The following is a 56657-nucleotide window of genomic DNA, read 5'->3' on the forward strand; positions in this document are numbered from 1 at the left end:
GTGCCGAATACGGTATGTTCTTGCTGGTTAAGCTCATCGTAGAAAGTTACGCCATCAATTTTGCCCTGTGGTGTTTTGTGTAATGAAGTTACTTTAGCGTGGTTTAACACTGTTCCGCCTTGCTCAACCACCGTTTGAGCCATATTTACCGCTAAACGAGCATCATCAAATTGTCCATCTTGATAAACTGTACCTGCACGCAAGCCTAAGTCGTTTAATGTTGGTAAACGTCTTTTTGCTTCAGCTTTATCAATATTTTGCGTTTTACCTAAACTAAGATTACCTGAAAGCATATCGTACATTCCTAAACCTACACGGTACATTAAGCAATCTTTAAGGGTATAGTTTGGAATAATGAAACTTTGGTTTTTAAAGAGGTGAGCCGCATTTTTAGCTAAGCGACCACGCTCACGCAGGGCTTCTCTTACTAATGCCACATCGCCATTGGCTAAATAACGTACGCCTCCGTGTACTAATTTAGTACTACGGCTTGATGTCCCTTTTGCGAAGTCGTGGCTTTCTAGTAATAAGGTTTTATAGCCACGAGAGGCGGTGTCTACAGCAATACCTAAACCACTTGCACCGCCACCAATAATAATGAAATCCCATTTTTGTGTTTGTTGCACTTGAGCGAGTTGTTCGTATCTTTGCATTTTTTGCTCCTTTTGTTCGATGCTTTAATTGCTCGAATTTGAACTTAATATTACCTTTATTAGCATAAACGAAAATAAATTGAGTTCAAATAGATTTGTTTAAAAATCAGATCTACATCACAAAATTATTGAATTTGCATCGTAATTTACTGATTATTTTGGTTGTATATAATGTGTTTTTTTATAAGAGGTCGGAGTAGGTGGTAAGATGAAAATGCGTATTTCCGAAAATTTGAAGTGATTTAAAGTGAAAATTTTGTGAAATAAATCACATTTTTGCAAAAAATAACTTTGTCATTCGCTATTTTCAGATATTATTGACCGACCTAAGAATAGGTATTACTTAAAATTATATTGGAGAATAAAAATGTTTGGTCCATTTAAACCCGCTCCGCATATAGCGGAGTTGCCAGCGGACAAAGTTGATGCAAGATATAAATTCTTGCGTTGGCAAGTTTTTGCTGGCATTTTCTTCGGCTATGCCGCTTACTATTTCGTGCGTGCTAACTTTGACCTAGCACAACCGGGCTTAATTGAAGCTGGTATGTATAATAAAGCAGAACTTGGTATTATCGGTACAGGTGCTGGTTTGGCGTATGGTTTATCAAAATTTGTAATGGCGTGGATGTCAGACCGCTCAAATCCGAAAGTATTTTTACCATTCGGTTTATTATTATCAGGTCTTTGTATGACGATGATGGGCTTAATGCCGTGGGCAACTTCAGGCATTGCCGTTATGTTCGTTATGATCTTCTTAAACGGTTGGTTCCAAGGTATGGGATGGCCACCGTGTGGTCGTACAATGGTACACTGGTGGTCTAAATCTGAGCGTGGAACTATTGTATCGATTTGGAACTGTGCGCATAACGTAGGCGGTATGGTGCCGGGCTTAATGGTGATTTTAGCGGGTGCAATTTTCTACAATACACACGGTGTTGAAGCAACAGCAAAAGATATTTGGCAACAGGCTCTATACTACCCAGGTATTGCAGCGATGATTGCCGCTGTGCCAATCTACTTTATGATGAAAGATACTCCACAATCTTGTGGTTTACCGCCAGTTGAGAAATGGCGTAACGACTACCCAGATGACTATGATGAGAAAAAATCGGAAACAGAATTAACCACTAAAGAAATTTTATTCACTTATGTGTTAAAAAATAAATTATTATGGTATATCGCAATCGCTAACGTATTCGTTTACTTAATTCGTTATGGTGTATTGAAATGGTCTCCGGTTTATTTAGGGGAAGTGAAACACTTCAATATTAAAGGAACAGCCTCTGCGTACATCATTTATGAGCTTGCGGCGATTCCAGGTACGCTACTATGTGGGTGGGTATCAGATAAGATCTTCAAAGGTAAACGTGGCTTGACCGGTTTCGTGTTTATGATCTTAACCACCGCAGCAGTTGTGGCATTATGGTTAAACCCAGCAACGCCTGAAGCAGAGTTAGCTCAATACGCAGGTAAAGTGTGGTATGAGAATCCATATCAATTAATGGACTTTGTCTTAATGACCACTATCGGCTTCTTAATTTATGGCCCAGTAATGCTGATCGGCTTACACGCTCTTGAGCTTGCACCGAAAAAAGCAGCGGGTACGTCAGCAGGCTTCACAGGCTTATTCGGTTACTTAGGTGGTACTGTATCTGCTTCTGCGGTAGTAGGCTGGGCGGCACACGAATTCGGCTGGGACGGCGGTTTCTATGTGATGATCGCAGGTGGCGTGTTAGCGGTATTATTAATGTTTATCGTAATGCTTGAAGAAGGCAAACACAAAGCTAAACTAGGCGACCACTACGGTAAATAATTGTTAATTTATAAATCAAAAAGGAAGAACATATTGTTCTTCCTTTATTTTTAAACAATGAGGTGATTCTATGAAATTTAAAACATTAGTTGCAGCGTTAACACTCTCTGCGGCAACATTAAGTGCTTATGCTCAAGCATCAGATAAATTAGTGATTGCTCACCGTGGTGCGAGTGGTTATTTACCAGAGCATACATTAGAGTCAAAAGCCTTGGCATTTGGGCAACAGGCGGACTATTTAGAGCAAGATCTTGCAATGACGAAAGATAATCACATCATTGTGATTCACGACCACTTCTTAGATGGCTTAACCGATGTTGCGAAAAAATTCCCAGAACGTAAGCGTGAAGATGGGCGTTACTATGTGGCAGATTTCACTTTAGAAGAAATTCGCACACTTGAGATGACAGAAAACTTCAAAATGGAAGATGGCAAACAAGTAGCGGTTTACCCAAAACGTTTCCCGCTTTGGCAATCAAGCTTTAAGATCCATACTTTTGAAGAAGAAATTGAGTTTATTCAGGGCTTAGAAAAATCAACAGGTAAAACAATCGGTATCTATCCAGAAATTAAAGCCCCTTGGTTACACCATAAAGAAGGTAAAGACATTGCATTAGAAACTTTAAAAGTGTTGAAAAAATATGGCTACGATAAAAAATCATCGCCTGTTTATTTACAAACTTTCGATTTTAATGAGTTAAAACGCATTAAAACTGAATTACTCCCTCAGCTTGGTATGGACTTAAAATTGGTGCAATTAATCGCCTATACCGATTGGAATGAAACTGAAGAGAAAGATAAAGACGGTAAATGGATTAACTACGACTACGATTGGATGTTCAAAGAAGGTGCAATCGCAGAAGTCGCAAAATATGCAGACGGTGTAGGGCCAGGCTGGTATATGTTGATTGACGATAAAAACTCAAAAGTAGGTGATATTAAATATACGCCGCTTGTAAAAGAGTTAGCTAAACATAAGTTAGAGCTGCATCCTTACACAGTGCGTAAAGATGCTTTAGCTCCATTCTTTGAGAATGTAGATCAAATGTATGATGCACTCTTAAATAAAGCGGGAGCAACAGGCGTATTTACCGACTTCCCAGATACAGCTGTTGAGTTTTTGAAAAAACAGAAATAATTAATACTTTTTAAATAGCAAGCGGTCTGATTTGTAAATTTTTTTGCAAATCAGACCGCTTGTGTTTTAGGTTATTCTTGATTTAACAAGAAAATACCATTTTGGCTTAGGTGAACATAGTACTCAGCTCGGTTTTCATTGTATTGATCAGGGTTGAGATTCACCATAATTTCTTTGCCTTGCCACTCTACCGTAATTTCCCAATGAGCTCCCATATAAACAGCGTGCTTGATTTGGCAATGTTGGTTCTCTTCACCATTAGCTTGTAAGCGAATTGCTTCTGGACGTATGCCGACTAAACAGTCGCCATTCGGTACATTGAAGCGATCTGAATGAGCAAGCGTAAAGCTGAAATTGCCAATTTGGATTTGGTCATCAAACTTCTTCGCTGGCAGAATAGTGGATTCTCCCATAAAGTTAGCAAGAAAGAGCGAGTTTGGCTGTAAGTAGAGATTTTTCGCCGTGTCTTGCTGTTTGATAATGCCTTTATCCATCACAATCACTTGGTCGGATACCGCAAAGGCTTCCGATTGGTCGTGAGTAACATAAAGCGAGGTGATATTAAGACGTTGCTGCAACTCACGGATTTTTTCTCGCATTGAGCGGCGAAGGTTGGCGTCTAAGTTACTTAACGGTTCATCAAATAAAAGCACCTTTGGTTTTAGAATTAACGCACGAGCCAGTGCCACACGTTGCTGTTGTCCGCCTGAAATTTGATCAACAAAGTGGTCTTCAAAGCCTGCTAAATCCACCAATTCTAATGCTTCTTTCACGCGTTTTAAGCGTTCTTCTTTGGGTACGCCTTGCATTTTTAAGCCATAACCAACGTTGTCGCCAATCGACATATGGGGGAAAAGAGCGTAAGACTGGAACACAATGCAAATATCCCGATTTTGAATCGAGCTTTGGGTAACATCTTCGCCATCAATAAAAATCTGCCCCGATGTTGGGCTTTCCAAACCTGCCACAAGGCGTAACACGGTGGTTTTTCCACAGCCTGAAGGGCCAAGCAGGGTAATCATTTTTCCTTTAGGAATGCTTAAGTTGAGATTATCAATAACAGTAGCTTTGCCGAAAGATTTGGTTACATTTTTTAATACTAAGAAATCGTTATTCATATTTTGTCCTTTTATATTATATCTTTCTCTCTTCCATAAAGGGCGGGCTGTCAGGCTCTAAATACATAATGATTGTGTGTAGGGGCGGGTCCAGTGCCCGCCCGTAAATTAATATTGTTTGCGAATAGGCACAGGATCTGTCCCTACGGATATTGATACAGAACTTGACAAATCTACCTATAAAGGGAGAGTAGATGTGTTTTACATTTTCTTCGCCTTAGAGCGAGCAATACGAGTATCCCCAACAATCCAGTCGAAAATCAAAATAATCGCCATCATCACTACAATTAAAATTGAGCCGTAGGCAATCGCAATGCCGTATTCGCCATCTTCCACACGGTTGAGAATGTAAGAGGTTGCCACTCGTGTATCTGCGGTGACTAAGAACACAATCGCACTTACGGTGGTCATTGCTCGCACGAAGCTGGTTACAAGAGCAGAAAGTAAGGCTGGCTTGAGAAGCGGTAACACCACAAACAGCATAGTTTTAAATGAACCAGCTTTTAGCGAAAGAGAGGCTTCATCAAGGGATTTATCCAACTGCCCTAAGCCAGCGATTGCTGCACGCATACCCACAGGCATATTTCGCATTACCATTGAGAGGATAATAATCATACCTGTGCCAGTTAAATAAATCGGGGCATCGTTGAAGGCAAGAATGTAAGACACCCCTGCGACTGTTCCCGGCACGGCAAAGCAAAGTAAGGTTAAAAATTCCAGCGTTTTCTTGCCTTTGAAATCACGGCGAACCGTGACATAAGCAATTAGCAAGCCAAACAATGCCGTAATTGGTGCAGCAGCAGCGGCAAATAACACGGTTTGAATCAGTGATGGGAAACCGCCATCGCTAAAGCCTTGTCCGAACAGTTTGATGTAGTTATCTAGTGTAAGGGTGTAATCTACGCCCCAGTTTACTGTGAAGCTACCGTAGAAAATACTACCGTAAAGCACAAGGTTGAATGTTCCCCAGAACAGCAGAGTGGCAATAATTAGCCATTTCATTCCGTTTGGTAAATCTTGCACATCGCCACGATAAGATTTGCCCGATACAGTTACATAAGAACGGTTGCCGATCCAGAGGTATTGGATTACGAAAATTGCCAGCGAGAACACGAGTAAGATCGCTCCAAGTGTACTTGCAGAAGCATAATCAAGCTGTGAACCTGCAATATAGAAGTAGATTTGTGTTGCAATCACATCAAAGCTGCCGCCTAAAACTAATGGCGTACTGAAGTCCGCAAGGGATTGAATTGCCACCACTAAGAATGAGTTAGCCAGAGCAGGTTTGAGTAATGAGAAAATAATGTTAAAGAAGGCTTGATAGCGGTTAGAACGTAAGGTGTAAGCTGCTTCTTCCACAGATGGGTGAATAGATTTCAACGCTCCTTCTAAAATCATAAACGACATTGGTGTAAGGGCAAGCGTGTGAGCAATCACAATCCCTGTATAGCCGTAGAGCCAGTTGCTGGCAAAGCCAAAGTGTTCCACTAAAAATTCAGTAACATAGCCCGAACGCCCAAGCATTAGCGTTACACCTAAACCGACCACAAATGGCGGTGTAACAATTGGTAAGATCGAGAAAATTCGTCCGATGAACGCAGAGCGTTCCGCAATACGAGTGGTGTAAAGGGCAAAAGCCAAACCAAACAGAGTGGAAAGCACACCCACCGTTCCCGCAACTGATAACGAGTTCCCCACTACTCGAGCCACATAAGGCTGTTGCAAAATGGTGAGCACTTGGCTTGGTACAAATTCGTCGCCGTTGTAGAACATTGAGACGAAAATCGCAATGGTTGGGTAAACGATAAAGAAGAAAATCAGTAGGATAATACTAATGAGTGAACCAATAATAAAGCGGTCGCCTTGCATTACTTTAAAAATAGCAAGGTTATTGGTCGCAAGCCCTGTAATAGCAATAATCAAAGGTAAAACCGCATAGCCTAAACTGACTTTAAGCACGATTGCAGATAAGAAAATAAAGGCAAACAATAAGCCTAAGCCGACTAATTCGAGCTTGGCTCGGCGTTTACAAGCGGTCGGATTTGGTAATAAAAATGCAAAAAGCGGTAAGAACCACGCACAAGCGATATTTAAACTTGACCAGCCCATCGCTGAAAACAGCTCGTCTTTTGTTGAGTCAAACAAACCATAATCTAATGCTTTAGCGGGCAATAAGAGAAAACCGAGTAAACCGATCACCACCCATACAAGCGGTCGGGAAAAAGAAAAACTCTGCATAATACCTCACAGATAAAAAAGAGGGGAAAGCCCCCTCTAAAAGAAGAATTATTTGGCTAACTTAACTTCATTAACCCATTTATCAATCAAGCGTTTACGTTCTTCGCTTGAACCATATTTCTCAAAATCGTAGTCAATTAAGTTTAAGTCTTTTGGATTAAGGGCATAAGGCGAGGCTTCTGCCGTTGTGTTGGTTAATACTTGGAACGCATTTCCTTTCTGCCAAGAGAGTTCTTGAGCTTCTTTAGAAAGCGACCAATCCACGAACAGCTTCGCATTTTCAAGGTTTCTTGCCCCTTTTAAGATACTCACGCCGCCTAATTCATAACCTGTACCGTCAGTTGGTGCAGTTATTTCAATGTTAGCCCCGTTTTTCTTCTCGATAGCATAGTCGTGTAAGAAGCCGATACCGATGGTGGTTTCGCCTCGTGCTGTGTTACGAGCTGGCGTGATGCCTGATTTAGTATATTGTGAAATGTTTTTGTGTAATTTGCGGAAGTATTCAAAGGCTTTTTCTTCGCCCCAAAGTTGCACGAAGGTAGCAATTGCTGTGTAAGCTGTACCTGAACTTTGCGGATCTGCAATTTGAATTTCGCCTGCTAAGCGAGGGTCTAGTAACTCTTCCCAAGTTGTTGGCACTTTCTCGATACCTAATTTTTTCAAGCGATCTAAGTTTACGCCGTAGCCTAAAATCCCCATATACACCGCAGAAGAATAGTTGCCTTTTAATTTGGCAGGATCACGGAATTTTTCCATAATTTGCTCTAAATTCGGCGATTGATACTGTTGGAGTAAGCCCATTTCTGCCGCTTGTGAATGAGGATCAAGCGTGCCACCGTACCACACATCAGCCTGTGGATTATTTTTTTCGGCCTCAATTTTCGCTAATGTGCTGCCTGAACCATTACGCACAAACGATACTTTCACATCGTATTTCTTACCAAATGCTTGAACTTCTTGCTCGCAAAGTTCGTTCGTCGCACTACAATAAACGGTCAGACGACCTTCCGCCAATGCCGATTGAGCAAATAATGAACCGAGTAGTAAACCAGATACTGTTAAAGCTAATTTTTTCAATTTCATTGTGATTTCCTTACTGTTAGGGAGAAAATTAAGCGGAATATAGCAGAAAATAAGGCAAAATTCTGTGAGCAGCTTCACAGTTCAGCTAAACAAGCGGTCGAATTTGCTTGGAATTTTGCAATTGCATTTTTTATTGAACCTTTTCTACTAAATAAAATCTTATAGATTAGGTCAAGGAGATTGACCAATTTAAAATTGATTAATAATGAGGGATTAATATGAAGTCTATGTTAAAAGTTGTCGGAGTAGCTCTTTTAGCAGTTGCAGTATCAGGCTGTAACAATATGACAAAATCGCAACGTAATACCGCAATTGGTGCAGCAGTTGGCGGTGTTGCTGGACAAGCAATTGGTAATTCAACGGGTGCAACCTTAGGTGGTGCGGCACTTGGTGGTGTAATCGGTAGCCAAATCAAATAATTGCAAAAAATTGACAGAAATGAACCGCTTGTATCGCCAAAGAACAAGCGGTTTTGTTTTGTATAGATTTTGTAAATTATGGATTTCTTGCTTTTCTTTTTATTTTCTTTCTTTATAATGCAAAAAGTTTTGAAACGAAACTTAAGTGAAGATTGTAATGTCAAAACGTAACACACAACAACGTCGCCATTTAATTGTACAGATGGTACAATCGCAACAAGAAGTGAGTGTTGATGAACTCGCTACACTGTTTGAAACTTCAGAAGTTACCATTCGTAAAGACCTAACCGCTTTAGAAGAAAGTGGTTTTTTATTGCGAAAATATGGTGGGGCGGTAAAAATCCCTTCAGAGATGATGGAAGAAGAATTTACCGAGCAACTTTCGATTCAAAAGAAGAAGATTGCACAAGCCGCCCGAGATTGTATTCGTGACCATAACCGTATCATCATTGATAGCGGCAGCACGACTGGGGCGTTAGTTAAAGCCTTAAACCAAACCGGCTTGGTCGTGATGACCAACTCGCTGAATTTAGCAGCGGAATTAACCTCTTTGGAGTGCGAGCCAACAGTATTAATGACAGGTGGTACTTGGGATAGCCGCTCAGAATCTTTTCAAGGAAAAGTGGCTGAACAAGTGTTGCGTTCATATGATTTTGACCAGCTCTTTATTGGTGCAGATGGTTTAGATTTATCACGTGGCACAACCACTTTCAATGAGCTAGTCGGGTTAAGCCAAGTGATGGCAGAAGTCAGCCGAGAAGTGATAGTGTTGATTGAATCACAAAAAATCGGGCGAAAAATGCCTAATATTGAATTGGAATGGTCAAAAATCACCAAAATTATTACCGACAACCAATTAAGTTTCGAAACGAAAGAAAAAATTGAAAAAATGGGTGTCGAAGTCCTCATTGCAAAATAAATAATCGAATTTTTAACTTAAAAAATAGGAAAGCAAATTTATGTGTGGAATTGTAGGTGCAGTAGCACAACGTGATGTGGCTGAAATATTAGTTGATGGTTTACACCGCTTAGAATATCGAGGCTACGACTCAGCAGGCGTAGCGGTATTAAACGCAGCCGATAAAAAAATGCAGATCGTACGCCGTGTAGGTAAAGTGAAAGCGTTAGATGAAGCATTAGAAGCTAAACCATTAATTGGTGGTACTGGTATTGCACACACTCGTTGGGCAACACACGGTGAGCCATCAGAAACTAATGCTCACCCACATCGTAGCGGTAAAATTGCGGTGGTACATAATGGTATTATCGAAAACTACGAAGAATTAAAAGTCGTGCTACAAGAGCGTGGCTATATGTTCCAATCACAAACCGATACAGAAGTTATCGCACACTTAGTTGAGTGGGAATTGCGTTCGGCTTCATCATTATTAGAAGCGGTACAAAAAACCGTAGTACAACTTCGTGGTGCATACGGCACAGTAGTATTAAACGAAGAAGAGCCGGAACATTTAATCGTTGCTCGTTCAGGCAGCCCACTTGTGATTGGCTATGGTGTAGGTGAAAACTTCTTAGCCTCAGATCCGTTAGCATTATTAAGCGTAACCCGCCGTTTTGCTTATTTAGAAGAAGGCGATGTAGCAGAGATTACCCGCCGTTCTGTTGAGATTTACGACCGTCAAGGCAATAAAGTAGAACGTGAAATTCACGAAGGTAACTTTGAAGCCGATGCTGCGGATAAAGGTCAATATCGCCACTATATGCAAAAAGAGATTTTTGAACAACCAGTTGCGATTATGAACACCTTAGATGGTCGTATTAAAGACGGTAAAGTTGATGTATCTGCGATTGCACCAAATGCAGCAGAGATTTTATCAAAAGTAGAACACGTTCAAATTGTGGCTTGTGGTACATCTTACAACGCAGGTATGGTCGCTCGTTACTGGTTTGAATCACTCGCAGGCGTAAGCTGTGATGTGGAAATCGCGTCTGAATTCCGTTACCGTAAATTTGTAACACGCCCGAACAGCTTATTAATCACACTTTCTCAATCAGGTGAAACAGCAGATACCTTAGCGGCACTTCGTTTAGCGAAAGAGTCTGGTTATATGGCAGCGATGACGGTGTGTAACGTTGCAAGCTCATCATTAGTGCGTGAATCTGATTTTGCGTTCTTAACTAAAGCTGGTGTGGAAATTGGTGTAGCTTCAACAAAAGCATTTACAACACAATTAACTTGCTTATTATTATTAAACGTAGCGATTGGTCGTTTACAAAACCGTATGAGTGAAGAACAAGAGCATCACATTGTTCAATCTTTACAACGCTTGCCAGCTCAAATTGAAAGTGCGTTAGTGTTCGATAAACAAATCGAGAAATTATCAGAAGACTTTGCGGATAAACACCACACATTATTCTTAGGTCGTGGTGAATACTACCCGATTGCGATGGAATCTGCGTTAAAATTAAAAGAGATTTCATACATTCACGCAGAGGCTTACGCAGCAGGCGAATTAAAACACGGTCCGTTAGCGTTAATTGATAGCGATATGCCGGTTGTGGTGGTTGCACCAGAAAACGATTTGTTAGAAAAAGTAAAATCTAACATTGAAGAAGTGCGAGCAAGAGGCGGTCAGTTATATGTATTTGCCGATCACGATGCAGGTTTTGAAGAAGCAGAAGGCTTCAAAACCATCGTAATGCCGAAAATAGATGAAGTAACAGCACCAATTTTCTACACCGTGCCATTACAACTACTTTCATACCACATCGCATTAATTAAAGGAACAGACGTGGATCAACCTCGTAACCTTGCAAAAGCGGTAACGGTAGAGTAACCATAAAAGAAAAACCTTATTCATTTCTGAATAAGGTTTTTTCTTCCTTGAAGAAACAAGCGGTCAAAACAGTAGAATTTTTTGCAAATTAATATTTCTCAACCGCAAGGTAAGCAATCCGTTCACTTACTTATTTCGCTAAAAGCCCTTCTTTCTCGCCATAAACAGGCACTAAGGTTTTTTCATAAGCTGCTTTTAATTTGCCGTTCGCTTTAAATTCGCTAATCTCTTTGTTCACAAAATCAAGCAATGCTTTGTTGCCTTTTTGTACTGCTGGAGCAATTTGTTCAGATGGCCCGATATTGCCAATCGCCACATCAAAATCTGCGTTCTCTTTTGCCCAAGCCCACACTAATGCGTTGTCGTGTGCAAGTGCAACGCCACGTCCATCTTTTAACGCATTAAAGGTTTCAGTATTGTGGTCGAATTTTAATAACTGAATTTCAGGGTGATTTTTGCTGAAATAGGCATCAGCCGTTGTGCCTTTATTCACTAATAAGGTTTTGCCTTCGAGTTGTTTTACATCTGTAATTGGGGCATTTTTCGGCGAAACCACACCTAATGCTACGTTCATATAAGGTTCAGCAAAATCCACTACTTCTGCACGCTCAGGCGTTTTAGTATAGTTGGCTAAGACTAAATCTACTTTATTTGATTTTAAGTATTCCACACGGTTTGCTGCTTCTGTAAGTACGAATTCCACTTTGTCAGGACTACCGAGTAAGTCATTGGCGATTTCTTTTGCAATTTCCACATCAAAACCTTGATTTTTACCATTAGCATCAATGTAACCAAATGGTGGTTTATCGCTAAATACTCCAATGCGGATAACCCCTTTTTCTTTAATTTGAGCAACGCTATCTTTCGCTTGAGTGGTTTGAGTAGAGCCGCTGTTATCACAAGCGGTTAATGTAAAAGCCGCAAGGGTGGTTGCGATTAAGGTTTTTTAAGAATGTTGAACGTTTCATAGTAATTCCTCAAATAATGTTAATAATCTAAACCGTGTAAGAACTGTCTTGCTCGCTCGGTTTTTGGTGCTTTAAAAAACTCGTGCGGCGGAGATTGCTCAATAATTTCGCCTTTATCAATAAATACAATGCGATCGGCAACCTTCTCTGCAAAGCCCATCTCGTGAGTAACAATGAGCATTGACATTCCCTCATCTGCCAACTCAAGTACCACATCTAACACTTCTCGTACCATTTCAGGATCGAGTGCTGCCTTAATTTCATCTAACAAAATAACTTCAGGGTTCATACACAACGCTCGAACGATGGCGATGCGTTGTTTCTGCCCGCCAGAAAGTTCTCTCGGAAAAGCCGTTTTTCTATCAAATAAACCAACTCGTTTTAAGAGTAAATCTGCCTGAGCTTCCACTTCCTCCCGACTGCGTTTTTGAGCCTTTAAAGGACCAAGTAAAATATTTTCGATAACGTTTAAATGGGCGAATAATTCATAGCTTTGGAATACCATTCCCACTTTTTGCCGAGATTGCTCCCAACTCAAATCTTTGCCAAATTCGCCAACATCTTGCATTGAAATTGTACCTCCTTGTTTATCTTCCAAGCCATTAATACAGCGAAGCAAGGTACTCTTACCACAGCCAGAAGGCCCAAGCAGCACAACAACTTCGCCTTTATGCAAATCTAAACTCAGATTATTAATTGCGACAGTCTCGCCATATTTTTTATGCAAGTTTTGAATAGAAAGTAAAGGCATATATGCGTAACCTTAAGTTATTTATGAAAGCATTTTGCAGAAAAATAATTAAGAAAGGGAATCATAAGAAGCTATTTTGTATAAATTTTGATTATAAGGAATGTTTTTAATAAGAAGATTAAAAAAGAGCTAATCATCATAAGATTAGCTCTTGGTATATATTTAGTAAATTAGGCTAAAAACCGTCCGATTACTTGCCCACCAACCATAATCCAAGCCATCAACATTGAGGTAAAAAACACCCCTAAGTAGATATAGCCAGTTTTAAGGTAACACCAGTGGTTGATAATCGTAAATACCACAAACTGTGGAATAATAACTGCTAACATCATCATCCATCGACCACCAAATTGAGGCAATCCGAGTATGTCAAAACCCGGCCCTATTTGCATAAAGTTCGGTACAAAATGGAATAACCATAAAATGACTAATCCACCTGCAGCAAATAAGATGGTTTTGAATGACCAACTCAAGAGGGTTGAGGAAAAACTGCTTGATAATGGCTGTTTCATTTGTACAGATACAATTAAACCATTAAAACTGAGGAAGAAGAGCAAAATTGGTATCCAATAAATGAAAAATAGTTCAAAGCGTTCTATCGTTAATGGTTTTAGTAACGGCCATAAGAAGCGTAATTCCGTCCCCCAAATTGAATGAGCAATAAAGGCGATAGCATAGAGCCAAATAACTAACACTATACTTAGCATTAAATTGCGTCCGATAACTTTACTTGTACTAAAGTAGCTTAATACGCCAAATTCTGCTAATGAAATCGTGCTTGTTTTTTTCCAAAGGAAGAAAAACAGGAAGTTAATCACAGCACTAACCGACAGCCAAGTGATAATTCCATTCCCCATCTCTAAAGGCATAAAGCTCAATTTTGCAGCAATGGGTTCATTCGCTCCACCCCATTGGGTTAATAAAGGATAAAGTACGATAGTAACTGCAATATTAATTACTGCAAATAACCGCCAACGGCTTGGTGTGATTGCCATCTTGGTAGTAACGGTTTGTGTTGCCGCAGCAAAATAAGGGGCTTTTAGTAAATGATTTGCTAAAAACAATGCAGAAATAACAGCAAAAAATAGGGCAAATAGGCCACTAAACTCTTTATACCAATAGGTTTGTTGCTCAGGCTCAATCCAGCCTTCTCCTTTTTCGCCATTTTGGAGAGCTTGGTTAAACCAAAGAATTGCTTCTTTATTACTGTGTTCCGCGATCATTACACCTAAATGCGTGCCATCAACTAAGGCTGCTCGGCGTGCTGAACCAGCATTGAAGTTACCGTAAGTATGATCCCATTTCAAGTTTTCACCACTAGGCAATGAGAAAGCGGTCAATCTTGCTTCATTATTTACAAGATCTTTTACTGGGAACGTTTTTTCCCGATAAATTCCAATTTCTTCATATAACCCCTGTGTTAATAAGTAGTTGTTTAACTCTTTATCGCCACCATTGCTACTTAAACCATTTACTGCTTTGTGATCAGGGTTTAGTTTTGCTACTCGGATCGCATTTAATGCCCCTGTGGAATGCCCAAAGATCCCCAGTTTTTCCTTATCAACGAAAGGAAGCGTTTTTAAATATTGATAGCCATTATTTGCACCGCTGATCGTTTTATTCGAGGCTGGTAATTTTGTTGAGTAGCCGTGACCAAAGTGGTCAATGGCTAATACTACAAAACCTCGCTTTGCCAGTTCTAATGCACCAAAAGTATTGGTGGCTTCTTTATCGCTTTGATAACCGTGCAATGCCAAGAGGGCAGGTTTAGGCGAGTTTTCAGTTGCAGAGATCGGACGATAGAGTTTGGCTATCATCGGTTGATTCTGCTCCGTCATAAAGCTCACGGTTGAAACATCAATTCTGCCGAAATCCCGCTCAATCAATGAGCCAATATAACTACTGATAAAACTCAATGCTAAGAAAATAATGGCTAACACTAAGCTAAATTTACTTGTTTTCATCTTTTTTCCTATTGGATTTCTGCCAAGACTGTAACTTGCGAGCTATCAACGCCTTTTACTCGTAAAGGTAAAGCAAACACTTTTTTGAGTTTCTCTGCGTTTACTTCCGATAACATTAAATCCTCAATAATGCAGATAAAATTCGAGCTATACATTCCAAGCATAACTTGATGGGCTTTTACTCCGTGATCAGGGTGTGCAGGGGAAGCTAGAGAGATAAAATCAAAACCAATTGCTTTTAAGTTCGAGACATTTTTAATCAAAAATTCAGCACACTGAATGCTTACCGCTCCACCGTTATGAGCATATTCGCTTGGGTTTTCCTTGCGTAACTGTTCAAAACCTGTACGGATCAATAACAAATCAGCTTGTTGAATAGCGGCTAAATGTGGTTGTAGATCCTCAGGTTCTATCATCTGCCCTGATTGTTTCGGAATATCTAGTAACAAGGGTTTTTCATAGATAAATTGTGAAAGTGGTAGCTCGGTAATCGTTACACCATTCGGATTAAAATGGCGAGGTGCATCAAAGTGCGATCCAAAATGGTTAAACAGATGAATTTTAGAGCTGTTATACACATCACCTTTATCAGTACTCGTACAAGTTTCTAAGCTCAATGTCGGCTCGCCGGGAAAACCAGGGTCATTCACATCTAATGGATAAGAAAGATATTGATACGTCATAATAAAGTCCTCTATGGGCGTTTTTGTTGAAGTAACCACTCAATCACTTCAGGGCTGTTATACACAGCGTCCCAAGTGTTGTGAGGGTTGTTATTAACAATGCCGTTGTCGCCAGCTTGTTCAAAGCTAAATTCGGTGTATTTCACATTTGGGGCATTAAGCTGCTCGTGTAGAATTTGGTAGTTGATGCGAGAGCCTTTTACAGGCGAGACTTTGTCTTCTTTGCTGTGGAAGAACCAAATCGGTAAATCTTTAATTGCCGCTAAATTTTCTTTAGTTGCGTTGCCGTCCACCCATTCATTGGTGTAGGCTTCACGACCGCTCATTAACAATGCTCCTGCAAAGAAATTCGGGCGAGCCAGCAACAGATTTAATCCGCCTTCTGCTCCTCGAGATAAGCCATTCACATAGATGCGGTTGATATCAATTTGTGGGTTGGCTTTGATGGTTTCATCAATCATTTTTAACACGAGATTGATACGATTTTCCGTTTGCCAGTGAATACCGCCTTTTTGCCCTTTGGCAGCATTATCAAATGGGTCGAAGACTTGGTCGTATTGCGGTGCCAGCACAAAACTTGGTTCGTAAGGTAATGTGGCAATCGCCCCTTTGCTTGAAATTAAATGAGCTAGATTATCTGAACCCACCTGCCCCGAACCGTGTAGGAAAATGACAAGCGGATATTTTTCGCCATTTTTTTGCAAAGGCGAATAGAAGCGGTAGTTCAGCTTATTTTCAGGTTTGTCTAAGCTCACTTGTTTTGCGACAAAACCATCGAGATAAGGGGTTTTGATTTTGTCGGGTTCAGCGGTTTGTGTCCATTCAGTCTTGCCTAAAGTTGTACCGTTGGTTAATTTAAGCAAGCCTTTTTGTTCCACCGAATAGCTTAGGCGATTTGCAAAAAATTCAGGAATTTTGACCGCTTGTACTTTCTCGGTTGCTATAATGTTGCCGTTTTCATCTTTGGATTTAAACTTCATCGGTGCTTTATTGGCATCTTTTACGCTATAAGTTGCCGCATTTTTATCTGCCGTATCCAATTCAATAATTACAAATTTACCGGCTTGCGGAAGTGCGGTCACTTTTGGCTCATTATTGACATAGGCTTTGAGTACCGAACGGTTTTCTTTCTCCGCACTATCTAATGCCGTTTTGACCTGATACAGTTGGCGAAGATCGCTGCCCGATAATACATTATCAGGATATTCCAATGCCACGCCGTTAATTTTTTGACCTTGAGCGGTGATTTCGGCAAGCAGCGTGATATTAGTTAATTGATTTTCTTGAACTCTATCCTCCGCATAAAGGACGGAAGAGATTAATAGCATACATAAAAGCGATTTTTTCAGCATAGGTTTCTCCTAAAAAAATCCACCTCATAAGAGGCGGATTTTAAGCAGTAACAGAGTGATATTAAACGAATAACATCCAAATAATGCCAACAACAGCAAAGGCGATTACACCGAAAATAGTGGTTAAAAACGTCCAAGTTCTTAAGCCTACCGATACGGGAACATTGAAGAACTTCGTCCATACCCAGAAGAGTGAATCATTAACGTGGGATAAGGTCATTGAACCAGCTCCGATAGCACAAGTGAGCAATGCAAGCTGTAATTCAGTGTACCCCGCTGCTGCGGCTGCCGGAGCTAAAATCGTTGTAGTAGTAATGGTTGCAACTGTTGCCGAGCCTTGTGCGGCACGCAGTAAAGCAGACAGAATGAAAGCCAGAACCAGTAATGGTAAACCTGTGTTGGCTAATACATCTGCCAATGCTTTACCTACGCCACTGGCATCTAACACTTTACCGAACATACCGCCGGCACCAGTGATTAAAATAATCCCGGCAATCGGTGCTAACGCAGAATCCAGCACTTCTTCTAATTTATGCTTAGTCCAACCGTATCTAAAGCCTAGTACATAAGCAGAAAGACAAACAGCCACAAATAAGGCAAACGGAGAGCTTCCTACCATACTGAACACTTCACGCACGATATGTTCTTTCGGCAAGGTTGTTGCCGTTACCGTACCTAACATAATCAGGATCAAAGGGAAAGAAATCATTGCCAATACTTTACCGAAAGAAGGTAATTCAATCCCTTTCTCTTTAATCAAATCTTTTTGGTGCTGTAAAAGATCGGTTGAAGTCACTACTTTTACAAAGTAATTTTTCGTAAAGAATAGAATAAACTTCTGACCGATTAAATATGCCGGCAGTGCTGCAACTAAACCAATTCCCAATACAAAGCCAATATCAGCGTTTAAGTTCTGTGCACCCGCCACAATTCCCGGGTGAGGCGGAAGCAAAACGTGAACCAATAACATAGAAAGCCCGATAGGTAGTGAGTAAACCAAAATATTTCCACCTAAACGTCTCGCCACACTAAAAATAATCGGGATCAATACGATAAAACCAACATCAACGAAAACCGGTATCCCGAAGATAAAGCCAGTCATACCCAATGCAAAGGGAGCATTTTTCTCACCAAAACGCTGTAACAACCAATTTGCTAATACGTCCGCACCGTGAGATTTTTCGATAATTTTCCCTAACATTGCTCCTAAACCAACGATCAGAGCAACACTTCCTAGAGTACTCCCCATCCCTGAAATCAAGGTTGGGATTACTTTATTCATTGGAATACCTGCAGTTAAGGCAACTGCGATACTTACTAATCCCAATGCTAAGAATGGGTGTACTTTACCTTTAATCATAATGACCAGAAGAGCAACTACGCTTGCTAATCCAATCAAAATTAACATTTCATTTGACATAAAGTTTCCTTCTAAATGTTGTATTCACGTATTTATCCGCTAATCATCGTGGTTATTTATACTGCTCAAACCAACCTAGTCCTGAGGTGGTTTCCGCTCGTGGTTTATACTCACAACCCACATAGCCTTCATACCCGATTTCATCGAGTTTGTTGAAGATATATTGGTAGTTGATTTCCCCTTCGTCCGGTTCGTGGCGATCCGGCACAGAGGCAATTTGAATGTGGGCAAATTTACCCTTGAGTTTGTCGGTTAGGCGAGATAAGTTGCCGTCCACATTCTGTGCGTGGAAGTAGTCAAGCTGTACAAACACATTGTCTCGGTTTACCGCTTCTACAATTTCCAGCGTATCAAACTGGCTTTTAAGCAGATAATTCGGTTTCACTTCCGGGCTAAGTGCTTCAAGTAATACCTTAATGCCGTGTGGTTTAAATTTATCAGCGGCATATTGCACGTTTTTGATAAAGGTTTGTTTATAGGCTTCACGATCTTCGCCTTGTGGTACTACCGCTGCCATAACGTGAACATTCTCACAACCTAAGGCGAGAGCATATTCCAACGCTAAATCAATATCACGATGGCTGTCTGCTTCTCTATTTGGAATGGCAGAAACACCCCATTCGCCGTTTGAAACATCGCCTGCTGCGGTGTTAAATAGCACTTGTTTTAAGCCGTACTTCTCTAGTCTGGCTTTAAGTTCCTCTGCTGGGTAGTCATAAGGCCATAGGTATTCAACATACTTAAAACCAGCCTTTGCTGCCGCTTCAAAACGATCTAAAAACGGCACTTCGTTAAACATCATTGTGAGATTTGCTGCAAATGTAGGCATTTTATTTTCCTCTGTTTTTCAGGTCGTTCACTTCATCATCAGTGAGATAACGGACTTTCTGGCCTTGTAGAATAAAATGAAGTTTGGCGGTTTCTTCCAGCTCTTCAGTGTTATCCACCGCATCAACTAGATCTGAACCAGTTACCACAACACCGTGATTTGCCAGTAAAAACGCTTTGCCATCTAAGGCTCTTTCGCCTAACTCACGGGCAATATTGCTATCGCCTGGGCGGTAGTAAGGAATGACGGGCAGTTTACCCACACGCATTACATAGTATGGAGTGAAGGCTTTCATTGCGTTGTCAGTATCTAGATTTTCCAAGCACGAAAGTGCAGTTAAATAAGTAGAGTGAAGATGTACGATTGCTTTGCAATGTGGATTTTTTTGGTACATCGCCAAATGGAAAATCGATTCTTTAGAAGGTTTATCGCCTTCAAGAACATTTCCTTCCATATCAAGGACTGAAAGGCGATCCGCCTGTAGTCGCCCAAGTGATGAGCCTGTTGGCGTAACTAAAATACGATTTTCATCTAAACGAACGGAAAGGTTGCCCGCTCCGCCTACGGTATATCCTCGCTCAAATAAAGAGCGAGCGAGGTTTACCATTTCAATTTTTTGTTCTTGTTCGGTCATTGGTACATTCCTTGTGCATAAGAGAAGAAATCTTCTTTTCCGAAATTCCCTGATTTCAATGCAAGAAAAATTGGTTTTTCAACCGCTTGTAACCACGGCACACCCGGTGCAATTTGTTTACCGATGTGGAAACCACTAAATCCGAGCTGTTGAACCACAATGCTTGAGGTTTCGCCACCAGCGGTAATAAAGTTAGTTACACCTGCTGCTTGTAGCTTTTCTGCTAGTTTGGCAAAGGTATTCTCAATGGCGTGGCTGGCTTTATCGCCGCCGAATTGGTTTTGGATCTCTTTAAGTTGTTCTGGCGGAACAGTTGCATAAACCAGAGGAGCTAGTTCGCCATCTAAATTCTCAAGCACCCATTGGTAGATTTCTTCTACATAGTTCGGATTGTTAATCGCTTTTTCTGCCTCTAAGAAATAGCTTGGAGCTTGTTGCTTATAAGCATTTACTTGGCTATTCGTCATTACTGAGCAAGAACCTGAAAGCACAACGGTTTTACCTTTGCTTGGTACAAATGCTTGAGTTCCTTTCTTGCCGCCTGAGCGGTAAGCCGCCATATAAGCTCCTAAACCTGAGCCACCTGTAACTAATTTGAAGTCAGCAACCGCTTCAGCAAGTACCGCAAGTTGTGAATTGTCTGCGGCATCAACAACGGCATATTTGTAACCCTGTGCTTTTAATTCTGCAAAGCGAGCTTTCACACGTTCTGCCCCTTGAATCACATCAGCATAGGCGACTAAACCTGTTTTACCTTGAGATTGAGCGTCCATTAAACGCACTAAGTTGGCATCTTTCATTGGGGTAATTGGATGGTTACGCATACCTGATTCACTTAACAGCACATCACCAACGAATAAGTAGCCGTTAAAGATCGTACGACCATTGATAGGCAAGGCTGGCGTTACTACGGTGAAATCAGTTTCTAATGCTGACATTAACGCATCGGTAACTGGGCCGATATTGCCTTTTTCGGTACTGTCAAAAGTTGAGCAGTATTTGAAATAGAATTGTGTGCAGCCGTTTTGTTTTAACCATTCAAGGGCAGATAAAGATTGTGCAATCGCCTCATCAACCGGGTTTGAGCGAGATTTCAAGCTAATTACAATCGCATCAACTTCGCCGTTTAATGCCGCTTTTGGTACACCGTTCATCTGTACGGTGCGTAAGCCATTTTCTACTAAGAAGCTGGCAATATCGCTCGCACCAGTAAAATCGTCTGCAATAATGCCTAGCATTAGTTGCCTCCTTTTTTCGGTAGCTCAATACCGCTGAAAATTTTGATGACCGCACTGTCATCTTCTTTGCCGTAACCTGCATTGCTTGCTTCAGTAAACATTGAGTACGCTGTGCTTGCTAAATGAAGTGGGAAGCGTAATGATTTCGCTGTGTCATTCACTAAGCCTAAATCTTTGACGAAAATATCTACCATTGAAAGCGGGGTGTAGTCGCCATCAACAACGTGTTTCATACGGTTTTCAAACATCCAAGAGTTACCTGCTGCATTAGTTACCACATCGTACATCAGATCTAATGGAATGCCGGCACGAGCGGCTAATGCCATCGCTTCTGCACCTGCGGCAATATGCACACCAGCTAATAATTGGTGGATAATTTTCACCGTTGCACCTAAGCCGATCTCTTCGCCGATGTTATAAACTTTTCCTGCAACAGCATCTAAAACAGGTTTTAGTTTCTCAAACGCTTCACTTGAGCCTGATGCCATTACGGTCATTTCACCTTGTGCTGCCTTAGCTGCACCACCTGAAACAGGGGCATCTAACATAATTAAGCCAAGATCTGTTAATTTCTGTGAAATACCTTTCGCATCTTGTGCAGAAATGGTAGATGAAACCATTACTACAGTACCCTTTTTCAAATGTTGTGCTAAACCGTTCTCGCCGAATAGCACAGCGTTCACTTGGTTGGCATTCACAACTAATAACAGTACTGCGTCTAAATCAGCTGCAAACTCAACCGCACTATTGCCAACATCTTTTGCACCGGCTGCTTTTAAGGTTTCTAAGTAAGTTGGATTTAAATCTACACCGTAGGTATCTAAACCTGCTGCGATACAAGATTTTGCAGCACCCATACCCATTGCACCTAAGCCGACAACGGCAACGCTATATTTTTGACTCATTGTTTATTCCCTCAAATAAATTAATGAACTTGATGGGCGTATATTAACCAATCAAAAAGATAAAATCTGTGACAAAGATCACAAATATTAACAATTAATGTTAAATTTTGTTATTTTAGGTTTGGGGGCTAAATCTGATATAATTTGTTACAACAACTAAAATTAGGCGAAAAAATGATTCCTATCGAACGACAACAAAAGATATTGCAATTTATTAATAATAATGGGGTGGCTAGCATTCAATTTTTGGCAGATAAGTTAAATGTGTCGCATATGACTATCCGCCGTGATATTCAAAAACTTGAAGATGAAGGCAGAATTTCATTGGTTTCAGGTGGGGCTCAATCTGTTGAGCGATTAGCGGCTGAGTTACCACATATTGATAAATCAAGTTTATTTCACGATGAAAAATCCGCCATTGGTACTTTAGCAGCAAAGTTGATTTCAAACCATACTACGGTGTATCTTGATGCAGGAACAACAACCTTAGAAATTGCTCATCAAATTGCAGAGAGAAAAGATCTACTGGTTATTACAAATGACTTTGTAATCGCTCATTATCTTAGTAATGCAGGAAAATGTGATTTAATCCATATAGGTGGGAGTGTTTGTAAAGAAAATTTTTCAACAACAGGCTCTCTTGCCGCGGAGTTTCTTAAAAACCTTTCTATTGATATTGCCTTTATTTCAACTTCATCTTGGAGCTTGAAAGGTTTAACAACGCCAAATGAAAATAAAATTCCTGTAAAAAAGGCGATATTACAATCATCAAAAGAAAATATTTTAGTAACTGATTCATCAAAATACGGCAAAGTGGCTACTTTTTTTGTTTGCCCTTTAACCGTATTTGATCAAATTATTTGCGATAACGGCTTGTTTGAAAATGTGCAAGATGCTCTTAAAGGGCTTGACGTTAAACTAAATATTGCACAGTAATTAACTCTCCCACCTATGTTCTAATTTATTCGCCAATAATGAAAGTGGGTAGCAAATTAAGAAATAAAGCACGAAAATGAGCCCATAGACAAAAAAAGAAGCATTCGGGCTGGTTAGTAGTGAGTTTTCAATAATCTGTTGCCCTACTTTTACCACTTCAATCACCCCAATGAGTGCAGCGAGTGAGCTGGTTTTAATCATTCGAGTAAAGAGATTAATCGCACTTGGCAGTAGTCGGCGAGTGCCTTGCGGTAACTCAATGTAGCGGAAAATCTGCATACGAGTTAAGCCGATTACTTTGGCGGATTCGATTTGGTGTTTTTCGATTGAAGCTAAAGCCCCTCGTACTAAATCGCCCATTTCAGCTGTTCCCCATAAGGTAAATACCCAGATACAAACCCAAACACAGCTAATGTGAATATCTAACCAAGTTGATAGTCCAAAATAAAGCATAAAGAGCCAAACTAAGATTGGCACAATGCGTATTGTTTCGAGGTAAAAACGAGCAAATCCGCGTACAATCAGGCTATTTGAACGCATAATCAAGCCAAATAATGTGCCGAAAATGAGCGATAGTGCAACGGATATAAAAGAGATTTTAGCCGTGAGCCATAGCCCTTGAGCCAATCGAGCGGTATTTTGCCCTTCCCATAACCAATCAAACCCCATATTTTGCCTTCCTTACTCTGTTTTCAAAATGACGGACTAAAAGCGATATTGGTAGCAAAATAATTAAATAAGCAATGAATAGCATAAATAACGCTTCGTTAGTTTTGTAATCCATTCCGATAATATCTTTAGTGACGAATAATAGCTCTGCTACGGCAATAGCACTAATAACAGAGGTTTCTTTAATTAAAAAGAGTATATTTGCCCCAACGGCAGGAATTGAAACCTTGTGGGAAAATCATATATCGGAAGATTTGGTAGGGCTTTAAGCCGATGGATTTTGCCGCTTCCATCTGCCCTTTCGGAATAGCTTGTAAACCTGCTCGTAGGCTTTCTGCCATATAGCTAGAACCTAGAAAAACTAACGCAATCACACCACAGGTGAAACCGTCCCACTTAATCCCGATTTTCGGTAAGCCGTAGTAAAGAAAAAAGAGTTGAATAAGCAAAGGCGTGTTACGCGAAAGCTCTATATAACCTTTTGCAATACTATCAAGCGGTCTTATTTTGTAAGTGGTAATAACGGCAATAATCAACCCGAAAAAGAGAGAAAGAGAAATTCCCCAAAAGGAGAGTTGCAAGGTAAGCCAAGCTGCATCTAAAAATTTGGGAATACTGTTATAAATATAAGTCCAGTTCATATCGCATAAACATTTTTGGGATAATGATGGCTATTGTGCGAGATGTAAAATAAAAAGGGAAAGAATTAGAAATACTTTTTTATAGAAATTAGTTATAAAAAGTCAGCACATTGCTGTGCTGACTTTTTAGTTTGAATTATTGCCCGTAGTAAGCGTTTTTACCGTGTTTACGCAGATAGTGCTTATCTAACAACTCTTGTTGCATTGGCTGAATATCAGGACGAATTTGATGGCTGATAAAATTCATATAGGCAACTTCTTCCATTACTACTGAATTATGTACCGCATCGTGTCCGTTTTTACCCCAAGAGAATGGACCATGCGAATGGACTAACACGCCCGGAATAGACATCGGCTCAATGCCACGAGTGCGGAAAGTTTCTACAATTACACGCCCTGTTTCTAACTCATATCCACCCGCAATTTCTTCAGGAGTCATTTTACGCGTGCAAGGAATAGCACCATAGAAATAATCGCCTTGTGTTGTGCCGAGTGCTAAAATATCTTTACCTGCTTGAGCCCAGCCCACCGCATTGCGTGAATGCGTATGCACCACGCCGCCAATATCTTTAAATTCACGATAAAGCTCTAAGTGAGTTTCAGTATCAGAAGATGGCTTTTTATCACCATATACACGGTTGCCTTGTAAATCAACCAGTACAATATCTTCCACCGTCATTTCATCATAGTCCACGCCTGATGGTTTGATGGCAACAATGCCTGTTTCACGGTCGATTTCACTTACATTACCCCAAGTGAAAGTGACTAAACCGTGTTTTGGTAATTCCAAATTCGCTTTTAAAACACGTTCTCTTAATGCTTGTAATGCTGGTGTTAATTCAGCTAATTGAGTCATAGCGTGAAGCCTCCTTCTTTCATTTTTTGTTCAATCCAACGGCGAGCGTTAATAATCTCCGCAATTGGCTCTTCTGCTTTTTCTGTCCACATTTCGATTAAAAATGCACCACGATAATTTAATTCAGCCAGCGTTTTAAAGCAAGCAGCAAAATCTACACAGCCATCACCAAATGGCACATCACGGAATTGCCCTTTGCAGGTTTCTGTTACTTTATAAGTATCTTTTAAGTGGATTGCTGAGATCTTATCCATTCCTAATTTAAGTTCTTCCGCTACGTTATCATTCCACGCAGAAAGATTGCCTAAATCAGGATAAACGGTAAACCAAGGGGATTTGATAATATCATCCCATTTTTTCCAACGAGAGATAGAACTCATAAACTTGGTATCCATAATCTCCACCGCAATGGTTACTTGGTTGCTTGCTGCAAGTTCTACAGCCCATTCTAAGCCTTCTTGGAAGCGTTGGATTGTGCCTTCGTCCTGCTCTTCATAATAAACGTCATAGCCTGCTAACTGAATGGTGCGAATACCGAGATCCACCGCTAACTGAATTGCTTTTTCCATAATTTCATAGGCTTTTTGGCGAGTAGCTTCATCACGAGAACCGAATGGGAAACGGCGATGCCCTGATAAGCACATTGATGGAATAGTTACACCAGTATTGATGATGGTTTTAACTAATTTCGCACGCTCTTTTTTGCTCCAATCTAAACGAGCTAAGCGTTCGTCTGTTTCATCAATAGAGATTTCAACAAAGTCAAAACCGCAGGCTTTGGCGATGGAAAGTCTATCTTGCCAAGAGATATTCTTAGGCAAGGCTTTTTCATAGATACCGAGTTTGTGTTTTCTCATAAGTTTTCCTTGGAAAGGTTTTGTAAATTTTTAATAAAATTAAACCGCTTGTTGTGCTAGGCTAGAATAATCTCTAATCCTTTCGCTTTCAATTCCTGAATAATGGTTGGATCAGCTTCTTTGCCTGTAATCAATAAATCAATTTTATTGAATTCTTTAAATAACATACCGACTTTTTTGCCCAGTTTGGTACTATCGAGTAACACAACATAGCGTTCAGCGTGCTTTGCCATTTGTTGTTCAGCGTTGGCAATGATCATATCGGTTTTAAATAAACCTTCGGTGGTTAGCCCTTTACCGCTGGTAAACATTGTAGTTGCGGCATAGCTGAGTTCATTTTGTGTGTTGAGTGAGAGCATTACTTTTTTATTTTTATTATATTGCCCACCCATAATCACTACATCATCGTGAGAGCCTTCAATCAGCTGATTTGCAAGCGGTAAATAATTGGTAATAATTTGCAATTTTTGCCCACACAGCACATTGCCGAGCATTTCCATTGTAGAGCCGCAAGTTAGGATTAAACTTTCCCCATCTTTACATAAACGCCCAGCGGCTTCGGCAATACGTTGCTTTTCTTCCGCATTGTTGGTTTTTTTAAGTTCTTTATTTGATGGCGAAAAAATGGCTTCCGCCCCATTTCGTACTTTTTTTAATTTGCCTTGCTCATTTAATTTACTGATGTCTCGACGTGCGGTGGCAGGCGAAATATTTAGCAACTGCATAATATCAGGAGTTGAAAGGACTTTCCGTTCGCCTAACAGTGTTAATAATTCTTTATGTCTGTAGCTTTCGTTCATTATTCCTTCCTTGTTTTCATTGCTATTGTAAGTTGTAATGAACCCTAAAGATAGAGGCGAATTAAATTCACCTCTAAGTTATCATTATAGCATTGATTTAAACTGAATATTTGGTTCTTGCTCAAAGCAATCATCGAAACCACGAGGGTGATGATATTCAATTAAATCTTTATCACGAGGGTAAACATATTTGCCGCCTACTTCCCAAATGAATGGGTGGAATTTGTATTGTAAGCGGTCTTTACGCATACGCCATAAATCAATAATTTCTTGCGTGCTTGCCATAAAGTTTGTCCAAATATCGTGGTGAACAGGAATGATAACTTTACAACGTAAGCATTCTGCCATACGCAATAAATCAATTGAAGTCATTTTGTCGGCAATACCAACAGGGTTTTCGCCATAGTTGTTTAATGCAACATCAATATCGAATTGTTTACCGTGTTTAGCAAATTGGATTGAGTAGTGAGAGTCCGCACCGTGATAAATATTACCCCCCGGTGTTTTGAACACATAGTTTACCGCTTTATGTCCCATTTCTTCATCAGATGGGCAAAGACCTGCTAATTCGCCACCACGTTCTTCAGCACCTTCAACAGGTAAAGTCACTAAACAAGTACGGTCGAAAGAATCCAGTGCGTGAATTTCTACATCTTTTAACTTCACCACATCGCCCGGTTTCACCACAATAATGCGCTCTTCCGGCACATCCCATTTTTTCCATAATTCCGCACAATGCCAAGGGCCAACAAATTTAACGTGATCTAAGTTAGGATTATTGCAAATAGCTGCCGCTACGTTTACATCAATATGATCTGAATGGTAGTGAGAGGCAAGAATGAAATCCACTTCGTTAATCGCAAACGGATCTAATACCATTGGTTGAGCTCTTAAATTTGGTTGTAGTTTGCGAACACCTGCCATATTCGCCATTTGATGCCCTCGCACCATATCTTTTACTTTCTTGGTCGATTTACCACGACCACACCACAAGTCCATACAAATGTTTGCACCAGCAGGGGTTTTGATCCAAACGCCCACACAACCTAACCACCACATTGCGAAATTGCCTTCTGGCACAACTTCTTCTTCAATTTCTTCGTTTAACCAAGTCCCCCACTCAGGAAAAGTTGAAAGAATCCAGCTTTCACGGGTGATTTCTTGAATTTTGCTCATTGTGAACTCCTGTTTTGTTCATTTAAAGAATAATTTAATCAAAAATAATCATATATAATCACACAAAAATAGCCAACTACTTTTTTTAAAAAATGTGATCTAAGTCTAATTTTAGTATTTATTTTTGTAGATGTTAATTTAACTATTTGTTATTTATTTGTTTTTTTAATTGTTAATGTATTTATTTACTCTTTAGGATATAAAATTAAATAATCATAATGAATAAAAATAAAATGTGATCTTGTTCACAAATAATAAAAAATAATCTTTTTTAATCTAATTAGAGCGTTTATCATTTTGTCGCTGCCTTTAATAGGCTATATTTCCCTCAAATTCAAATCTCTCAAAAAGAGGCTAAATTATGGATTTTTTAACTGAAATTCTCCTTTTCTTAAAGGATCAGGTGTTAAATAAAGCACCTTTCTTATTAGGTATTGTGGCTTGCTTAGGCTATATCCTACTAAAAAAAGATACATCTACTATTCTAAAAGGTACGATTAAAACCATCGTTGGTTTTATGATCGTGCAAGCAGGTTCAGGATTCCTTGTAACAAACTTTAAGCCTGTAATTGATGGCTTGGCAAAATATCATCAACTTGCCGGGGCGGTAATTGACCCTTACACCAGTATGCAATCCACCATTCAAACAATGGGTGAAAATTATGCTTGGGTTGGCTATGCGGTAATTGGAGCGCTATTACTAAATATCTTATTCGTTGTCTTCCGCCGTTTAACGGGTATCCGCACCATTATGCTAACAGGGCATATTATGTTCCAACAAGCAGGTTTGGTAGCGGTATTCTATATGATTATCGGTGCTTCATTTTGGGAAACGGTTATTTACACCTCTGTGTTAATGGCTCTTTACTGGGGGATTTCTTCCAACATTATGTATAAGCCAACCCAAGCGGTAACCGGTGGTGCAGGTTTCTCAATCGGTCACCAACAACAAATTGCCTCTTGGATTGCGGTCAAACTGGCGCCAAAACTCGGTGATAAAAACGACACTGTGGATAAAATGAAGCTCCCTAACTGGCTGAATATTTTCCACGACAGTATTTCTGCCACCGCATTAGTAATGACCATCTTCTTTGGAATCATCTTACTTTCATTCGGTTTAGATAACCTCAAAGAACTTGCCGGCAAAACCAACTGGTTTATGTACATTTTAGAAATGGGCTTGAAATTTGCGGTGGCAATTCAAATCATCGTCACCGGCGTGCGTATGTTCGTTGCTGAACTTTCCGAAGCCTTCAAAGGTATCGCAGAACGCTTAATTCCAAACTCTGTATTAGCGATCGACTGTGCGGCAATTTACGCATTCTCACCAAATGCGATGGTATTCGGCTTTATGTGGGGTGCTATCGGTCAGTTTGTGGCTGTGGGCGGCTTGCTTGCGGTTGGTTCTCCTGTGTTAATCATTCCGGGCTTTATCCCAATGTTCTTCTCTAACGCAACCATTGGTGTATTTGCAAACCAATTCGGTGGTTGGAAAGCGGTGATGAAAATCTGTTTTGTAATGGGGATCATTGAAGTGCTAGGTTCAGCTTGGGTTATCCAAATGTTAGCGAGCCAAGGCACAACCTTTAACGGCTGGATGGGTATGGCTGATTGGGCATTGTTCTTCCCACCAATCTTACAAGGTATTGTGAGTATTCCGGGCTTCTTCTTTGTAATTGTAGCAGCTTCATTAGTGTATATGTTCTTTGCATCTAAACAACTTCGTGCGGAAGAAGCGGAAGCGGCAGCAAAAGGCTTAACCCTTGAGCAATTAGATGGATACGGCTTAGATGATGTAAAAGCAGAAGAGCCAAAAGCAGAAAGCGTGGTTCAACAAGCGGTCGGAAATACTGAAAATTCTGCAAATCCGGTTCGTATTCTTGCTGTATGTGGTTCAGGTCAAGGCTCATCAATGATGATGAAAATGAAGATCAAGGGCTACTTAGACAAACGTGGTATTCCTAATATTATGGATTCCTGTGCCGTAACCGATTACAAAGGCAAATTAAGTGAAGTAGATATTATTGTATCTAGCAAGCACTTAGCCAATGAAATTGACGTGCCAGAAGGTAAATCAGTATTAGGCGTACAAAATATGTTAAACCCAAATTCATTCGGCGATGAATTAGTTGAATTAATCAACAAACATCAGGCAAAATAAGGATAACTAGGAGCAGTTGTTGCCCCTATATCAACTTATCTAATAAATATAGGGAGCATCGAATGAAGAAACTTCTCTCTACAATTTTTATTCTTTCAGCAGTCAGCGTGGCGGTTGCCAAAGAGGTAAACATAAAACTGCTCGGGACTTCCGATGTTCACGGTCGGATTGTGCCGTGGAGCTACGAAGCCGATGTGGAGGACAAATCCGGCTCGTTCTCGCAAATTTCCACCTATGTGAAAGAGGTGCGGGCAAACCACAAAAATGTGTTGCTGTTTGATATTGGCGATGCGATTCAAGATAACCAAGTTGAAGAGTTTGCCAAAACCTTAGATCGTGCCAAAGAAGCTCATCAAAAAAGGCGGTGTCTGGGAAGGCCAAACAATCCCAACCCTGTGGGAATCGAAAGTGGCAATGGGATCTGAAAAAGGCACAATCCAAAATATGCTGATTGATTATATTAGCAATGTTAAAGGCGGAAAGATTGAGGGTAACTCACATCACCGCTGGGCAATTATTGGTTTGAATTAAAGTATTAAAGGACATTCTATGAACTTAAAACAATCTCTTATTGAAAACAATTCGATTCTTCTTAATCAAAAAGCAGAAAACTGGAAAGAAGCCATTAAACTAGGCACAGATTTACTTGAGAAATCAGGTGCGATTGAACCACGTTACTACGATAACATTATCAGCAAAGTTGAAGAAATGGGGCCTTACATCATTCTTGCTCCGGGTTTGGCAATGCCACACGCTCGTCCAGAAGAAGGGGTCATTAAAACATCTTTTGCGTTAGTCACTTTAGCCGAGCCTATTTATTTTGATGGCGAAGATGAGCCTGTTTCGGTGTTATTCACACTTGCAGGGAGTGATTCAGACCGCCATATGCAAGGCTTAATGGAAATTACTCAAGTTTTAGACGATGAAGAGAGCGAAACAGGGGTAAATTTAGAAAAAGTGTTAGCCTGCAAAAATGCTGATGATGTTTATGCGATGATTGATAACGCATTGAACGGCTAAGAATTAACGAATTTTAAAATCCACAGAGGAATATTAATATGTCAAAACCTTTACTACAAATCGCATTAGATTCACTGAGTTTAGAAAAAGCCGTTGCTGATGCAAAACAAGCTGAAAATCTTGTTGAAATTATCGAATGCGGCACAATTCTTGCTTTTGCTGAAGGTATGAAAACGATTTCTACCTTGCGTGCATTACACCCGAATCACATCATTGTGTGTGATTTAAAAACTACAGACGGCGGCGCAATTTTAGCCAAAATGGCGTTTGAAGCAGGTGCGGATTGGCTAACCGTTTCAGCGGCAGCTCACCCAGCAACCAAAGCAGCTTGTAAAAAAGTGGCTGATGAGTTCAATGCGGCTCACCCAGAGCTTAAAGTGAAAAAAGAGATCCAAATTGAAATCTACGGTAACTGGACGGTTGAAAAAGATGCGAAAGAGTGGGTGGAATTAGGTGTTACCCAAGCGATTTACCACCGTTCTCGTGATGCGGAATTAGCAGGTAAAGGCTGGACGGCAGAAGACATTGAGTTAATGAAACAGCTTTCTGATTTAGGCATCGAAGTGTCTATCACAGGCGGTATTGTGCCAGAAGATATTCATCTGTTTAAAGAGATCAAAAATGCCAAAGCCTTTATTGCAGGCCGTGCCTTAGTGGGCGAAAAAGGCAAACAAACTGCTGAAGCTATTCGTGCAGAGATCGATAAATATTGGAGCTAAATAGCCCTAAAAAAGAAATTGAGTTCTAACTGTCCGTTAGAACTCAATTTTTATGCGTTGAAAATAGCTTTATTTAGCTCTTGCCATTTTCCATAATCTCGCCACATTTTCTGCGGTTGAAATCAAGTTTTCTTTACCAAGTTTCAACGTCTCTTCCAAGCTATTGAGCTGGCGGATAATCGGAAATACCGCATCAATGCCGTGTTGGTAAACCACAGGGTAATCTTCCCGTAAACAGCCAACAATCGCAATCACAGGTTTGTTAAACTGTTTAGCCATTTTCGCTACGCCAACGGGTGTTTTGCCTGCGATGGATTGAGCGTCCATTCTGCCTTCGCCTGTAATCACTAAATCGGCACTCGCCACTTTGCTGGCAAGCTGGGTGGCTTCAATAATAATTTTCACACCCGAACGCAACGTGACATTTGGCAACAACAGTAAACCGCCACCCATTCCACCAGCCGCCCCTGCCCCTGCGGTATCGGCTATATTCACACCAAGCTGGACTTGAGCTTGGTCGGCAAAATGGCGGAGGGCATTATCTAAGGTTTGCACCATTTCAGGGGTTGCCCCTTTTTGCGGGCCGAAAATGGCGGAAGCCCCTCGCTCACCACATAATGGATTATCCACATCGCACGCCACTTCAAAAGCGACTTGCGATAAGCGTTTATCTAAATCGCTTAAATCAATCTGCTGAATTTGGCTTAACGCTTTGCCGCCAAAACCGATTTCTTGCTGCTGTGCATTTCGGAATCTTGCACCTAAGGCTTGCAGCATTCCTACCCCGCCATCATTAGTGGCACTGCCACCAATGCCGAGAATGATTTTTTCCACGCCAAAATCGAGTGCAGCTTTAATCAGCTCGCCTGTGCCATAGCTAGTAGTAATCAGCGGATTTCGTTCGTTGTTCGGCACAAGATGTAAGCCACTTGCCGCCGCCATTTCAATAAAGGCATTTTTTTTATCGCCCGACAGCCCGAAAAAGGCTTCCACTTGGTTTGCAAGCGGTGCTTTTACGCTGATTTTTTGCAAATTGCCTTGAGTAGCATCAATTAGCGATTGCACCGAGCCTTCGCCGCCGTCTGCCATCGGCACAAGTTCATATTCCGCATTCGGGAAAATGCGGGAAAAGCCCGTTTGAATTGCCTGAGCCACCTCTAAGGCGGTCAGGCTCTCTTTAAATGAATCGGGAGCAATTACAATCTTCATCATACTTCCTTACAACAATACTAATGAGAGAAGATACACAGTCAGAATACCCACCACGCCCATAATAAAGGTTAGCGTAGTTTGGGTACGATAACCCTGTTGTGGCGTGAGTTTGGTAAAGTTCGTTACCACCCAGTAATAGCTGTCGTTGGCGTGTGAGACACACATTGAACCTGCGGCAATTGCCATCACAGTTAGAGCTGCCGCCATTTCGCTGGTTAAACCTAAGGCATTCATTAGCGAGTCTGGGGCGTTGAACATTCCCATAATAGACGCTGTTGTGATAATCGCCACCGTTGAGCTGCCCTGTGCGGTTTTCAAAATGGCTGAAATCAAGAACGGGAAGAAAATCCCTGCGGTGCTGATAATATGAGCATTTTGTTTGATGTAATCCACAAAGCCTGCTTGCGTAATCACACTACCTAACACCCCACCTGCGGCGGTAATGAACAGGATTGGGCCGACTAATTTCAAGGTGTCGTTAGTTAAGCTGTCAAACTCTGCCATTTTACCGCTTGACGCGAGTAGGAAAATAGCAAACACCACACCCACTGCAAGAGCAATAATCGGATTTCCGACAAACTGTAAGAATGTGCCAAAATCGCCACTTACCCCTGCAATTTTTGCGATAGAACCTAATGCCATTAAGATAATCGGCACAAAAATCGGGGCAAGGCTTAAAAAGCCACTCGGTAATTTGCCGTAGTGTTTGAGTAAATCTTCATAACTTTGGCTGATGACTTTATCCGCTTCCGCTTCTTCGGCAATGCTCACTTGCTTGCCAATGTATTTAGCGAAGAAGTAGCTGGCAATCAGTACAGGAATAGAGACCACAACGCCCATTCCGATAACCAATAATAAGTTATTGCTTAATCCTACTGCACCCGCAGCTGCAATCGGACCGGGTGTCGGAGGAATAAAAACGTGAGCAGCATATAAACCGGCACTCAGTGCAACTGCCATTCCAACCGGATTTGCCAAGATTTTTTTACGAATCGCTTCACGGATTGGGTTTAACACCACAAAACCGCTATCGCAGAAGACAGGGATACCAACCACCCAGCCCATAATCAGCATCGCAAGTTCAGGGCGTTTTTGCCCTACCACTTTTACCACCATATCAGCCAGTTTCAGAGCTGCCCCTGTTTTTTCCAAAATCGTACCAATAATCGCCCCAAAGATGATGACGATACCGATACTTTTGAAGGTGTTACTAAACCCCTCGCCTATAATAGACGGAATTTTCGCCAGCGGTAAGCCAGCTAGAAGAGCTAACGCCAATGAAATCGACATTAACGCTAAGAAAGGGTGAACTTTCAGTTTAGCAATCATATAGATCATAATGATGATTGCCACCACAAAGGTCAGAATAAGTGCAATACCAGACATAATCAGTCTCCTCGTTGTAGAATAATCGACTCATTATTGGCGATATGCGGGTAAAAATCTTTATATAAAATTGCAAAGAAATTGTTAAAAATGATCGCTTGTTTTGTATTTTTCTACAATTTTTACGCTAAAACTGCACCGAGGTAAAGCACAAATTTTTGCTCTATGTTATTGAAAGATAAGCAAGTAATCTGCTCAATCTTCTCTAACCGATAGCGTAGGGTATTTGGGTGGATAAACAATTTTTGGGCAGCGTGATCCAGATCACAATTTGCAAAAAAATAATGGCGAAGGCTCTTTAACAACACCTGTTTTTTATCTGAAGCCAGCAATGCTTGGAACGGAACAAGTAAGGTTTTTGCCTCCCAAGAGTGGCTAAAGCTATGTAACAAAGCAGGCAGTTTGAAATCTTCAAAATGGATAATCCGCTTACGGCTTTGGATCTGCTCAGCATAGTTGAGGGTGTGGCGAGCGGTTTGATATGAAATGTTGGTTTGCGATAAATTCTCAACCGCCAACCCAACCACCGTTTTAAAGGAAATATCGGGGTCAGCCAGTTTATTTAACGCATTGCGAATGAGCGATTTATCATTCGATAAATTATTCAGTAAGGCGATTTTATCTAAACTAATTACCGCTGTGAGCAAGGTGGGGAAATGATGCTCAAAGAAATCTATCAAGTGTTGTAATTTCTCAGCTGTTGGCGTATTCACTTTAATTAGTATAACCGAGAGCGGTTTTGCAAAATCTTGCTCAAAAAAGACCGCTTGTTCGTGAATTTCTGCCGTACTTAATGTGCCGTTGAGCAACGCCCGCACAAACTCTTCACGATAACGCCGCTGCCAGCGTTCCTGCTCTAACTCAAAAGCTTGCTGCATAATCAGCTCGGCCGCCATTTTGACTAATTGAGCATATTGGCGGATCTGGGCAGGCTCGCCTGAAATGCCAACCACACCCACCGTAGAGCCGAGATAGTGCAATGGTAAATTAATGCCTGCTTTTGCCTCGTAGTGCCACTGTTTTGCAAGATTTTCATCAATTTCGACCGCTTGATCTTGGCGTAACACCAACACCGCCCCCGTGTGCCGTTGCCCGATGCGAGTAGCATCACCAGAGGCAATAATCACACCCTCGCTGTCCATCACATTGACGGAATTGGGAATAATCTGCATTGTGCGTCTGACAATGCGGTCGGCAATGGCTCGGTTGAGTTTCATATTTTATCCTGTTGTTCAGCACCGCCTAGTTAGCGTTTTAACAGCGAGAAATGCAAAAACTCCACAAAATGATCCGCCCAATGCATTTCGTGGTGGATTTCGTTTGCCATAATGCGTAGGCAAATGTTATCCAAAGGAACACCAATCCGAATTAACGACTGATAATAGTTTAATGAGCAGTCAATGTAGGTTTGATTCATATTAGAGATAAAGTGTGAATCAATTTCATCGCCTTCATTTGTGCCAACTTGAATAAACACTTTAGTGTTTGGTTGGATTGGGTGCTGGTGCGTAAAGCGTAGAAAATCGGGCTCGCTAAACCAAGAGGCAAGCGAGAACACGCCTAAATGCCCGAAAATGTGAGGGTAAGCACTTCCCATATAAGCAGTGATAATGCCCCCCATTGAGCTACCTGCAAGCAGGGTATGTTCTCGCTGTGGTTTGGTACGGTAATGAACATCAATAAACGGCTTCACACTTTCCACTACCCATTTTGCATATTCTCCACCTAAACCACCTGCGTTTTTGGTTTCTGGAGTAGAACCTGTAGTTGTTTTCCAAGGGCCGTATTCATCTAAACGATCTTTGCCCGCATTATCAATACCGACAATAATCATTTTCGGCAATTCTTGCTGCGATTTAATAGTTGGGATAATTTTCCACGAATGACCGGAGTAAGACTCTTTGCTGTAAAACACATTCTGTCCATCGTGCATATATAACACGGGATAATGTTCCCATTTTTCTTGATGATAATCTTTCGGCAACAATACACGAATACGGCGATGATGGTGTAAATATGGCACATATAAAAAATGTTCCTGCATTTCCAGATAGTGATGATTGAAATGTTTATGTGCCATTATATTTATTCCTTTTTGATATTAAATGTTGTCATAATGTTATTTTACACCTTAATTTTATGGTGAGAAACAAGCGGTCATAAAAAGTGAATTTTTTGCAAATCCAAGCAATCGTTTGCCTTATTCTTTTTGGATATATTAAGACAAAGTGTGATCTAAATCACAGTAATTTTAGCTAGGCTTGGGTAAAATTCTCCCCGATATTTTACATAAAGGAGAAGGCTATGCAGGCTTCATTACAAGATATTCTTGATGTAGTAAAAGCAAAAAACTTAACTTATCAACAAAAGTTGATGAGCTTAGGCAACATTGCTGAGCGGTTATTTAACCCTGTCGAATTACTTGGTTACACCGAAGAAGAATGGGCGTATATTAACAATCAGATGATTTGCGATTTGAACGAAGGTTATGCAATTTACCGTCCTCGCTATATTCTGCCTGATTACAATGTTTATATTCAAAAGGGTTGTAAATTCTTAGATTTACCGCCACCAACTAATCTTGATGAAGCCCTAGATGGCTTATTAATTATCTACTCACACGTTCCATCAATTACCACTTTCCCTGTTTATATCGGGCGTTTAGATGAATTGTTAGATCCGTTTATTACCGATGAAGAACAAGATTACATCAAAATCAAACGTTTCTTAAATCATATCGATAAAACCATTTCAGACTCATTCTGCCACGCTAATATCGGGCCTTATGACACCAAAGCTGGTCGCTTAATCTTAAAAGCGGTGATTGAGCTTGAAAATACCACCCCGAATATGACCATTCGTTATGATAAAACCAAAACCTCTCGTGAATTTGCCGAACTTGCAGCGAAAGCCTGCTTGCTGGTTTCTAAACCCTCTTTCGCTAATGATGCCTACTACCGCCAAGATTTAGGCGATGAATACGGCATTGCGAGCTGTTATAACGCCTTACCAGAATGCGGCGGAGCTTACACCTTAACCCGTTTACGTTTAGGTACTATAGGGCGTGCTTGTGCAAGCGTTGATGAAATGGTGAATGAACTATTGCCAAAAGTAGCGAAATTAGCCCTTTCGACAATGGACAAACGCCATAAATTCTTAGTGGAAGAAAGTAATTTCTTTGAAAGTAGTTTCTTAGTACACGAAGGCTTTATTAAACGCACAAATTTCACGGGAATGTTTGCGATTGTAGGGCTTGCTGATGCAGTCAATCATTTATTAGCACAAGAAGGCCTAAACGAGACCTTTGGGCAAAGCAAGCGTGGTGATGAAATTGCTACCTTGATTATGGATAAACTCCAAGAAGTGAATGATGCTCACAAAGGCGTATATGCAGAACGTACCAACGATCACTATTTATTGCACGCTCAAGTTGGGGCAAGCAACCACGAAGAAGATAAACTTAATACGCCAGCTCACCGCATTCGTGTTGGGCAAGAGCCAACACTATTGGCACATTTAAAACAATCTGCGCCTTTCCATAAATATTTCCCATCGGGTACGGGCGATCTGTTTGCGTTTGACCAAACCTACACCGACCATTTAGATGCTGTGGTGGATATTATTGATGGTTCATTTGAACAAGGTTATCGCTACATTACCACTTATTTGAAAAATACCGATTTAATTCGAGTAACAGGCTATTTAGTGAAGAAAAGCGAGGTAGAACGCTATCGCAAGGGCGAAGCCGTATTGCGTGATACCACTTGGTATGGCGCAGGAACGGACGATTGTGCTAAGGTGTTCGATCGTCAGCTTCGTGATGAAGAAAACGTGAATGCGGCATAATAAAATGGCTGCACTTGCTGATATTTTTGTGCCGTTGCACCGCATTATTCCCTTTTCTAATGTGGAAGGACAGGGCAACCGCACAAGTATTTTTCTACAAGGCTGTAAGCTAAATTGCTTGTATTGCCATAATCCGGAAACGATTCCTCGTTATACGGAGGAAGCAAAACAGGTTAATTTGCAGTACTTATATGATCAAGTGATGGAGGCGGTGCCTTTTATTCGAGGGGTAACCATCTCGGGGGGTGAGCCAACCATTCATCACAAAAAATTAGTGCCGCTGTTTGAAGCTCTTCGCCAAAAAGGTTTAACTTGCTACTTAGACAGCAGCGGCTTTTTTGATTTTGAAGCCACAGAGCCGTTAATTGAGGTTACCGATAAATTTCTGTTTGACCTTAAAGGCGATGGAGCAGGTTTACAAACGCTGTGCTTTGATCGAAAAAATCAAGCAGGCAAAGTGCCAGAACAGGTAATCCCAACGGTGAATCATATTAAGCCTGAAAACTTGGCACGTAATTTGCAAAATTTAGCCAAATTATTACCGCTTGATAAAGTGGAAGAAGTACGTTTGGTTTACCTTAATGAGTTTTATGATGCCTATCATTTGCTTGAGAAAGTAGCTCAATTACTCAAGCCTTATCCAGATGTACTACTCAAAATTATTCGAGTTCATACTAAAGGAGCAAGGGACGAAGAGGGTTTAGCCCACTTTGTACCAAGCATTGAGCAAACAGATAAACTAGCGGCATTTGCTAAACAGTGCGGCATAAACAAAATTATTACTATCTACTAACGGAGTTCTCTATGGATATATTCATTAGCATTATCGGCATATTTGTCCTATTAGGTATTGGGGCTTTACTCTCTAATAATAGACGTGCAATCAATTTGCGAACGGTATTTGGGGCATTAGCCATTCAAATTGCTTTTGCTGCACTGATTCTTTATGTGCCGGCTGGACGTGATGCGTTACTTGCCACCGCAAATGGCGTGAGCAAGGTCATCAATTACGGGAATGAAGGGATTTCATTTTTATTTGGTAACTTAGCTGATCCAAGCAATAGCGGCATTGGCTTTGTGTTCGCTATCAAAGTATTACCAATTATTATCTTCTTCTCTGCCCTGATTTCATTACTCTACTACATTGGTGTGATGCAATGGGTGATTAAAATTATTGGTGGTGGCTTGCAAAAATTACTTGGCACTTCACAAGCAGAATCAATGTCAGCAGCAGCGAATATTTTTGTTGGACAAACAGAAGCTCCATTAGTGGTAAAACCTTATATCAGCCGAATGAGTGATTCAGAACTCTTTGCGGTAATGGTGGGCGGAACAGCCTCCATCGCAGGTTCTGTAATGGCAGGTTATGCAGGAATGGGCGTACCTTTAACTTACTTAATTGCAGCCTCATTTATGGCAGCTCCGGCTGGTTTGTTATTTGCGAAATTAATGTATCCACAAAATGAGCGCATTTTAGATCAAATTGATGAAAGCGTTGAAGTTGAAAAGCCAAACAATATAGTAGAGGCTCTTGCTAACGGCGCAAGTTCGGGGGTATCTTTAGCCATTAACGTTGGTGCAATGTTAATTGCCTTCATTGCGGTCATTGCGTTACTTAACGGCATTATCGGCGGAATTGGTAACTGGTTTGGACGTGAAGATTTAACACTACAAATTCTCTTAGGTTATCTGTTCCAACCGCTTGCCTTTATTATTGGCGTGCCTTGGGAAGATGCAGATATTGCAGGACAGATGATTGGTATGAAATTAGCAGTAAATGAGTTCGTTGGCTATCTTGAGTTTACAAAATACCTACAACCTGATTCAGTAGTTCAACTAAGCGATAAAACCAAAGCCATTATTACTTTTGCATTATGTGGTTTTGCGAACATCAGCTCCATTGCGGTATTAATTGGTGGTATTGGTAGTATGGCTCCAAATCGCCGTTCAGACATCGCTCGCTTAGGTTTTAAAGCGGTGATTGGCGGAACCCTTGCCAACTTAATGAGTGCAACCATTGCTGGCTTCTTTATCGGCTTAAGTGGTGTGGCTTTAGGTTAATATAAAGGTTTATACAAGCGGTTAAAAAATGCTGCTAGATTGCAAATCTAGCAGCATTTATTTTTTAGTTAGATTGGTTATTAATTCAAGGTTCCCCACAGATCGTATTCATCTGCATTGATAATAGTTACGGAAATCACTTGACCGACACTTACCTCTTTATTTTCAAGGTTATCCACATACACTACACCATCAATTTCCGGTGCATCAGCCATTGAACGTCCGATAATGCCTTCTTCATCAATTTCATCAATAATAACAGGTAAAGTTTTACCAATTTTGGCTTGTAAACGCTCAGCTGAAATTTGTTGTTGTAACTGCATAAAGCGGTGGAAGCGTTCCTCTTTTACCTCTTCCGGCACTTGGTCTGGCATATCAGTTGCTACAGCCCCTTCAACTGGGCTGAATTTAAAGCAACCAACACGGTCAAGCTGAGCTTCTTTTAAGAAATCGAGTAACAGTTGGAAATCTTCCTCTGTTTCGCCCGGGAAGCCAACAATAAAGGTTGAACGCAGCGTTAGTTCCGGGCAGATTTCACGCCATTTTTTGATACGCTCAAGGGTTCTTTCAATAGAGCCTGGGCGTTTCATTGCTTTTAAAATTTTAGGGCTGGCGTGCTGAAGTGGAATATCCAAATACGGCAGAATTTTGCCTGCTGCCATTAGTGGGATTAAATCATCAACGTGAGGATACGGATAAACGTAATGCAAACGCACCCAAACACCCATTGAGCCTAATTGCTCGCAAAGTGTGATTAAGTTGCTTTTAATCGGCATACCGTTCCAGAATACCGTTTTGGTTGCTTCTTCTTTTTTGCGATCTAACGAGTAAGCAGAGGTGTCTTGCGAGACAATTAATAACTCTTTTACGCCAGCATCTACCAAGCGTTTTGCTTCATCTAACACCTGCACGATAGGGCGGCTTGCCAAATCGCCACGCATTGATGGAATAATACAGAATGTGCAGCGATGATCGCAGCCCTCTGAAATTTTTAAGTAAGCGTAATGCTTCGGTGTAAGTTTTACACCTTGCTTTGGCACTAAGCTAGTGTAAGGGTTAAACTCTGGCTTCGGCACATATTTATGGACGTGGTTCATTACCGCTTCATAGCTATGCGGACCTGTAATTTCCAACACTTTTGGGTGAACTTCACGGATTTGGTTCTCTTTTGCCCCTAAACAGCCTGTAACGATCACTTTTCCGTTTGCTTCTAAGGCTTCACCAATGCTTTCTAATGATTCTTGCACTGCAGAATCAATAAATCCGCAGGTGTTTACAATCACTAAATCAGCATCTTCATAGCTTGGAATAATATTGTAACCATCAGCACGCAGCTCAGTTAAAATACGTTCGGAATCAACTAAATTTTTAGGACAGCCTAAGCTGATAAAACCAATATTCGGGGTAGCACTCATATCACTCTCAACAATTAAAAAAGAAAATGCCTACAATTTTTGTCTTGTAGGCAAAAAAATTAGCGAGATTTTACAAAAAATTACCGCAAATAGCGATAACAAGCGGTCATTTTTTGATAAAGTTTTGCAACTAGTTAGTCAATATCATTCAACATTGCCAACACAATAGCGGATGATTTTTCTGCCGCTAAAGGTAAAAATTCTTCAAATGATAGATGAGATTCTTTATCTGCCACATCAGAAACCGCTCTCACAATCACAAATGGCACGCCAAAACCATTACAAACTTGTGCAATCGCTGCCGCTTCCATTTCTACCGCAACCACATTTGGGAAGTTTTGGCGGATTTCGTTAATTTTCTCTTTGCCATTGATAAAAGCATCGCCACTGCAAATTAAACCTGAAACCACATTAAAACCAGCTTTTTTCGCTTCTTTTTGGGCAAGTTCGACTAATTGTTCGTTTGGCTCAAAGGCTGCCGGGTTGGCAGGAAGTTGCCCGATTTCATAGCCGAAAGCAGTTACATCAACATCGTGATGGCGGACTTCGGTTGAAATAAGAATATCGCCCACATTTAAGTTTGAGTCTAAACCACCCGCAGAGCCTGTGTTAATAATCATATCAGGTTGTGCGAGCTGAATAAGTAATGTAGTGCCGATGGCAGCCGATACTTTACCAATGCCGGATTGTAATAACGCAATGCGAGTGTTGTTAATTTTTCCTTCAAAAATTTTACAGCCTGCTAATTCAGTTGTTTTTGGCTCAACCATTAACTTGCGTAAAATTTCAACTTCCTGTGCCATCGCACCAATAATACCAATCTTCATTTTTGCTTTCCTATTTATATTAATTACTAAAAATACACCACATTAATAATGTGGCGGAGGTGTTTCTTCTGAGCGTGAGGCAACTTGGCTGAGTTGCGCTCCTTTTAATTTTTCGGCAATGTGGCGAATTTGCGTTTGTAGCTTATCTATTGCGAATTGTTGGTCAATTAATGATTGATTTAATTCCTCAATAATCATCTCTTGAAAGGCTACTTTTGTTTCTAATTCGGTAATTCTTGCCGATAATGTACAATTATTATCCATTTTTATGAAAAAAAGGTTGTATGAAATGAAATTACACTTTACCCTATCTAAAATTTTCTTAACAGTTATTTTTATAAGGAAAAATTATGTTAAAAACTAAATTATCATTAGCGGCTGTTATTGCAGGTGCTTTTTTCGCCACAAATGCAATCGCACAAGAGAAAGCAGATCCAAAATTTGTTGATGACTCTTCTTATGCAGTCGGTGTGTTAATGGGTAAAAACATTGAAGGTGTGATTGAATCACAAAAAGAGATTTTTACTTATAACCAAGATAAAATTTTAGCGGGTGTACAAGACACGTTAAAGAAAACAGGCAAATTAACTGATGAAGATTTACAAAAACAGTTAAAATCTTTAGATGCTTATTTGTCAGCGAAAGAAGCTAAAATTAACGAAGAAAAAACGAAAGCCACTGTTTCAGCAGGCGATAAATTCCGTGCAGAGTACAAAAAACAAGCCGGTGTGAAAGAAACCTCTTCTGGCTTGTTATACAAAATTGAAAAAGCAGGCGAAGGCGAATCGCCAAAACCGCAAGACACCGTTAAAGTTCACTATAAAGGCACTTTAACCGATGGTACGGTATTTGATAGTTCATACGATCGTGGCGAGCCGATTGAATTCCAATTAAATCAATTAATTCCGGCGTGGATTGAAGCAATCCCAATGCTGAAAAAAGGTGGTAAAATGGAAATCGTTGTGCCACCAAAATTAGGCTATGGCGAGCGTGCGGCAGGCAAAATTCCGGCGAACTCAACCTTAAAATTTGAAATTGAATTATTGGATTTCAAAGCGGCAGACGCTAAGAAATAATTGACATTCAATTCTCATTGAACCTACACAAGCGGTTAGATTTATTATAAGATTTGCAAAAAATGTAATAAAACTAACCGCTTGTAATTTATATATGACCCAAAAATTCACGCCTTTTTCCGATGAAGATCACGCCATTCTGGCTTCTTACTTCCCGATTGTAGATGGCATTGCCGCTTTAATTGGCGAGCATTGCGAAATCGTGCTGCATTCATTAGAGTTTCTTGAACATTCCGCTATTTATATTGCCAACGGACACAATACCAACCGCAAAATCGGCTCACCGATTACAGACCGTGCTTTAAAATCTCTGCACCATATGGCAACCGATAGTGTGTCTAAGCCTTACTTCACAAAAGCAAAAGGCGGTGTGCTGATGAAATCGATCAGTATTGCGATTCGTAACGGCAAGCAACACGTTATCGGTTTACTCTGTATTAATATCAATCTGGAAGTGCCAACCTCTCAATTTCTAAGTTCTTTTATTATGCCGCAAGATGAAGCTGCGGAAGTTACCTTTGCAAGTTCGGTAGAAGATTTGGTGGCTCAAACCATTCAAACAACCATTGATGATGTGATGGCGGATAGATCGATTTCTAACAATAATAAAAATCGCCAGATTGTGATTTCGCTGTTTGAAAAAGGGATTTTTGATATTAAAGATGCGATTAACCAAGTAGCGGAAAAGTTGGATATTTCCCGCCACACGGTTTATCTCTATATTCGACAAATCAAGCAGGATAGTGAATGATGGATTATGTATTAGCGATAAAATCCCCCGTTTACGGCTCGCAGGGGGCATTTCTTGCCTACCAAGTGGCGGAAGAGTTGTTACAAGCACATCACAATATTTGCCAAGTGTTCTTTTTTCAAGAAGGGATAAGCAATGCCAATGACTTGGTAAATCCGGCAAGCGATGAAGTTAATTTAGTCGAAAAGTGGAAAAATTTGGCAAAATCGCACCGCTTGCAGCTGCATTTGTGCATTGCTGCCGCTCAACGCAGAGGCGTGGTTGATGAACAAACTACCGCCACTTCCACCACAAATGTGGCGGAGGGTTTTACCCTTGCAGGCTTGGGAGAATTTAGCCAAGCAGTGTTAAAAGCCGATAGACTTCTCACATTTTAAAATGAAAAAATATAAACTCGCTTTTTTATTCACACAGCCGCCTTTTGGCTCTTCGGTAAGTCGTGAGGGGCTAGACGCTCTGCTTGCGGCGAGTGCGTTTTGTGATGAGCAGGAGATCTTAATCTGCTTTATCAATGATGGCGTGTTTAACTTACTGGCTAATCACCAACCTGAGCAAATTCTGCAAAAAGATCATATCTCAACATTTAAATTATTAGACCTTTACGACCTAACAGAATGTTTTGTTTGCCAAGAATCGGTAAGTTCTCGTGGTTTAGATAATGCAAAATGGATTTTGCCTAATATGCAATTCTGCCAAGAAGTAGAAATCATCGAATTACTGAATCAAGCCGAAAAAATAATGACTTTTTAAGGAAGTAGAATGCTTTATACCCTATCCAAAGCACAATATGATAAAGAAACCTTGAGTATATTAAATCATATAACCGAAAATGACACCGTTGTATTATGGCAAGACGGCGTATTACAAGCGGTCAAAAATCCACAATTTTTTGCAAATTTGCCACGTTGTTATCTCTTAGAACAAGATGTAACGGCAAGAGGATTGCAACAATCGCTCTCGGAATTTCGCACTATTTCATTAGCAGAATGTGTGAAATTAACCGAACGTTATTTCCCTCAAATTGCGATGTAATTTCCTTTGTAATAGCTTATAAATTGGATTATGATGGGAGCCACCTTAAAAGGAGAACTTACTATGAGAACAAAATACCTTGTTTCTTTACTGGCACTAGCCCCTGTTTTTGCTGCTGCACAACAAAATAATCCAACTTGGGTTGATAAGCAACATACAAAAGCAAGTAACACATTGGATCGTTGGGCAAACAATATTAATGATTGGTTAGGCGATGCCGACCCAGACAAACCCGGCACGGCTTCATTACGTGTAATACTAGACAGCCGTTGGGATAAACACGACAAATTTACGGTGAAACCTCGTGTTCGTGGTAAAATCAAATTGCCCGTATTAAAAAAACATCTAAATGTGGTATTTGGTGATGACGAACTTGATAACGAATTAACCGATAAAAACCACGTTGGTAAACTATATAAAAATGTTGATCCGAAAAAACATTATAACTCCCGTGAAGCCCGTGACTCTAACTCGTCAATCGGTTTGCGTTGGTCTGATGGCATTAAAGAATTAGGTATTGATACTGACTTCGATATCGGTATTCGTTCAGGTAGTGATATTTATGGGCGTGCAAGAATCAGCAAAGATTGGCAAATTACTAATCAATTTAGCACTCGTCTAGAACAAATCTATCGTTACGGTACAGAAAGTAAGCACTATTTACGTACCAATTTGGAAAATAAATATACCGAAAACGAAACTACATTTATTATGAACCATACTCACTTTGAGTATCGTAAGGACGTAGATGAAGAGAGAAGCTGGGGACACAGTATTTATCGTCAGCACAATTTCAAACCGCTTATGCATATCAGCTATGGTCTTAACTTCGGTGGGCGTTTAGATAAAGATTTATCAAGATTTAATCATTGGGGGCCATTCGTGGCTTACCGCCAGCCAATTTGGAGTAACTGGCTCTTTATCCAACCGGAAATTAGTTTCTACAACGATAAAGACAAAGACCGTAAACACTTTGTTCACACCTTTGTGCGTTTAGAAGCGATTTTCTAATCTAAGTAAAGCAGGGTATCCCCTGCTTTTCTATTTGCAAACTTTTCATAAATTTTGACCGCTTGCTATTAGTAAAAATCCCTCTTCGGCAGAGGGATTTTTAACGCTTGAATGTGTTATTTCGCAACCGTAGCTTTAATCAATTTTTCGGCTTTGGCGAGATTGTTTTCCACATCAGCATAAGGAGTATTGGCGTGTGCAACTACTTGTTCAGCACTGTTTAGCATTACCTCTACTTTACCTTTACTCGGCTCAGTTACCAGCACTTTCAACGGCAGCTGTAAGGCTAACATCGGATCTTTCACCATTAATGGCGTGCCGGCTTTTGGTGTACCATAAACTAACACTGTCGCCGGTTGCATTTCTAAGCCGGCTTGTTTGGCAGCCGCCTGGTGATCGATTTCGGCAAAAATCGTCATTCCTTTTTCTTTTAAAGTGTTAGATAAGGTGGTCACTGTGGTTTCGAAATCAAACTTGCTTTCAAATACCATTGGTTTAACGTCAGCAATATCTGCCATTGCCACGCTACTCATTGCTAATGCAGAAACTGCAACTGCCTTTAAATTCATTTTTTGCTCCTAAGTGAGTTGTTTACAAATAATAAAATTAGATAATACCCTGTTCTTCTAATTTTCCTAAGAAATAAGGCATTTGTTTACGCCAAGTCGGCCAGTCGTGGTCGATATCAAAGCCCCAATAGTCAAACCACGCCTCAATACCTTTTGCGTTAAAAGCCTCTTGTAATCGGCGGGTGTCTTCAATATGCTGTTCTTCCCACGCACCTTGTCCGACTGCAATCACATAGTGATTTTGGCGGTAGCGGTCTAAGAACCAATCGTCATTTTGACCCCATACATAATCAATCGGTGAGTTAAAATATACTGCGTTATCACCATAAAACTCACCACTAAAAAAGCGTGCGTCATAAACGCCGCTTAAGGCGATGGCAATATCAAACAGATCCGGGTGGCGTAGGGCAAAGTTTACGGTATGGAATGCTCCCATACTGCAACCAGTGGCTATCATCGTGCCGTTCCATTGCGATTCGTGGCGGATTAACGGCACTAGCTCGTGAATAATATAACGGTCGTAAGCATTATGGGCTAATGCCATATCGTGTCCGGATTTATGTTTGGATAACCAAGATTCCGCATCGTAAGAATCAGGCGTGTAAAATTTGATTAAGCCACGTTCAATAAAGGAACGGCACGCCTCAATCATACCAAAGTTACCATATTCATTTTCATTACCGCCTGATGACGGAAAAACAATAACGGGTTTGCCTGCGTGTCCGTAAACGTTGAATGACATTTCACGCCCTAATTCGCCACTCCAGTGGCTTCTTTTTTCAAAATGCATAGTTCACCTCTTATTGTTTAGCTTGTGCGAATTGTGCGATTTCACGCATTTGTTCCATTGTTTCGGTGCGAGCTAAAATGCCTTTCTCGCCCATCACTTTGGCAAATACGCCCGGTACGGTTTGCACGCTGATAATATTGCCTGCAAACTTCTCACATACGGCTTCGATTGAGTTTACATAGTTTTGGTTTGCTTTGCGAGAAATATACACTACGTTCCAAGGATGCTGAATATCGGCATAGAATTTGTTTTCTTTCACAATATTGGCAAATTCACGGAACACATCGAAATCGTTGGCGTAGTTCCACATATCAATGGTTAAACCGCCCGGTGGACGGCAGTTGATTTCAAGTGGTAAGATTTCCTCTTTTTTACTGCCTTTCACACGGAAAAACTCAAAGTGGAAGAAGCGTTCTTTTACGTTAAAAGCGTCCACGCATTTTTTGCCCATTTCCACTAATTTTGGCGAAATTTCACGTGGGACATAGTAGAACATATCGCCATCTTTAGATACGGTATCTAGTACTGCTTCAGAATATTCTAGGCTAGAGTAGAACACAATATTGCCTTCGTGGTCGGTTAAACCATCAAAAGTAATAATATCGCCATCAATAAACTCTTCCATAATATATTCAACGGTTGGCGTTTTATAACCGAAGAAAGCTTCTAGCTCTTCCGCAGTTTTGATTTTGTAAGTATCGCTCGCCCCAACCCCTGAATTTGGCTTGATGATTACCGGGAATTTAAGCTGTTTTACTAATTTGCGGGCATCTTCATCATCTTTAAACACACGCCCTTGAGCCACTTTTAAGCCTGCTTTACGGAAAACTTCTTTCATTTGAGCTTTGGTTTTAATGGCTAACATATCGTCCGTTTTATAACCAAAGACGTTGAAATCGGTACGCAATTTCGCATCTAATTCGAGCCAATATTCATTGTGCGATTCAATGCGGTCAATTCGCCCGTATTTATGGGCAAAGTAAGCGACTGCACGATAAACTTGTTCGTAATCTTCCATATTATCTACACGATAATATTCAGTCAGGGAATGACGCAAATTTTCGCTCAATGATTCATAAGGGGCATCGGCAATTCCAAGCGTATTAAAACCGGCTTCACGTAAACGTACCGCAAAGGTTTCAAAATTGGTCGGGAAGTGAGGGGAAATCATCACAAAATTTAGAGGTTTGGACATAAGTTTTCCTTTCGAGTTTGCATATTATTAATTCAATAAAGTGATTGTAGGCGAAATTAATTAAATTGCAAAATATATTCAACCAAATAAATTTTTTACAAAAATTAAACACTAAAAATTAAATAATTTTACTTCTTAAAAACCTATATTTAACAAGATGTTAACCATATTAATTTAGTCGGATATTTTTTAGTAATTAGCCTTATTTCTAATTTACATCATAATGGCTATCTATTATGCTAACTATATTCATCAGTTCTGATACTGATGAATTACAACATTAATATATCTAATCGGAGATTTAAAATGGCTGAACAAATTGTTCCTTCAAATGAAGCTATCTTAAAAGCAGTACAAGATACCTTAGTAATTTCAACCACCGATTTACAAGGTGTGATTACTTACGCTAACGACCTTTTCTGCAAATTAACCGGTTTTACCCGTGAAGAATTAATTGGACAACCACATAATATTGTACGCCACCCTGCCGTACCAAAAGAAGTTTATAAAGATATGTGGGATACTATCCAAGCCGGTAAAATCTGGACAGGTATCGTACCAAACTGCGGTAAAGGCGGTGTGGTTTATGTGGTTGATACCACCGTTCAACCAATGTTTGATGAAGCGGGCAAAATTACAGGCTACATCAGCGTTCGCCGTGTAATTAACGATTTAATGACCAACTTTGAAGCAGTAGAATCAGCAAAAGAAATCTTTGATGACTTCTACGGCGAATAATTAAAAAGCTAGGATTGCGTGTAAAGGAAGCTCTCTTTTACACGCAATTTTTTATTCCTTTTTGTTTTCGAGGAGTTTTTATGTCTCTCATTACCCATATTCACATCGCTTATGGTTCAGAGTCTGGCAACGCAGAGAAACTTGCCCAACAGTTAGCCCAACAACCGTTTTTAAATCACTACTCAACGAGCCTTTCCACCCTTAATGAAACGGATTTAACCGCTTTCAACCCAAATAGCTTATTGCTGATTTTAACCAGCTCATTTGGAGATGGTGAACCACCTGAAAATGCCGATGAATTTGCAGAGAAATTGGAAAATCTGACCGCTTGTAATGTGAAATATGCCATTTTCGGACTGGGTGATATTACTTACGATAAATTCTGCGGTTATAGCAAACAGCTAGATGGCTTATTACAGGCAAAGCAAGCCCAAGCCGTGATTGAAAGGGTAGATGCAGACCTAAATTATCAAGAAATCTTTAAACAATGGTTGCCTCTTGTGCAGCAGGTTTTAACTCAGCCTAATGAAGCTCCATTAGCCCATCAGCTTTCGGTCCAAGTGTATGGGGAAGATGCCACTTATCAAGCCGAAGTGCTAGAAATTAAGCATTTAGCCAATTCAAATCCGCCTGTTTATCATCTTCGTTTGTCGCTTAAAGAGAGTGGTATTTTCTACCAAGCGGGGGATTTAATTTATATCAAAGTAAACCAGCCTGAACAGTTGTTAAACCAATATGCTGAGTGGTTTGATGATACAAACGCCCTCGATATACTACGCAATAAAGAATTACGTTTATTAAGCAAAAATGTGCTGCGTGATATTCAAAAAATTTGCGGCAGCCAAGCGTTGAAAGACTTAACGAAAATTTCCAACAAAAAAGCACTAGAACAATATTTATACGGGCGAGATTTGTTAGACGTGCTACAAGATTTTGATCCGAAAAAAACCGTTACATTAGCGGATTTAGAGCCGATGTTATCTAGCTTATCCGCTCGTGCTTATTCAATTAGTTCTTGTGGCAAAACGCACCCCGATTATGTTGATTTATGTATTCGCCACGTCTATTACCAACTCAATGGCAGAGATTATCAAGGCACAGCAAGCGATTATTTAGCTAAGCTACAAGCGGGTGATTTTATCTCTATTTTTGCAAAAGCAAATCCAAACTTCCGCTTGCCTGAAAATTTAACTGCACCCGTTGTGATGATTGGTTCCGGTACAGGTATTGCCCCTCATATCGCATTCTTACAAGCCTTAGAGAGCCAATATCAAAATATTGAGAGCTATTTATTCTTCGGCGAGCGTTATAGAGAACAGGATTTTTTATATCAAAATGAGCTGGAAAATTACCTCGCTAACGGCACATTAACGAAGCTATTTACCGCATTCTCTCGAGACCAAGCAGAGAAATTTTATGTGCAAGATGCTTTAGCTTTACAGGCAGAATTGGTTTGGGCATTAATTCAACGAGGAGCTTATTTCTACATTTGCGGAAGCAAAGCAATGAGCAAAGCTATTGATGCAGAATTAATTAACATTGCCGAACAAATCGGCAAAGAGCCTTATGTTGATGATTTTAATAATATTATTGCAAGACTTGTGGCAGAAGGTCGCTTAATGCGAGATGTGTATTAAAGTTTAACAAAAAGGCACAAACTAAATTTGTGCCTTTGTTTTTGCAAAAAAATGCGAAAATCTTACCGCTTGCCAAACATTCCGCCTAGTCCACCTAAGCCGCCCATTCCGCCGCCCCCAAATCCGCCGAGAGCCCCTTTCATTCCACGCATCATTTTCGCCATTCCGCCTTTACGCATTTTTTTCATCATACGCTGCATATCGTCAAACTGTTTAAGCAGTTTATTCACATCTTGCACCTGTGTGCCGGAGCCAAGTGCAATGCGGCGGCGGCGTGAGCCTTTGATAATCTCAGGATTTGCACGTTCTTTTAACGTCATTGAATTGATGATAGCTTCCATTTTAATGAACATCTTATCATCAACTTGATTTTTAACGTGATCAGGCAGGTTTTTCGCACCCGGTAATTTATCAAGCATCGACATCATACCGCCCATTTTTTTCATCTCAATAAGCTGATCACGGAAATCTTCAAGGGTAAAATCATCGCCTTTTTTGAATTTAGCCGCAATTTTTTCCGCTTTTTCTTGATCGACCGAACGCTGAATATCTTCAATTAAAGACATCACATCGCCCATACCGAGAATGCGAGAAGCTACACGATCAGGGTGGAACGGCTCTAAAGCATCAGTTTTCTCGCCCACACCTAAGAATTTAATCGGTTTGCCTGTAATTTGACGAATAGAAAGTGCCGCACCACCACGAGCATCTCCATCAACTTTGGTTAAAATAACTCCCGTTAATGGTAAGGCTTCATTAAAGGCTTTTGCAGTGTTCGCAGCATCTTGACCTGTCATCGCATCAACGGTAAAGAGCGTTTCCACAGGGTTCAATGCAGCGTGGATTTGTTGGATTTCCTCCATCATTTCGCCATCAACGTGTAAGCGACCTGCGGTATCCACAATCAACACATCAAAGAAATTTAGTTTTGCGTGTTTAAGGGCTGCTTCAGCAATAGCAACAGGCTTTTGACTGGTTTCAGTTGGGAAGAAATCAACTTTCAATGCTTCTGCTAATGTTTGAAGCTGTTTGATTGCGGCAGGGCGGTAAACGTCAGCAGAAACTACTAACACTTTTTTCTTATGGCGTTCTTTTAAAAATTTTGCCAATTTACCCACAGAGGTGGTTTTACCTGCACCTTGCAAGCCTGCCATCAGAATCACAGCAGGCGGCTGGGTTGCCAGATTTAGCTCTTCGTTCGCCTCGCCCATTGCAGTTTCTAATTCGCTTTGGACGATTTTCAAGAACTCTTGCCCCGGCGTTAAACTTTTGTTTACCTCAACACCTAACGCACGCTCTTTTACTTTGTTGATAAAATCACGCACCACAGGCAATGCCACATCAGCTTCAAGCAACGCCATACGCACTTCACGTAGGGTTTCTTTAATATTATCTTCGGTTAAACGACCTTTGCCGGTAATGTTACGCAGCGTTTTGGAAAGTTTATCGGATAGGTTTTCAAACATATTGTCTTCTCAATTTGCAAATTTTTTCAAAAAAAGCACCGCTTGCAAGCGATAAATTGAGAGCATTATACAAAAAAAAGCGGGTAGATTATAGAGATAAAAAAACGGCATAGAGATTAAACTATGCCGTAAGATTTGACGATATTCGAGGAATCATTATTACTTGTTGTTATATGTGATAATAATACTCCGAATTATGTATGAAAGTGAAGTGATATTTTCAAGTTTGTATCAGAAATGAGAAGTAAATCACATAATTTTTTGTAATTTTATGCACAGCATTTAAAACAGTAAAAATACACATAAAGGAAAAAGCCCCGATAATTTCTTATCAGGGCTTTGAAATATGGCTCCTCCTGCGGGACTCGAACCTGCGACATATGGATTAACAGTCCACCGTTCTACCGACTGAACTAAGGAGGAATTGATGGTGCCTCGAGGCGGAATCGAACCACCGACACGGGGATTTTCAATCCCCTGCTCTACCGACTGAGCTATCGAGGCAACATTGTTGCGTGGTGCATTATGCTGATTTTTTCGGGCTTCGTCAAATATAATTATCAGAAATTTAACCTTTTTGATCGCATAATACTAAAAATTGAACAATCTTACCGATTGTTCAATGATAAAAAGTAAAAACCCCGATAATTTCTTATCAGGGCTTCGGAATATGGCTCCTCCTGCGGGACTCGAACCTGCGACATATGGATTAACAGTCCACCGTTCTACCGACTGAACTAAGGAGGAATTGATGGTGCCTCGAGGCGGAATCGAACCACCGACACGGGGATTTTCAATCCCCTGCTCTACCGACTGAGCTATCGAGGCAACGTCGTTGCGTGGTGAATTATGCTGATTTCAGCCCTCAACGTCAAATACTTTTTGCGGAATTTAAAAAAACCCCTGTTTAAATGTGCTTTTTTTATACTTTTCGGCTAAAAAACAGCATAATTCACACATTATCGAATATTTCGATATTTCTCTCTCGCCGTTGTTACTTTTCTTAAATAATTTCTTGCTTGAGAAGATGGGTGAGCGGTGGTTAAAATTCGATAAACCGCATCAGGCGAAAGATCGTTAATTCTATCAATCGCAGAGTAGCGGTCTGAATCAAACACACGCAATACTGCGCCGGCTCCACTGTTATAAGCAGAAATCATTGCATAGCGTTTCGATAATGGATCAGCAATACCATCTAAATATTCATCACGCAAAATAGTTAAGTAGAGCGTACCTGCATCAATATTATTCGATGGATTGTAGAGATATTCACGGCTTGGCTGTCCTCTCATTCCTTTACGTGCAAAAATATCACGCCCGGCAGTACGAGGCACAACCTGCATCAAACCAATGGCATTTGCATAACTTACCGCATAAGGGTTGAAAGAAGATTCTACCTCCATAATCCCTAAAATAAGGCTTGGTTCAATACCATATTGTCTCGCCATTTTACGCACAAGTGGTAAATATTGTCTTGCACGCACTTCAACGTGTCCTTCCACCATTTTAATTGCCACATACATCGCATTTCGACCATTTTTTAAGCGACGGGTTTGGGTTTTATTTTGAATAAGATAAGTAGCAAAATCATTGGCAAGGGCAACATTAGTAATATCCCGACCGAATCGATCTTTTACCTGTCCTCTCAAAAATGGATTAGCACTAATCGGCACATCGCCTGAAGCAAATAAGTCAATCCCTCTAGGGTCTCTACCCATTAATAAAGTATGAACAATGGAATTACGAAGATGATTTTGATCGCCTAAGGTCTCAATGGTAATCACACCTTCTTCAAAGGAAATATGGCTACGAGTATAGAATTTATCCGTATATTTCACATAGTCTTTCTTACTCGCCACTAATAGCTCATTACTGCCCCAAATATCATCAATATTATTAGAGAATTGCCCCGTTAAGATATCCATTGCATTGGTATCTTTTGAATAATCTACACGGGTAGATTTTGGTTTCTTGCTGCTGGAAGATTTATTGCTTCCACAGGCAATAAGAAAGGGGATAATTGCCGCTACAGGCAAATATTTTGCATATTCTTTCATTTTGAATTTAACCTTGAATTATTCAACGGGCTTGTAGCCTTCAATGATGATTTCTTTACCCTCAAACAAGAAATTGACCATCTCTTCTTCAAGTAATTTGCGATGTTCCGAATTCATCATACTGAGTTTTTTCTCATTAACGATCATCGTCTGTTTTTTGATCCACTCAGACCACGCTTGTTTGCTGATAGAATCAAAAATACGTTTGCCGAGTTCGCCCGGATAGAGTTGAAAGTCTAAACCTTCGGCATCTTGTTTTAGGTATTCGCAAAATACGGTACGAGCCATAATCTAATCCTTAATTATCATTTGTTACGCTAAACGCCAGTTCATCTAAAATGCGTTTAACCGGTGTCGCTAAGCCTATTTCATTCTGTTGGCTGAAATCATACCAATAATCAGCCTCTGAAGATACAGTAGAGAGATAATTTCCTGCCTTTTCTTCTGCTACAAGCGGTGAGTTTTCACCAATTTTTTGCAAATTCACTTCTACTAAAATAGGGGTGATATCTAAATGAAAATGGCTAAATGTGTGTCTAAAAGTCGTTAATTTTTGCGAAATTTGTAAATTTTCTGCTAAATCTGACCGCTTAAGTGCCTCTAAACTTTCAAATTGTGGAAAGGAAAATAATCCACCCCAAATGCCTTTTGCTTCCCGTTTTTGTAACAACACTTTTGAGCCATTTTTCAGAATTAAAAAATAGGTTTGGCGTTCGGGGAGCGTTTTCTTCGGTTTCTTGGCTGGGAATTTATCCCACGCCTGCATTGCATTAGTTTGGCAATGTTCTTGTAATGGGCAGAGCAGACATTTAGGTTTGGTGTGAGTACAAATCATCGCCCCTAAATCCATCATTGCTTGGTTAAAATCTGCTACTCTCTCGGTTGGTGTAACGCTTTCGCTTAACTGCCAAAGTTGGTTTTCAACCGCTTTTTCACCAGCCCAGCCTTCTACCGCAAAATAGCGGCTTAACACACGTTTCACATTGCCATCTAAAATGGGGTGAGGAGCATCTAATACTGAAGATAAAATCGCCCCTGCCGTGCTTCTCCCGACACCAGATAATGCCAATACATCATCAAATGCAGTAGGGAATTCGCCGCCAAATTCATCTCGAATTTGCTGTGCTGCTTTATGCAAGTTTCTTGCCCGTGCGTAATAGCCCAAGCCCGTCCATAAATGCAGCACTTCATCAATAGAGCCATTAGCTAAGTCAATTACGGTGGGAAATCGTTCCATAAAACGTGCAAAATAAGGAATAACTGTTGCAACTTGAGTTTGTTGCAACATTACCTCCGACAACCAAACCTGATACAGGGTTTTATTTTGCTGCCAAGGTAAATGTTTCCGCCCATATTGCTCAAACCAAGCTAAAACATCGTTAGCAAACGGATCGGAAGCTTTTGCTTTCGCTAAAGGAAATGGGGAATTGCTGTTCATTAAAAATCTTGAAATCGGGAAAATAAATTATCATACTGCAAGCGGTCAGTTTTACCAAAAATTTTACAAAATACAGGCAAATAAAAAGCGGCTTAACTTTAAGTTAAAGCCGCTTCAATTCCAATTCTAAAGCCTATTTAAAAATACTCATTACTGAATGTACTGCACCAGCTGCTGCACCCACCGCCCCAGCTCCCATAATCACAGTACCTGCAATACCGGCAGCTTGTTCTGTTTGAGCTTGACGCTCTTCAACTTCATTCGCACGCTGTTTTCTTGCTTGAGCCAGTTCAGCATCGGTAATTAATGAGGCA

55 protein-coding genes, 4 tRNA genes and 2 pseudogenes (2 of these 61 running past the window's edge) are annotated in these 56657 nt (G+C 40.5%); 22 read left to right on the top strand and 39 right to left on the bottom strand.

The window, feature by feature from the left end; all coding sequences use genetic code 11:
• Positions 1 to 653, bottom strand: partial view of an FAD-dependent oxidoreductase gene (locus tag ACERCG_RS00545; protein ID WP_373610152.1) — the start only. It extends 946 nt beyond the left edge of the window; the window shows 653 of its 1599 coding nt (coding positions 1-653); its start codon is at positions 651 to 653; the stop codon falls past the left edge of the window.
• 367 nt (positions 654 to 1020) lie between these two features.
• On the opposite strand from ACERCG_RS00545, the gene glpT reads away from it, so the two are divergent.
• Both glpT and glpQ read left to right on the top strand, forming a co-directional pair.
• Positions 1021 to 2466, top strand: coding sequence for a glycerol-3-phosphate transporter (gene glpT / locus ACERCG_RS00550; RefSeq protein WP_373610153.1), 1446 nt, complete (start codon positions 1021 to 1023; stop codon positions 2464 to 2466).
• 70 nt (positions 2467 to 2536) lie between these two features.
• A complete protein-coding gene (gene glpQ / locus ACERCG_RS00555) occupies positions 2537 to 3604 on the top strand; it encodes a glycerophosphodiester phosphodiesterase (RefSeq protein ID WP_373610154.1) in 1068 nt (355 codons plus the stop codon).
• A gap of 71 nt (positions 3605 to 3675) precedes the next feature.
• On the opposite strand, the gene fbpC is transcribed toward glpQ, so the two are convergent.
• The 3 genes from fbpC to ACERCG_RS00570 form a co-directional block, all read right to left on the bottom strand.
• Positions 3676 to 4722, bottom strand: a complete 1047-nt coding sequence (gene fbpC / locus ACERCG_RS00560) for a ferric ABC transporter ATP-binding protein (protein WP_373610155.1) — start codon at positions 4720 to 4722, stop codon at positions 3676 to 3678.
• A gap of 201 nt (positions 4723 to 4923) precedes the next feature.
• The gene (locus ACERCG_RS00565) at positions 4924 to 6960 is read right to left on the bottom strand and encodes an ABC transporter permease (protein WP_373610156.1); all 2037 of its coding nucleotides are present in this window, start codon (positions 6958 to 6960) and stop codon (positions 4924 to 4926) included.
• 48 nt (positions 6961 to 7008) lie between these two features.
• On the bottom strand, positions 7009 to 8043 hold the full coding sequence (locus ACERCG_RS00570; protein ID WP_373610157.1) for an ABC transporter substrate-binding protein: 1035 nt from the start codon (positions 8041 to 8043) through the stop codon (positions 7009 to 7011).
• A 218-nt stretch (positions 8044 to 8261) separates the two neighbouring features.
• Between ACERCG_RS00570 and ACERCG_RS00575 the strand changes: the two genes are divergently transcribed.
• The 3 genes from ACERCG_RS00575 (at position 8262) to glmS (ending at position 11257) form a co-directional block, all read left to right on the top strand.
• A complete protein-coding gene (locus ACERCG_RS00575; RefSeq protein ID WP_373610158.1) occupies positions 8262 to 8462 on the top strand; it encodes a glycine zipper 2TM domain-containing protein in 201 nt (66 codons plus the stop codon).
• Positions 8463 to 8619: 157 nt separating this feature from the next.
• Positions 8620 to 9381: a DeoR/GlpR family DNA-binding transcription regulator gene (locus ACERCG_RS00580; RefSeq protein ID WP_373610159.1), complete on the top strand. Its 762-nt coding sequence runs from the start codon at positions 8620 to 8622 to the stop codon at positions 9379 to 9381.
• 40 nt (positions 9382 to 9421) lie between these two features.
• Complete coding sequence (gene glmS, locus ACERCG_RS00585) at positions 9422 to 11257, top strand: glutamine--fructose-6-phosphate transaminase (isomerizing) (RefSeq protein WP_373610160.1); 1836 nt, start codon at positions 9422 to 9424, stop codon at positions 11255 to 11257.
• 130 nt (positions 11258 to 11387) lie between these two features.
• Here glmS and ACERCG_RS00590 read toward each other — a convergent pair whose 3' ends face one another.
• From ACERCG_RS00590 to ltnD, 10 genes are all read right to left on the bottom strand, one after another.
• Entirely contained in the window at positions 11388 to 12194 is an 807-nt protein-coding gene (locus tag ACERCG_RS00590; protein WP_373610286.1) for a cysteine ABC transporter substrate-binding protein, read from the bottom strand.
• A 50-nt stretch (positions 12195 to 12244) separates the two neighbouring features.
• Positions 12245 to 12976: an amino acid ABC transporter ATP-binding protein gene (locus ACERCG_RS00595; protein WP_373610161.1), complete on the bottom strand. Its 732-nt coding sequence runs from the start codon at positions 12974 to 12976 to the stop codon at positions 12245 to 12247.
• A gap of 170 nt (positions 12977 to 13146) precedes the next feature.
• Entirely contained in the window at positions 13147 to 14940 is a 1794-nt protein-coding gene (locus ACERCG_RS00600) for an alpha/beta hydrolase (RefSeq protein ID WP_373610162.1), read from the bottom strand.
• Between the two features lie 8 nt (positions 14941 to 14948).
• A complete protein-coding gene (locus ACERCG_RS00605) occupies positions 14949 to 15623 on the bottom strand; it encodes a cyclase family protein (protein ID WP_373610163.1) in 675 nt (224 codons plus the stop codon).
• An 11-nt stretch (positions 15624 to 15634) separates the two neighbouring features.
• Positions 15635 to 16975: an alpha/beta hydrolase-fold protein gene (locus tag ACERCG_RS00610; RefSeq protein ID WP_373610164.1), complete on the bottom strand. Its 1341-nt coding sequence runs from the start codon at positions 16973 to 16975 to the stop codon at positions 15635 to 15637.
• Between the two features lie 61 nt (positions 16976 to 17036).
• Positions 17037 to 18395, bottom strand: coding sequence for a gluconate:H+ symporter (locus ACERCG_RS00615; protein WP_373610165.1), 1359 nt, complete (start codon positions 18393 to 18395; stop codon positions 17037 to 17039).
• 52 nt (positions 18396 to 18447) lie between these two features.
• On the bottom strand, positions 18448 to 19224 hold the full coding sequence (otnI, locus tag ACERCG_RS00620; protein ID WP_373610166.1) for a 2-oxo-tetronate isomerase: 777 nt from the start codon (positions 19222 to 19224) through the stop codon (positions 18448 to 18450).
• A 1-nt stretch (position 19225) separates the two neighbouring features.
• Positions 19226 to 19858: an aldolase gene (locus ACERCG_RS00625; RefSeq protein WP_373610167.1), complete on the bottom strand. Its 633-nt coding sequence runs from the start codon at positions 19856 to 19858 to the stop codon at positions 19226 to 19228.
• Positions 19855 to 21096 carry a 3-oxo-tetronate kinase gene (gene otnK / locus ACERCG_RS00630; RefSeq protein WP_373610168.1) on the bottom strand — a complete coding sequence of 414 codons (1242 nt, stop codon included), beginning with the start codon at positions 21094 to 21096 and terminating at the stop codon, positions 19855 to 19857. The genes ACERCG_RS00625 and otnK overlap by 4 nt, the downstream gene beginning before the upstream one ends.
• Positions 21096 to 22001 (bottom strand): L-threonate dehydrogenase, encoded by a 906-nt coding sequence (gene ltnD / locus ACERCG_RS00635; RefSeq protein WP_373610169.1) that lies wholly within the window; start codon positions 21999 to 22001, stop codon positions 21096 to 21098. Before ltnD ends, otnK begins: the two co-directional genes overlap by 1 nt.
• A gap of 174 nt (positions 22002 to 22175) precedes the next feature.
• Here ltnD and ACERCG_RS00640 point away from each other — a divergent pair, with 174 nt between their 5' ends.
• Positions 22176 to 22937, top strand: a complete 762-nt coding sequence (locus ACERCG_RS00640) for a DeoR family transcriptional regulator (RefSeq protein ID WP_373610170.1) — start codon at positions 22176 to 22178, stop codon at positions 22935 to 22937.
• Here ACERCG_RS00640 and ACERCG_RS00645 read toward each other — a convergent pair whose 3' ends face one another.
• The 6 genes and pseudogenes from ACERCG_RS00645 to ulaG all read right to left on the bottom strand — a co-directional run bounded on the left by ACERCG_RS00645 (position 22938) and on the right by ulaG (position 27936).
• Positions 22938 to 23606 (bottom strand): amino acid ABC transporter permease, encoded by a 669-nt coding sequence (locus ACERCG_RS00645; protein ID WP_373610172.1) that lies wholly within the window; start codon positions 23604 to 23606, stop codon positions 22938 to 22940. It lies immediately after the preceding gene.
• Positions 23596 to 24247, bottom strand: a pseudogene (locus ACERCG_RS00650) (amino acid ABC transporter permease). Before ACERCG_RS00650 ends, ACERCG_RS00645 begins: the two are co-directional and overlap by 11 nt.
• Before the next feature lie 136 nt (positions 24248 to 24383).
• Positions 24384 to 25103: an L-ribulose-5-phosphate 4-epimerase gene (locus ACERCG_RS00655; protein ID WP_373610173.1), complete on the bottom strand. Its 720-nt coding sequence runs from the start codon at positions 25101 to 25103 to the stop codon at positions 24384 to 24386.
• Positions 25100 to 25960, bottom strand: a complete 861-nt coding sequence (locus tag ACERCG_RS00660) for an L-ribulose-5-phosphate 3-epimerase (protein WP_373610174.1) — start codon at positions 25958 to 25960, stop codon at positions 25100 to 25102. Before ACERCG_RS00660 ends, ACERCG_RS00655 begins: the two co-directional genes overlap by 4 nt.
• Positions 25961 to 26016: 56 nt before the next feature.
• Complete coding sequence (gene ulaR / locus ACERCG_RS00665) at positions 26017 to 26760, bottom strand: HTH-type transcriptional regulator UlaR (protein WP_373610175.1); 744 nt, start codon at positions 26758 to 26760, stop codon at positions 26017 to 26019.
• Positions 26761 to 26844: 84 nt separating this feature from the next.
• The gene (ulaG, locus tag ACERCG_RS00670) at positions 26845 to 27936 is read right to left on the bottom strand and encodes an L-ascorbate 6-phosphate lactonase (RefSeq protein ID WP_373610176.1); all 1092 of its coding nucleotides are present in this window, start codon (positions 27934 to 27936) and stop codon (positions 26845 to 26847) included.
• A 361-nt stretch (positions 27937 to 28297) separates the two neighbouring features.
• Here ulaG and ACERCG_RS00675 point away from each other — a divergent pair, with 361 nt between their 5' ends.
• The 5 genes and pseudogenes from ACERCG_RS00675 to ACERCG_RS00695 all read left to right on the top strand — a co-directional run bounded on the left by ACERCG_RS00675 (position 28298) and on the right by ACERCG_RS00695 (position 31836).
• Positions 28298 to 30097 (top strand): PTS ascorbate-specific subunit IIBC, encoded by a 1800-nt coding sequence (locus tag ACERCG_RS00675; protein WP_373610177.1) that lies wholly within the window; start codon positions 28298 to 28300, stop codon positions 30095 to 30097.
• A gap of 62 nt (positions 30098 to 30159) precedes the next feature.
• Positions 30160 to 30426 (top strand): annotated as a pseudogene (locus ACERCG_RS00680) (metallophosphatase); the annotation flags it as partial.
• A gap of 85 nt (positions 30427 to 30511) precedes the next feature.
• Positions 30512 to 30628, top strand: a complete 117-nt coding sequence (locus tag ACERCG_RS00685; RefSeq protein WP_373610287.1) for a Ser/Thr protein phosphatase — start codon at positions 30512 to 30514, stop codon at positions 30626 to 30628.
• Positions 30629 to 30646: 18 nt separating this feature from the next.
• Positions 30647 to 31117 (top strand): PTS sugar transporter subunit IIA, encoded by a 471-nt coding sequence (locus ACERCG_RS00690; protein ID WP_373610178.1) that lies wholly within the window; start codon positions 30647 to 30649, stop codon positions 31115 to 31117.
• A gap of 38 nt (positions 31118 to 31155) precedes the next feature.
• A complete protein-coding gene (locus tag ACERCG_RS00695; RefSeq protein WP_373610179.1) occupies positions 31156 to 31836 on the top strand; it encodes a 3-keto-L-gulonate-6-phosphate decarboxylase UlaD in 681 nt (226 codons plus the stop codon).
• 69 nt (positions 31837 to 31905) lie between these two features.
• Here the strand turns inward: ACERCG_RS00695 and ACERCG_RS00700 are convergent, their stop codons facing one another.
• From ACERCG_RS00700 to ACERCG_RS00715, 4 genes are all read right to left on the bottom strand, one after another.
• Complete coding sequence (locus ACERCG_RS00700; protein ID WP_373610288.1) at positions 31906 to 33045, bottom strand: glycerate kinase; 1140 nt, start codon at positions 33043 to 33045, stop codon at positions 31906 to 31908.
• A 9-nt stretch (positions 33046 to 33054) separates the two neighbouring features.
• Positions 33055 to 34434, bottom strand: coding sequence for a GntP family permease (locus ACERCG_RS00705; RefSeq protein WP_373610180.1), 1380 nt, complete (start codon positions 34432 to 34434; stop codon positions 33055 to 33057).
• Positions 34435 to 34556: 122 nt separating this feature from the next.
• The gene (locus tag ACERCG_RS00710; protein ID WP_373610181.1) at positions 34557 to 35651 is read right to left on the bottom strand and encodes a CdaR family transcriptional regulator; all 1095 of its coding nucleotides are present in this window, start codon (positions 35649 to 35651) and stop codon (positions 34557 to 34559) included.
• 29 nt (positions 35652 to 35680) lie between these two features.
• Positions 35681 to 36514 carry an alpha/beta hydrolase gene (locus ACERCG_RS00715; protein WP_373610182.1) on the bottom strand — a complete coding sequence of 278 codons (834 nt, stop codon included), beginning with the start codon at positions 36512 to 36514 and terminating at the stop codon, positions 35681 to 35683.
• Between the two features lie 224 nt (positions 36515 to 36738).
• On the opposite strand from ACERCG_RS00715, the gene ACERCG_RS00720 reads away from it, so the two are divergent.
• From ACERCG_RS00720 to ACERCG_RS00730, 3 genes are read left to right on the top strand one after another with little or no spacing between them, the layout of a single operon-like run.
• Entirely contained in the window at positions 36739 to 38280 is a 1542-nt protein-coding gene (locus ACERCG_RS00720) for a YjjI family glycine radical enzyme (RefSeq protein ID WP_373610183.1), read from the top strand.
• Positions 38281 to 38284: 4 nt separating this feature from the next.
• Positions 38285 to 39073, top strand: coding sequence for a 4Fe-4S cluster-binding domain-containing protein (locus ACERCG_RS00725; RefSeq protein ID WP_373610289.1), 789 nt, complete (start codon positions 38285 to 38287; stop codon positions 39071 to 39073).
• Between the two features lie 11 nt (positions 39074 to 39084).
• Complete coding sequence (locus ACERCG_RS00730; protein WP_373610184.1) at positions 39085 to 40341, top strand: NupC/NupG family nucleoside CNT transporter; 1257 nt, start codon at positions 39085 to 39087, stop codon at positions 40339 to 40341.
• 80 nt (positions 40342 to 40421) lie between these two features.
• On the opposite strand, the gene rimO is transcribed toward ACERCG_RS00730, so the two are convergent.
• The 3 genes from rimO to ACERCG_RS00745 form a co-directional block, all read right to left on the bottom strand.
• Positions 40422 to 41756 carry a 30S ribosomal protein S12 methylthiotransferase RimO gene (gene rimO, locus ACERCG_RS00735; protein WP_373610185.1) on the bottom strand — a complete coding sequence of 445 codons (1335 nt, stop codon included), beginning with the start codon at positions 41754 to 41756 and terminating at the stop codon, positions 40422 to 40424.
• Between the two features lie 134 nt (positions 41757 to 41890).
• Complete coding sequence (gene mtnN, locus ACERCG_RS00740; protein WP_373610186.1) at positions 41891 to 42583, bottom strand: 5'-methylthioadenosine/S-adenosylhomocysteine nucleosidase; 693 nt, start codon at positions 42581 to 42583, stop codon at positions 41891 to 41893.
• A 42-nt stretch (positions 42584 to 42625) separates the two neighbouring features.
• Positions 42626 to 42847, bottom strand: coding sequence for a SlyX family protein (locus tag ACERCG_RS00745; RefSeq protein WP_373610187.1), 222 nt, complete (start codon positions 42845 to 42847; stop codon positions 42626 to 42628).
• Positions 42848 to 42933: 86 nt separating this feature from the next.
• On the opposite strand from ACERCG_RS00745, the gene fkpA reads away from it, so the two are divergent.
• The 6 genes from fkpA to ACERCG_RS00775 all read left to right on the top strand — a co-directional run bounded on the left by fkpA (position 42934) and on the right by ACERCG_RS00775 (position 46453).
• Positions 42934 to 43659 (top strand): FKBP-type peptidyl-prolyl cis-trans isomerase, encoded by a 726-nt coding sequence (fkpA, locus tag ACERCG_RS00750; RefSeq protein ID WP_373610188.1) that lies wholly within the window; start codon positions 42934 to 42936, stop codon positions 43657 to 43659.
• Positions 43660 to 43753: 94 nt separating this feature from the next.
• On the top strand, positions 43754 to 44410 hold the full coding sequence (locus ACERCG_RS00755) for a transcriptional regulator (RefSeq protein WP_373610189.1): 657 nt from the start codon (positions 43754 to 43756) through the stop codon (positions 44408 to 44410).
• Entirely contained in the window at positions 44410 to 44787 is a 378-nt protein-coding gene (gene tusD / locus ACERCG_RS00760) for a sulfurtransferase complex subunit TusD (protein ID WP_373610290.1), read from the top strand. Before ACERCG_RS00755 ends, tusD begins: the two co-directional genes overlap by 1 nt.
• 1 nt (position 44788) lies before the next feature.
• Positions 44789 to 45160: a sulfurtransferase complex subunit TusC gene (gene tusC, locus ACERCG_RS00765; RefSeq protein WP_373610190.1), complete on the top strand. Its 372-nt coding sequence runs from the start codon at positions 44789 to 44791 to the stop codon at positions 45158 to 45160.
• A gap of 9 nt (positions 45161 to 45169) precedes the next feature.
• On the top strand, positions 45170 to 45442 hold the full coding sequence (tusB, locus tag ACERCG_RS00770; RefSeq protein ID WP_373610191.1) for a sulfurtransferase complex subunit TusB: 273 nt from the start codon (positions 45170 to 45172) through the stop codon (positions 45440 to 45442).
• Between the two features lie 63 nt (positions 45443 to 45505).
• On the top strand, positions 45506 to 46453 hold the full coding sequence (locus tag ACERCG_RS00775) for a hypothetical protein (RefSeq protein WP_373610192.1): 948 nt from the start codon (positions 45506 to 45508) through the stop codon (positions 46451 to 46453).
• A gap of 116 nt (positions 46454 to 46569) precedes the next feature.
• On the opposite strand, the gene ACERCG_RS00780 is transcribed toward ACERCG_RS00775, so the two are convergent.
• The 3 genes from ACERCG_RS00780 to ACERCG_RS00790 are packed head-to-tail and all read right to left on the bottom strand — an operon-like array spanning position 46570 to position 49007.
• The gene (locus ACERCG_RS00780) at positions 46570 to 47022 is read right to left on the bottom strand and encodes a DUF302 domain-containing protein (RefSeq protein ID WP_373610193.1); all 453 of its coding nucleotides are present in this window, start codon (positions 47020 to 47022) and stop codon (positions 46570 to 46572) included.
• 37 nt (positions 47023 to 47059) lie between these two features.
• A complete protein-coding gene (locus ACERCG_RS00785; protein ID WP_373610194.1) occupies positions 47060 to 47812 on the bottom strand; it encodes an esterase family protein in 753 nt (250 codons plus the stop codon).
• Between the two features lie 10 nt (positions 47813 to 47822).
• A complete protein-coding gene (locus ACERCG_RS00790; RefSeq protein WP_373610195.1) occupies positions 47823 to 49007 on the bottom strand; it encodes an acetyl-CoA carboxylase biotin carboxylase subunit family protein in 1185 nt (394 codons plus the stop codon).
• 306 nt (positions 49008 to 49313) lie between these two features.
• Between ACERCG_RS00790 and ACERCG_RS00795 the strand changes: the two genes are divergently transcribed.
• The gene (locus ACERCG_RS00795; protein ID WP_373610196.1) at positions 49314 to 49745 is read left to right on the top strand and encodes a PAS domain-containing protein; all 432 of its coding nucleotides are present in this window, start codon (positions 49314 to 49316) and stop codon (positions 49743 to 49745) included.
• 80 nt (positions 49746 to 49825) lie between these two features.
• Positions 49826 to 51382 carry a sulfite reductase flavoprotein subunit alpha gene (locus ACERCG_RS00800; RefSeq protein WP_373610197.1) on the top strand — a complete coding sequence of 519 codons (1557 nt, stop codon included), beginning with the start codon at positions 49826 to 49828 and terminating at the stop codon, positions 51380 to 51382.
• 62 nt (positions 51383 to 51444) lie between these two features.
• Here ACERCG_RS00800 and ffh read toward each other — a convergent pair whose 3' ends face one another.
• The 9 genes from ffh to ACERCG_RS00845 form a co-directional block, all read right to left on the bottom strand.
• Positions 51445 to 52848 (bottom strand): signal recognition particle protein, encoded by a 1404-nt coding sequence (gene ffh, locus ACERCG_RS00805; protein WP_373610198.1) that lies wholly within the window; start codon positions 52846 to 52848, stop codon positions 51445 to 51447.
• Between the two features lie 347 nt (positions 52849 to 53195).
• Positions 53196 to 53271, bottom strand: a tRNA-Asn gene (locus tag ACERCG_RS00810).
• A 5-nt stretch (positions 53272 to 53276) separates the two neighbouring features.
• Positions 53277 to 53352 (bottom strand) — tRNA-Phe (locus ACERCG_RS00815).
• Positions 53353 to 53519: 167 nt separating this feature from the next.
• Positions 53520 to 53595, bottom strand: a tRNA-Asn gene (locus ACERCG_RS00820).
• 5 nt (positions 53596 to 53600) lie between these two features.
• Positions 53601 to 53676: transfer RNA gene (locus tag ACERCG_RS00825), tRNA-Phe, on the bottom strand.
• A 131-nt stretch (positions 53677 to 53807) separates the two neighbouring features.
• Entirely contained in the window at positions 53808 to 54905 is a 1098-nt protein-coding gene (mltC, locus tag ACERCG_RS00830; RefSeq protein ID WP_373610199.1) for a membrane-bound lytic murein transglycosylase MltC, read from the bottom strand.
• An 18-nt stretch (positions 54906 to 54923) separates the two neighbouring features.
• Positions 54924 to 55193: an oxidative damage protection protein gene (locus ACERCG_RS00835; RefSeq protein WP_373610200.1), complete on the bottom strand. Its 270-nt coding sequence runs from the start codon at positions 55191 to 55193 to the stop codon at positions 54924 to 54926.
• A gap of 10 nt (positions 55194 to 55203) precedes the next feature.
• Positions 55204 to 56343 carry an A/G-specific adenine glycosylase gene (gene mutY, locus ACERCG_RS00840; RefSeq protein ID WP_373610201.1) on the bottom strand — a complete coding sequence of 380 codons (1140 nt, stop codon included), beginning with the start codon at positions 56341 to 56343 and terminating at the stop codon, positions 55204 to 55206.
• Between the two features lie 133 nt (positions 56344 to 56476).
• Positions 56477 to 56657 carry the 3' portion of an NGK_0946 family protein gene (locus tag ACERCG_RS00845; RefSeq protein WP_373610202.1) on the bottom strand. Its footprint extends 89 nt past the window's final position, so the window shows 181 of its 270 coding nt (coding positions 90-270); its start codon lies beyond the right edge, outside the window; it ends in the stop codon at positions 56477 to 56479.

Source organism: Mannheimia sp. E30BD, from assembly GCF_041807785.1.
Lineage (GTDB): Bacteria > Pseudomonadota > Gammaproteobacteria > Enterobacterales > Pasteurellaceae > Mannheimia.

Excerpts from the sequence above, each read along its gene's own strand:
- ACERCG_RS00780 (WP_373610193.1), bottom strand. The coding sequence starts at position 47,022 with ATGAATTTAAAGGCAGTTGCAGTTTCTGCATTAGCAATGAGTAGCGTG.
- ffh (WP_373610198.1), bottom strand. The coding sequence starts at position 52,848 with ATGTTTGAAAACCTATCCGATAAACTTTCCAAAACGCTGCGTAACATT.
- ulaR (WP_373610175.1), bottom strand. The coding sequence starts at position 26,760 with ATGAACGAAAGCTACAGACATAAAGAATTATTAACACTGTTAGGCGAA.
- ACERCG_RS00575 (WP_373610158.1), top strand. The coding sequence starts at position 8,262 with ATGAAGTCTATGTTAAAAGTTGTCGGAGTAGCTCTTTTAGCAGTTGCA.
- fkpA (WP_373610188.1), top strand. The coding sequence starts at position 42,934 with ATGTTAAAAACTAAATTATCATTAGCGGCTGTTATTGCAGGTGCTTTT.
- ACERCG_RS00720 (WP_373610183.1), top strand. The coding sequence starts at position 36,739 with ATGCAGGCTTCATTACAAGATATTCTTGATGTAGTAAAAGCAAAAAAC.
- ACERCG_RS00695 (WP_373610179.1), top strand. The coding sequence starts at position 31,156 with ATGTCAAAACCTTTACTACAAATCGCATTAGATTCACTGAGTTTAGAA.
- glpT (WP_373610153.1), top strand. The coding sequence starts at position 1,021 with ATGTTTGGTCCATTTAAACCCGCTCCGCATATAGCGGAGTTGCCAGCG.
- ACERCG_RS00700 (WP_373610288.1), bottom strand. The coding sequence starts at position 33,045 with ATGAAGATTGTAATTGCTCCCGATTCATTTAAAGAGAGCCTGACCGCC.
- ACERCG_RS00745 (WP_373610187.1), bottom strand. The coding sequence starts at position 42,847 with ATGGATAATAATTGTACATTATCGGCAAGAATTACCGAATTAGAAACA.
- ACERCG_RS00790 (WP_373610195.1), bottom strand. The coding sequence starts at position 49,007 with ATGTCCAAACCTCTAAATTTTGTGATGATTTCCCCTCACTTCCCGACC.
- ACERCG_RS00640 (WP_373610170.1), top strand. The coding sequence starts at position 22,176 with ATGATTCCTATCGAACGACAACAAAAGATATTGCAATTTATTAATAAT.
- otnK (WP_373610168.1), bottom strand. The coding sequence starts at position 21,096 with ATGCTAGGCATTATTGCAGACGATTTTACTGGTGCGAGCGATATTGCC.
- ACERCG_RS00785 (WP_373610194.1), bottom strand. The coding sequence starts at position 47,812 with ATGCATTTTGAAAAAAGAAGCCACTGGAGTGGCGAATTAGGGCGTGAA.
- ACERCG_RS00645 (WP_373610172.1), bottom strand. The coding sequence starts at position 23,606 with ATGGGGTTTGATTGGTTATGGGAAGGGCAAAATACCGCTCGATTGGCT.
- ACERCG_RS00835 (WP_373610200.1), bottom strand. The coding sequence starts at position 55,193 with ATGGCTCGTACCGTATTTTGCGAATACCTAAAACAAGATGCCGAAGGT.
- otnI (WP_373610166.1), bottom strand. The coding sequence starts at position 19,224 with ATGCCTACATTTGCAGCAAATCTCACAATGATGTTTAACGAAGTGCCG.
- ACERCG_RS00710 (WP_373610181.1), bottom strand. The coding sequence starts at position 35,651 with ATGAAACTCAACCGAGCCATTGCCGACCGCATTGTCAGACGCACAATG.
- ACERCG_RS00715 (WP_373610182.1), bottom strand. The coding sequence starts at position 36,514 with ATGGCACATAAACATTTCAATCATCACTATCTGGAAATGCAGGAACAT.
- ACERCG_RS00615 (WP_373610165.1), bottom strand. The coding sequence starts at position 18,395 with ATGTCAAATGAAATGTTAATTTTGATTGGATTAGCAAGCGTAGTTGCT.
- ACERCG_RS00795 (WP_373610196.1), top strand. The coding sequence starts at position 49,314 with ATGGCTGAACAAATTGTTCCTTCAAATGAAGCTATCTTAAAAGCAGTA.
- ACERCG_RS00725 (WP_373610289.1), top strand. The coding sequence starts at position 38,285 with ATGGCTGCACTTGCTGATATTTTTGTGCCGTTGCACCGCATTATTCCC.
- ACERCG_RS00565 (WP_373610156.1), bottom strand. The coding sequence starts at position 6,960 with ATGCAGAGTTTTTCTTTTTCCCGACCGCTTGTATGGGTGGTGATCGGT.
- glmS (WP_373610160.1), top strand. The coding sequence starts at position 9,422 with ATGTGTGGAATTGTAGGTGCAGTAGCACAACGTGATGTGGCTGAAATA.
- ACERCG_RS00600 (WP_373610162.1), bottom strand. The coding sequence starts at position 14,940 with ATGAAAACAAGTAAATTTAGCTTAGTGTTAGCCATTATTTTCTTAGCA.
- mutY (WP_373610201.1), bottom strand. The coding sequence starts at position 56,343 with ATGAACAGCAATTCCCCATTTCCTTTAGCGAAAGCAAAAGCTTCCGAT.
- ACERCG_RS00580 (WP_373610159.1), top strand. The coding sequence starts at position 8,620 with ATGTCAAAACGTAACACACAACAACGTCGCCATTTAATTGTACAGATG.
- ltnD (WP_373610169.1), bottom strand. The coding sequence starts at position 22,001 with ATGAGTCAAAAATATAGCGTTGCCGTTGTCGGCTTAGGTGCAATGGGT.
- ACERCG_RS00660 (WP_373610174.1), bottom strand. The coding sequence starts at position 25,960 with ATGAGAAAACACAAACTCGGTATCTATGAAAAAGCCTTGCCTAAGAAT.
- ACERCG_RS00705 (WP_373610180.1), bottom strand. The coding sequence starts at position 34,434 with ATGTCTGGTATTGCACTTATTCTGACCTTTGTGGTGGCAATCATCATT.
- ACERCG_RS00775 (WP_373610192.1), top strand. The coding sequence starts at position 45,506 with ATGAGAACAAAATACCTTGTTTCTTTACTGGCACTAGCCCCTGTTTTT.
- tusC (WP_373610190.1), top strand. The coding sequence starts at position 44,789 with ATGAAAAAATATAAACTCGCTTTTTTATTCACACAGCCGCCTTTTGGC.
- ACERCG_RS00610 (WP_373610164.1), bottom strand. The coding sequence starts at position 16,975 with ATGCTGAAAAAATCGCTTTTATGTATGCTATTAATCTCTTCCGTCCTT.
- ACERCG_RS00595 (WP_373610161.1), bottom strand. The coding sequence starts at position 12,976 with ATGCCTTTACTTTCTATTCAAAACTTGCATAAAAAATATGGCGAGACT.
- ACERCG_RS00730 (WP_373610184.1), top strand. The coding sequence starts at position 39,085 with ATGGATATATTCATTAGCATTATCGGCATATTTGTCCTATTAGGTATT.
- ACERCG_RS00655 (WP_373610173.1), bottom strand. The coding sequence starts at position 25,103 with ATGACTCAATTAGCTGAATTAACACCAGCATTACAAGCATTAAGAGAA.
- tusB (WP_373610191.1), top strand. The coding sequence starts at position 45,170 with ATGCTTTATACCCTATCCAAAGCACAATATGATAAAGAAACCTTGAGT.
- mtnN (WP_373610186.1), bottom strand. The coding sequence starts at position 42,583 with ATGAAGATTGGTATTATTGGTGCGATGGCACAGGAAGTTGAAATTTTA.
- ACERCG_RS00800 (WP_373610197.1), top strand. The coding sequence starts at position 49,826 with ATGTCTCTCATTACCCATATTCACATCGCTTATGGTTCAGAGTCTGGC.
- rimO (WP_373610185.1), bottom strand. The coding sequence starts at position 41,756 with ATGAGTGCTACCCCGAATATTGGTTTTATCAGCTTAGGCTGTCCTAAA.
- ACERCG_RS00690 (WP_373610178.1), top strand. The coding sequence starts at position 30,647 with ATGAACTTAAAACAATCTCTTATTGAAAACAATTCGATTCTTCTTAAT.
- ACERCG_RS00570 (WP_373610157.1), bottom strand. The coding sequence starts at position 8,043 with ATGAAATTGAAAAAATTAGCTTTAACAGTATCTGGTTTACTACTCGGT.
- ACERCG_RS00685 (WP_373610287.1), top strand. The coding sequence starts at position 30,512 with ATGGGATCTGAAAAAGGCACAATCCAAAATATGCTGATTGATTATATT.
- ACERCG_RS00625 (WP_373610167.1), bottom strand. The coding sequence starts at position 19,858 with ATGACCGAACAAGAACAAAAAATTGAAATGGTAAACCTCGCTCGCTCT.
- ACERCG_RS00675 (WP_373610177.1), top strand. The coding sequence starts at position 28,298 with ATGGATTTTTTAACTGAAATTCTCCTTTTCTTAAAGGATCAGGTGTTA.
- tusD (WP_373610290.1), top strand. The coding sequence starts at position 44,410 with ATGGATTATGTATTAGCGATAAAATCCCCCGTTTACGGCTCGCAGGGG.
- ulaG (WP_373610176.1), bottom strand. The coding sequence starts at position 27,936 with ATGAGCAAAATTCAAGAAATCACCCGTGAAAGCTGGATTCTTTCAACT.
- ACERCG_RS00755 (WP_373610189.1), top strand. The coding sequence starts at position 43,754 with ATGACCCAAAAATTCACGCCTTTTTCCGATGAAGATCACGCCATTCTG.
- glpQ (WP_373610154.1), top strand. The coding sequence starts at position 2,537 with ATGAAATTTAAAACATTAGTTGCAGCGTTAACACTCTCTGCGGCAACA.
- mltC (WP_373610199.1), bottom strand. The coding sequence starts at position 54,905 with ATGAAAGAATATGCAAAATATTTGCCTGTAGCGGCAATTATCCCCTTT.
- fbpC (WP_373610155.1), bottom strand. The coding sequence starts at position 4,722 with ATGAATAACGATTTCTTAGTATTAAAAAATGTAACCAAATCTTTCGGC.
- ACERCG_RS00605 (WP_373610163.1), bottom strand. The coding sequence starts at position 15,623 with ATGACGTATCAATATCTTTCTTATCCATTAGATGTGAATGACCCTGGT.